General features: G+C 63.2%; 49 protein-coding genes and 2 pseudogenes (1 of these 51 cut by a window edge). 24 read left to right on the forward strand and 27 right to left on the reverse strand.

The window, feature by feature from the left end; genetic code table 11:
* The first annotated feature begins 236 nt into the window (after positions 1-236).
* The 5 genes from AC0L2J_RS05030 (at position 237) to AC0L2J_RS05050 (ending at position 3,417) form a co-directional block, all read left to right on the forward strand.
* Entirely contained in the window at positions 237-896 is a 660-nt protein-coding gene (locus AC0L2J_RS05030) for a cell envelope biogenesis protein TolA (RefSeq protein WP_473387572.1), read from the forward strand.
* A 250-nt stretch (positions 897-1,146) separates the two neighbouring features.
* Positions 1,147-1,422 (forward strand): hypothetical protein, encoded by a 276-nt coding sequence (locus tag AC0L2J_RS05035; protein ID WP_473387575.1) that lies wholly within the window; start codon positions 1,147-1,149, stop codon positions 1,420-1,422.
* A 244-nt stretch (positions 1,423-1,666) separates the two neighbouring features.
* Positions 1,667-2,674: an acyl-CoA desaturase gene (locus AC0L2J_RS05040; protein WP_473387579.1), complete on the forward strand. Its 1,008-nt coding sequence runs from the start codon at positions 1,667-1,669 to the stop codon at positions 2,672-2,674.
* Positions 2,675-2,986: 312 nt separating this feature from the next.
* Positions 2,987-3,205 (forward strand): hypothetical protein, encoded by a 219-nt coding sequence (locus AC0L2J_RS05045; RefSeq protein WP_473387582.1) that lies wholly within the window; start codon positions 2,987-2,989, stop codon positions 3,203-3,205.
* The gene (locus AC0L2J_RS05050) at positions 3,199-3,417 is read left to right on the forward strand and encodes a hypothetical protein (protein WP_007609614.1); all 219 of its coding nucleotides are present in this window, start codon (positions 3,199-3,201) and stop codon (positions 3,415-3,417) included. Before AC0L2J_RS05045 ends, AC0L2J_RS05050 begins: the two co-directional genes overlap by 7 nt.
* Positions 3,418-3,472: 55 nt before the next feature.
* Here the strand turns inward: AC0L2J_RS05050 and AC0L2J_RS05055 are convergent, their stop codons facing one another.
* Entirely contained in the window at positions 3,473-4,591 is a 1,119-nt protein-coding gene (locus AC0L2J_RS05055) for a hypothetical protein (protein WP_473387584.1), read from the reverse strand.
* 271 nt (positions 4,592-4,862) lie between these two features.
* On the opposite strand from AC0L2J_RS05055, the gene AC0L2J_RS05060 reads away from it, so the two are divergent.
* The gene (locus AC0L2J_RS05060; RefSeq protein WP_063992605.1) at positions 4,863-5,222 is read left to right on the forward strand and encodes a c-type cytochrome; all 360 of its coding nucleotides are present in this window, start codon (positions 4,863-4,865) and stop codon (positions 5,220-5,222) included.
* A gap of 123 nt (positions 5,223-5,345) precedes the next feature.
* Positions 5,346-5,642 carry an HdeA/HdeB family chaperone gene (locus AC0L2J_RS05065; protein ID WP_245313402.1) on the forward strand — a complete coding sequence of 99 codons (297 nt, stop codon included), beginning with the start codon at positions 5,346-5,348 and terminating at the stop codon, positions 5,640-5,642.
* Positions 5,643-5,761: 119 nt separating this feature from the next.
* Here AC0L2J_RS05065 and AC0L2J_RS05070 read toward each other — a convergent pair whose 3' ends face one another.
* The 6 genes from AC0L2J_RS05070 to AC0L2J_RS05095 all read right to left on the reverse strand — a co-directional run bounded on the left by AC0L2J_RS05070 (position 5,762) and on the right by AC0L2J_RS05095 (position 13,454).
* Positions 5,762-6,277: a ParB N-terminal domain-containing protein gene (locus tag AC0L2J_RS05070; protein ID WP_473387588.1), complete on the reverse strand. Its 516-nt coding sequence runs from the start codon at positions 6,275-6,277 to the stop codon at positions 5,762-5,764.
* A gap of 279 nt (positions 6,278-6,556) precedes the next feature.
* Positions 6,557-8,317 carry an ATP-dependent nuclease gene (locus AC0L2J_RS05075; RefSeq protein WP_473387590.1) on the reverse strand — a complete coding sequence of 587 codons (1,761 nt, stop codon included), beginning with the start codon at positions 8,315-8,317 and terminating at the stop codon, positions 6,557-6,559.
* A gap of 70 nt (positions 8,318-8,387) precedes the next feature.
* A complete protein-coding gene (locus tag AC0L2J_RS05080) occupies positions 8,388-8,987 on the reverse strand; it encodes an ImmA/IrrE family metallo-endopeptidase (protein WP_473387591.1) in 600 nt (199 codons plus the stop codon).
* Entirely contained in the window at positions 8,980-9,279 is a 300-nt protein-coding gene (locus AC0L2J_RS05085) for a hypothetical protein (protein ID WP_473387593.1), read from the reverse strand. Before AC0L2J_RS05085 ends, AC0L2J_RS05080 begins: the two co-directional genes overlap by 8 nt.
* Before the next feature lie 110 nt (positions 9,280-9,389).
* Positions 9,390-9,590, reverse strand: a complete 201-nt coding sequence (locus AC0L2J_RS05090) for a hypothetical protein (RefSeq protein ID WP_473387596.1) — start codon at positions 9,588-9,590, stop codon at positions 9,390-9,392.
* 99 nt (positions 9,591-9,689) lie between these two features.
* Positions 9,690-13,454 (reverse strand): vitamin B12-dependent ribonucleotide reductase, encoded by a 3,765-nt coding sequence (locus tag AC0L2J_RS05095; RefSeq protein WP_473387599.1) that lies wholly within the window; start codon positions 13,452-13,454, stop codon positions 9,690-9,692.
* Between the two features lie 761 nt (positions 13,455-14,215).
* Between AC0L2J_RS05095 and AC0L2J_RS05100 the strand changes: the two genes are divergently transcribed.
* Positions 14,216-15,112 carry a DMT family transporter gene (locus AC0L2J_RS05100; protein WP_473387600.1) on the forward strand — a complete coding sequence of 299 codons (897 nt, stop codon included), beginning with the start codon at positions 14,216-14,218 and terminating at the stop codon, positions 15,110-15,112.
* Between the two features lie 36 nt (positions 15,113-15,148).
* Here the strand turns inward: AC0L2J_RS05100 and AC0L2J_RS05105 are convergent, their stop codons facing one another.
* Complete coding sequence (locus AC0L2J_RS05105; protein ID WP_473387601.1) at positions 15,149-18,028, reverse strand: ATP-binding protein; 2,880 nt, start codon at positions 18,026-18,028, stop codon at positions 15,149-15,151.
* Between the two features lie 238 nt (positions 18,029-18,266).
* Here AC0L2J_RS05105 and AC0L2J_RS05110 point away from each other — a divergent pair, with 238 nt between their 5' ends.
* The 3 genes from AC0L2J_RS05110 (at position 18,267) to AC0L2J_RS05120 (ending at position 20,218) form a co-directional block, all read left to right on the forward strand.
* A complete protein-coding gene (locus tag AC0L2J_RS05110) occupies positions 18,267-19,025 on the forward strand; it encodes an alpha/beta hydrolase (protein WP_473387604.1) in 759 nt (252 codons plus the stop codon).
* Between the two features lie 160 nt (positions 19,026-19,185).
* Complete coding sequence (locus AC0L2J_RS05115) at positions 19,186-19,854, forward strand: type 1 glutamine amidotransferase domain-containing protein (protein ID WP_473387607.1); 669 nt, start codon at positions 19,186-19,188, stop codon at positions 19,852-19,854.
* Between the two features lie 67 nt (positions 19,855-19,921).
* Complete coding sequence (locus AC0L2J_RS05120) at positions 19,922-20,218, forward strand: putative quinol monooxygenase (protein WP_473387609.1); 297 nt, start codon at positions 19,922-19,924, stop codon at positions 20,216-20,218.
* A gap of 108 nt (positions 20,219-20,326) precedes the next feature.
* Here the strand turns inward: AC0L2J_RS05120 and AC0L2J_RS05125 are convergent, their stop codons facing one another.
* From AC0L2J_RS05125 to AC0L2J_RS05135, 3 genes are all read right to left on the reverse strand, one after another.
* Positions 20,327-22,579, reverse strand: a complete 2,253-nt coding sequence (locus AC0L2J_RS05125) for a CHASE3 domain-containing protein (RefSeq protein ID WP_063992569.1) — start codon at positions 22,577-22,579, stop codon at positions 20,327-20,329.
* Positions 22,576-22,998 (reverse strand): response regulator, encoded by a 423-nt coding sequence (locus AC0L2J_RS05130; protein WP_473387612.1) that lies wholly within the window; start codon positions 22,996-22,998, stop codon positions 22,576-22,578. Before AC0L2J_RS05130 ends, AC0L2J_RS05125 begins: the two co-directional genes overlap by 4 nt.
* 240 nt (positions 22,999-23,238) lie before the next feature.
* Positions 23,239-23,871 (reverse strand): BA14K family protein, encoded by a 633-nt coding sequence (locus AC0L2J_RS05135; RefSeq protein WP_007609709.1) that lies wholly within the window; start codon positions 23,869-23,871, stop codon positions 23,239-23,241.
* A 246-nt stretch (positions 23,872-24,117) separates the two neighbouring features.
* Here AC0L2J_RS05135 and AC0L2J_RS05140 point away from each other — a divergent pair, with 246 nt between their 5' ends.
* Positions 24,118-24,525: an NADH:ubiquinone oxidoreductase subunit NDUFA12 gene (locus AC0L2J_RS05140; RefSeq protein ID WP_007609711.1), complete on the forward strand. Its 408-nt coding sequence runs from the start codon at positions 24,118-24,120 to the stop codon at positions 24,523-24,525.
* 497 nt (positions 24,526-25,022) lie between these two features.
* Here AC0L2J_RS05140 and AC0L2J_RS05145 read toward each other — a convergent pair whose 3' ends face one another.
* Positions 25,023-25,709: a DJ-1/PfpI family protein gene (locus AC0L2J_RS05145; protein ID WP_473387613.1), complete on the reverse strand. Its 687-nt coding sequence runs from the start codon at positions 25,707-25,709 to the stop codon at positions 25,023-25,025.
* 91 nt (positions 25,710-25,800) lie between these two features.
* On the opposite strand from AC0L2J_RS05145, the gene AC0L2J_RS05150 reads away from it, so the two are divergent.
* Positions 25,801-26,742, forward strand: a complete 942-nt coding sequence (locus tag AC0L2J_RS05150; protein ID WP_473250020.1) for a GlxA family transcriptional regulator — start codon at positions 25,801-25,803, stop codon at positions 26,740-26,742.
* A 129-nt stretch (positions 26,743-26,871) separates the two neighbouring features.
* Complete coding sequence (locus tag AC0L2J_RS05155) at positions 26,872-27,048, forward strand: hypothetical protein (RefSeq protein WP_007609723.1); 177 nt, start codon at positions 26,872-26,874, stop codon at positions 27,046-27,048.
* 92 nt (positions 27,049-27,140) lie between these two features.
* Here AC0L2J_RS05155 and AC0L2J_RS05160 read toward each other — a convergent pair whose 3' ends face one another.
* Both AC0L2J_RS05160 and AC0L2J_RS05165 read right to left on the reverse strand, forming a co-directional pair.
* The gene (locus AC0L2J_RS05160; RefSeq protein WP_007609725.1) at positions 27,141-28,157 is read right to left on the reverse strand and encodes a hypothetical protein; all 1,017 of its coding nucleotides are present in this window, start codon (positions 28,155-28,157) and stop codon (positions 27,141-27,143) included.
* Positions 28,158-28,170: 13 nt separating this feature from the next.
* Positions 28,171-28,275, reverse strand: a pseudogene (locus AC0L2J_RS05165) (alpha/beta hydrolase); the annotation flags it as partial.
* Between the two features lie 922 nt (positions 28,276-29,197).
* On the opposite strand from AC0L2J_RS05165, the gene AC0L2J_RS05170 reads away from it, so the two are divergent.
* The 3 genes and pseudogenes from AC0L2J_RS05170 (at position 29,198) to AC0L2J_RS05180 (ending at position 33,041) form a co-directional block, all read left to right on the forward strand.
* A complete protein-coding gene (locus AC0L2J_RS05170; RefSeq protein ID WP_473387615.1) occupies positions 29,198-29,983 on the forward strand; it encodes a DUF1828 domain-containing protein in 786 nt (261 codons plus the stop codon).
* A 170-nt stretch (positions 29,984-30,153) separates the two neighbouring features.
* Positions 30,154-31,629 (forward strand): annotated as a pseudogene (locus AC0L2J_RS05175) (caspase family protein); the annotation flags it as partial.
* A gap of 368 nt (positions 31,630-31,997) precedes the next feature.
* Positions 31,998-33,041, forward strand: a complete 1,044-nt coding sequence (locus AC0L2J_RS05180) for a DUF2155 domain-containing protein (protein ID WP_473250022.1) — start codon at positions 31,998-32,000, stop codon at positions 33,039-33,041.
* 61 nt (positions 33,042-33,102) lie between these two features.
* Here AC0L2J_RS05180 and aat read toward each other — a convergent pair whose 3' ends face one another.
* From aat to AC0L2J_RS05230, 10 genes are all read right to left on the reverse strand, one after another.
* Entirely contained in the window at positions 33,103-33,783 is a 681-nt protein-coding gene (gene aat, locus AC0L2J_RS05185) for a leucyl/phenylalanyl-tRNA--protein transferase (protein ID WP_473387617.1), read from the reverse strand.
* 49 nt (positions 33,784-33,832) lie between these two features.
* On the reverse strand, positions 33,833-34,936 hold the full coding sequence (locus AC0L2J_RS05190) for a sensor histidine kinase (protein ID WP_473387619.1): 1,104 nt from the start codon (positions 34,934-34,936) through the stop codon (positions 33,833-33,835).
* Complete coding sequence (locus AC0L2J_RS05195) at positions 34,933-35,373, reverse strand: response regulator (RefSeq protein WP_007609730.1); 441 nt, start codon at positions 35,371-35,373, stop codon at positions 34,933-34,935. Before AC0L2J_RS05195 ends, AC0L2J_RS05190 begins: the two co-directional genes overlap by 4 nt.
* A complete protein-coding gene (locus AC0L2J_RS05200) occupies positions 35,370-36,887 on the reverse strand; it encodes a sensor histidine kinase (protein WP_473387622.1) in 1,518 nt (505 codons plus the stop codon). Before AC0L2J_RS05200 ends, AC0L2J_RS05195 begins: the two co-directional genes overlap by 4 nt.
* A 105-nt stretch (positions 36,888-36,992) precedes the next feature.
* The gene (gene accC, locus AC0L2J_RS05205; protein ID WP_275171904.1) at positions 36,993-38,351 is read right to left on the reverse strand and encodes an acetyl-CoA carboxylase biotin carboxylase subunit; all 1,359 of its coding nucleotides are present in this window, start codon (positions 38,349-38,351) and stop codon (positions 36,993-36,995) included.
* Between the two features lie 60 nt (positions 38,352-38,411).
* Entirely contained in the window at positions 38,412-38,900 is a 489-nt protein-coding gene (accB, locus tag AC0L2J_RS05210) for an acetyl-CoA carboxylase biotin carboxyl carrier protein (RefSeq protein WP_007609736.1), read from the reverse strand.
* 37 nt (positions 38,901-38,937) lie between these two features.
* Positions 38,938-39,405, reverse strand: a complete 468-nt coding sequence (gene aroQ / locus AC0L2J_RS05215) for a type II 3-dehydroquinate dehydratase (RefSeq protein WP_473250026.1) — start codon at positions 39,403-39,405, stop codon at positions 38,938-38,940.
* Positions 39,406-39,665: 260 nt separating this feature from the next.
* Positions 39,666-40,514, reverse strand: coding sequence for a DUF1236 domain-containing protein (locus AC0L2J_RS05220; RefSeq protein WP_473387624.1), 849 nt, complete (start codon positions 40,512-40,514; stop codon positions 39,666-39,668).
* 209 nt (positions 40,515-40,723) lie between these two features.
* Positions 40,724-41,491 carry a DsbA family protein gene (locus AC0L2J_RS05225; RefSeq protein WP_007609740.1) on the reverse strand — a complete coding sequence of 256 codons (768 nt, stop codon included), beginning with the start codon at positions 41,489-41,491 and terminating at the stop codon, positions 40,724-40,726.
* A gap of 126 nt (positions 41,492-41,617) precedes the next feature.
* Entirely contained in the window at positions 41,618-43,018 is a 1,401-nt protein-coding gene (locus tag AC0L2J_RS05230; RefSeq protein ID WP_063992560.1) for a M48 family metalloprotease, read from the reverse strand.
* A 220-nt stretch (positions 43,019-43,238) separates the two neighbouring features.
* Here AC0L2J_RS05230 and AC0L2J_RS05235 point away from each other — a divergent pair, with 220 nt between their 5' ends.
* The 3 genes from AC0L2J_RS05235 (at position 43,239) to AC0L2J_RS05245 (ending at position 46,486) form a co-directional block, all read left to right on the forward strand.
* On the forward strand, positions 43,239-44,426 hold the full coding sequence (locus AC0L2J_RS05235) for a pyridoxal phosphate-dependent aminotransferase (protein WP_473387627.1): 1,188 nt from the start codon (positions 43,239-43,241) through the stop codon (positions 44,424-44,426).
* 87 nt (positions 44,427-44,513) lie between these two features.
* Positions 44,514-45,068 (forward strand): biotin transporter BioY, encoded by a 555-nt coding sequence (locus AC0L2J_RS05240; RefSeq protein WP_063992558.1) that lies wholly within the window; start codon positions 44,514-44,516, stop codon positions 45,066-45,068.
* A gap of 83 nt (positions 45,069-45,151) precedes the next feature.
* Positions 45,152-46,486, forward strand: a complete 1,335-nt coding sequence (locus tag AC0L2J_RS05245; RefSeq protein WP_473250030.1) for a dicarboxylate/amino acid:cation symporter — start codon at positions 45,152-45,154, stop codon at positions 46,484-46,486.
* 28 nt (positions 46,487-46,514) lie between these two features.
* Here the strand turns inward: AC0L2J_RS05245 and AC0L2J_RS05250 are convergent, their stop codons facing one another.
* On the reverse strand, positions 46,515-47,393 hold the full coding sequence (locus tag AC0L2J_RS05250; protein WP_473387629.1) for an SDR family oxidoreductase: 879 nt from the start codon (positions 47,391-47,393) through the stop codon (positions 46,515-46,517).
* A gap of 88 nt (positions 47,394-47,481) precedes the next feature.
* On the opposite strand from AC0L2J_RS05250, the gene AC0L2J_RS05255 reads away from it, so the two are divergent.
* Positions 47,482-48,318 carry a helix-turn-helix transcriptional regulator gene (locus AC0L2J_RS05255; RefSeq protein WP_473387630.1) on the forward strand — a complete coding sequence of 279 codons (837 nt, stop codon included), beginning with the start codon at positions 47,482-47,484 and terminating at the stop codon, positions 48,316-48,318.
* A 73-nt stretch (positions 48,319-48,391) separates the two neighbouring features.
* Here AC0L2J_RS05255 and AC0L2J_RS05260 read toward each other — a convergent pair whose 3' ends face one another.
* Together AC0L2J_RS05260 and AC0L2J_RS05265 are read right to left on the reverse strand one after the other, a co-directional pair.
* Positions 48,392-49,624: an NAD(P)/FAD-dependent oxidoreductase gene (locus AC0L2J_RS05260; protein WP_473387631.1), complete on the reverse strand. Its 1,233-nt coding sequence runs from the start codon at positions 49,622-49,624 to the stop codon at positions 48,392-48,394.
* 64 nt (positions 49,625-49,688) lie between these two features.
* The gene (locus tag AC0L2J_RS05265) at positions 49,689-51,935 is read right to left on the reverse strand and encodes an Rne/Rng family ribonuclease (protein WP_473387633.1); all 2,247 of its coding nucleotides are present in this window, start codon (positions 51,933-51,935) and stop codon (positions 49,689-49,691) included.
* On the opposite strand from AC0L2J_RS05265, the gene AC0L2J_RS05270 reads away from it, so the two are divergent.
* From AC0L2J_RS05270 to AC0L2J_RS05280, 3 genes are all read left to right on the forward strand, one after another.
* Complete coding sequence (locus tag AC0L2J_RS05270; protein ID WP_473387634.1) at positions 51,921-52,856, forward strand: hypothetical protein; 936 nt, start codon at positions 51,921-51,923, stop codon at positions 52,854-52,856. The two genes, AC0L2J_RS05265 and AC0L2J_RS05270, sit on opposite strands and share 15 nt — an antisense overlap.
* A 615-nt stretch (positions 52,857-53,471) precedes the next feature.
* Positions 53,472-54,764 (forward strand): N-acetylmuramoyl-L-alanine amidase, encoded by a 1,293-nt coding sequence (locus tag AC0L2J_RS05275; protein ID WP_473387637.1) that lies wholly within the window; start codon positions 53,472-53,474, stop codon positions 54,762-54,764.
* 273 nt (positions 54,765-55,037) lie between these two features.
* Positions 55,038-56,671, forward strand: the 5' portion of a protein-coding gene (locus tag AC0L2J_RS05280) for a penicillin-binding protein 1A (protein WP_007609759.1). 868 nt of this gene lie beyond the right edge of the window; the window shows 1,634 of its 2,502 coding nt (coding positions 1-1,634); its start codon is at positions 55,038-55,040; its stop codon lies beyond the right edge, outside the window.

Raw genomic sequence — 56,671 nt, forward strand, 5'->3', positions numbered from 1 at the left:
CCCCCCCCCCCCCCCCCCCCCCCCCCCCCCCCCCCCCCCCCCCCCCCCCCCCCCCCCCCCCCCCCCCCCCCCGCCCGGCCCCCCCCCCCCCCCCCCCCCCCCCCCCCCCCCCCCGCTACCCGGGGCTTGCATCGACTTCGGTGATACCGAAATTCATTTGACTCGTCGGGCAAAACAGGGGCAGTATGGCATGATGGCGCCGCTGGAAGCTGGTGGCTCGCCAGCTGCGGAGCGACATGCCGAAAAAAGCAAAACCAAAAAGAAAACTGAAGACCTACCAGACCTCGCTCGGCTTCTACGACCAGGCGATCGCCGCGCCCTCGATGAAGGCGGCGCTGGACGCCTGGGGCGCCAGGTCCAATCTGTTTCGCCAGGGCGCCGCAAAGGAGACCGACGACCCCGACATCGTCGCGGCGACGATGGAGAAGCCGGGCGTGGTGCTCAGGCGTCCGGTCGGATCGGACGGCCCGTTCACCGAGCATTCCGGTTTGCCGACCGATCTCGCTGACGACGAAGCCACGCCGAAGCGTAAGGACAAGTCCAAAGCGAAATCCAAGCCGAAAGAGAGTCCTTCAAAGGCTGCAAAGCAACCATCACGCAAGCTCGACGATCAACAGGCGCGCAAGGCCGCCGCGGCGTTCGAGAAGGAAGAGCGGCGGCGGGACGCCGAGCGCCACAAGGAAGAGGCCGTGCGCGCCAGGGAGCGCGCGCGCCGCGACAAGGCGGTCGCGAGCGCGCAGGCGGCGCTGGACGAGGCGAGGCGGGAGCACGAATCGCGGGCGGAGGCGATCGAAGCCGAGCGCGCCGCGCTCGATCAACGCGCCGAGGCGGAGCAGAGCCGGTGGGACAAGCAGAGGATGAAGCTGACGGAGGCGGTGCGGCGCGCGCGGGAGTAGGGGGCCGGGTCAGAAGCGCGTCGTGCCGTCACTTCTTCGTCATTGCGAGCCAACGGGTCCGCGCGAAGCGCGGCCCGATGACAGGCTCCGAGAAGCAATCCAGAGTCCCTCCGCCGAGAGTCTGGATTGCTTCGCTTCGCTCGCAATGATGGCGGGGCGGCCAGCGTCGGTCATTCCGGCAAAGCTTGATCGCAAATTCGCTTGCCTTGCTTGGCGTCCTTTTGCACTCTGGGGACAAGGAGACCAACGCATGAAGACCATGACTGTCGCGTGTGCGCTCGGAACGGCGCTGGTGCTGTGGAACGTCGGGATATCGGATGCCGAAGCCCGGACGCGGAAGGCTCGCGTGGCGGATGAACAACGGCTGAGGGTCGATGTCCCCGTGCTCAGGCCGACGCCGTGGGATTACAATATCGTTCCGCGCTATCGTTATCGCCCTGAAGACGACCGGGTCGATCCCTACGGCCCGCCTTTGGTGTCGTCGTATGTCCGCTACGAGGGCTGGCGCTGGCCCTACTGGTGGTGATCCCGTAGCCCGGATGGAGCGAAGCGTAATCCGGGGCCGGACTGTCCGCATCGCGTGACCGCCTGCATGGCACGAATCCCGGATTTCGCTTGCGCTCATCCGGGCTACGTTCTTATCCGTCATCCGCAGCAAGCCGCAGCCGCCGCTCCGTACTCCCACGGCAGCTCGCATCCTTGATGCAGATAACCCGAGGTTGTACTGTGCGCCGCAACAGGGCTAATTTTGTGTGACTGGATCGGCTGGAATGACCGTCATTGAAAGCGTGGTGTCGGCGGAAGCTGCGGAGCGGAAAATGCCGCCGGGCGTGCTGGTCGAAGGTCCCGTGGTCGAAGCCAAGTTTCGCGATTCCTACATCTCCTTCGTGATCATGATCGGAGGGTCGATCGCGGCGCTGGTCTGGGCCTTCTGGCAAGGTATCGGCTGGGTGGAGGTTTCGGTCTTCGCCGGCACGTTCGCGCTGTCCACGGTCGGGATCGGCTTCATGCATCGCTATTTCGTGCACCGCAGCTTTCGCTGCGGTCCGGTGATGCGGACGTTGTTCGCGGCCGTCGCCACCATGGCGGTGCAGGGCTCGATCCTGAAATGGGTGAGCAATCATCGCCGGCATCACCTTCACTCCGACAAGCCCGGCGACGTCCACAGCCCCTACTATGATGGCGACGGCAACCCCTATGTCACCTTCGCCAAGGGGATGATGCATGCGCAAGGCGGCTGGGTGTGGGACCAGGCCACCACCGACGCCGGATACTACGCCAAGGATATCCTGGCCGATCCGATCGCGATGTTCTTCACCAGGACGCGCTGGTACTGGTACGCGCTCTCGGCCGTGATCATTCCGGGCGCGATCGGCTACGCCTTCGGCGGCGTGCACACGATGACCGGCTGTATCCTGTTCTCCGGCCTGTTCCGCAGCTACCTCATGACCATGGCGACATCGCTGGTCAACTCGGTCTGCCACAGCGACGGCCGCTACGGCTACCGCCGCTTCGATCTCGACGACGGCACCACCAACGAGTTCGTGACCACGATCCTCACTTTCGGTGAAGGCCTGCACAACAACCATCACCGGTTTCCGCGCGACGCCTACATTTCGCACGCCTGGTACGAGATCGACATCAACGGCCTGATCATTCTGGCGCTCGGCAAGCTCGGGCTGGTGCACGACATTTTCGCGGCGGGAAGCCGGGCTGTTCGCTCCGGAGATTCAGAGGACGGAAAGCGTCCTGTGGCAGATAACGAAGCGATGGTCTGAAGGGGGCCTGTAGCCCGGCTGGAGCGTAGCGCAATCCGGGACCAGCGTGGCTTGGCGCGAGATCCCGGATTTCGCTTCGCTCCATCCGGGCTACGGTCCTTAACCGCCGCAAGCCGCAGAAACTGCCGCTTCCGTGAAATCCAAACATAAGTTGTGTTCGGAGGGAACTCTGGCCCGATGGGGCCGTTGAGCCTGTGATCCCCGAGCGCAGCGAGATCGACCCTCCGATCCTCGCCTGAATAAAGACCGCAGTCGCCTTGTGAGAGCGGCTCGGCGCGATGCGTCCTCCGTGCGTATCAACCGGAAACCTTCATGAACAGCCCCGATGTTCGCAATGCCATTGAGATCGACCGCGGCTCCAGCCTGGCGATCTCTCATGAAATAGCAGACCGCCTGCGGAGCAAGCTTGGCGGCGAGCACGACCCATTACCGCGACATCTGACGGCCCTGGTCGACCGGATTGCGCAGATCAGCAGTCACTCGAACCAAGCGACGCTCGTGATGACCTCCAGATCGGATCCAGCATGCTAGATTTTTCGAATGCATCTTTTACGCCTGAAACCATCGGCATCATGAAAACCGCGCTGGACACGGCGGTTGCGTCACTGCCGGCCCCGGTCAGCTCTGCGCATGTCAGGTCGATCGCGGAGACAATCCTTCGCACGGCGAAGGAGGGCGAGCGAGACCCCGCTGTGCTGGAGCGCATGGCGTTGATGGAGCTTCAGATCTCGCCGCGGGATTGATGCCGGCCCGCCAGCTTGTGTGCCGGCGCAGAAGTGCTCGAATTGCCCTGCGGAATCACCAATCCGGATCGCCGTAATAGGGATCGACCATATAGGGCGGGGGCATCCAGGGCCCGCGCGACGGCCGCGGTCGCCGCGGTGCGGCCGCTTGCACATGCGGCCGTGCAGGCGCAGCGGTCTCGTTGTTGATCGCGCTCCGCGCGGCGGGTTTCGCGGGTGCAGGTGCGGATGACGATGCGGATGAAGTCGTCAGCTCCTTTTGCAGCGCCTGGACCTGTGCGGCGAGGCGGGCATTGGCCGCCGCATCCTTCTCCTGCGCCGCCTTGAGCTGTTGAATGGTGTCGGCCTGCTCGCGCAGCGTCTGCTCGTTGCGGCTTTTCAGTTGCTCGAGCTTTCCGTTGATGTTCGCAAGCTCGCTGGTGATGGTCTTGAGCGATTGCGCGAGATCTGACGACGAGGAGTCAGGCGTTGTGGCGCCAGTTCTTGAAGCGTCAGGTCTTGAAGCGTCAGGTCTTGAAGCGTCGGATCTTGAAGCGTCAAACCCTGCATTGCTCTCGGTGTCCTTGCCGGCCGGCGGCTCGGGCACCGTGCCGGGCTCATCCGCGGCAGCCAGCTGCACGGCCGGCGGTTGCGGCGGACTTTCAACCGCGGACGCTTGCGGAGGCCGAGTGGCGGCCGGCGGAGCCCATCGCGCCATGATCGATTTGGTCATCGACCTGGCCTCGTCGCGATATTGCGAAGCGAAGGCGATACCGAGAACGCCGATCGCCAGCACGAGAGCGACCAGAGCGCGCAGCATGGGCCGATCTCCCTTCAGGCCTTGGGTGCGAACCGTGCTAGCCGGCGCCAGCGCCGTGCTCTTGGGAGTCTTGTCCTCGGGAGCCTTGTCCTTGGGAGGCTGGACAGCCTCCGCACCGGCGCTTGCGCGCGAGACCCGCGGGCTTTCGCTGCCGCGTTCCATTCCGGAAACCAGCCGGTCCAGCCGCGCAAGGTCTTGCTCCGCGCTCTTGATCCGGTCGTAGGCCCGCGCCAGCCCGCCATCGGCGCGCTCCGCGTCCGGCTTTGCGGCATCAGGCTTGGGGGCATCGGGCTTGGGGGCCTCAGGCTTGGAGGCCTCAAGCTTGGGGGCGTCAGGCTTGTGGTCGTCAGGTTTGGGGTCGTTCGTCTCGGGCACCGATGCGCTCTCGCTCCAGTCGGGCGTCAATGGGAGTGCGGCAGTTCGATCGTTGGAACGATAAGTCTCGCCGCCGTCCAACACAACGCGCGTGCGAAGGAGAAATTAAGGCGGGCTTGGGGGTAGGTCGGATCGAGGCCCGACACCGAAGTGCTCCTGGCCCGGATGAGCGCCTTGTCAGCCGTAGCTCGCAATTCTTGATCGGGATCAATTCCGTCTGCCAGCGCCGGCCTAGGCTCTTGAAGCTGCCAAACAATGGCGAGGTACGGCTATGTCGCGGAGCATTCGCAGTTATGTCGGCCTCGCCATCCTGATCGCGTTGTCGGGGCTGTTTCTTGTCATGATCGTCCACGGCGCCGGCGGAGCATCAAGGGCAGCCGTGCGCACGGCATCGGAGGGGCATCGTCTTGCGCAAGCGTGGTGCCAGACGTGTCATGCGGTCGAGCCCCGCATGGCCGGATTGTTCGATACGGCCCCGAGCTTCGAAGCCATCGCGAACCGCAACGGCACCACCGCGCTTTCGCTGAAGGTGTTCTTGAAGACCAGCCACCAGAACATGCCGAATCTGATCATCGCGCCCGATCAGGCTGATGCGCTGGTGAGCTACATCCTGAGCCTGAGGAACGGTTAGGCGCAGCTCCCAGGATGAGATGCGGGGATGGGCTGCGGGGGAGGCAACGGGCCGCCCTTGATCTGGATCAAGCAGGCGGCGCCCGACCACCTCCACCGTGCAAACATTCATCGGAAGGAAAACATGGTTCAGACAAGAGCGATCATCCTTGGTGCCTTCGCGGCCCTGCTGCTGGCCGTGCCGGCCAAGGCCCAGGTGCTGGTCGATGTTTCCAAGATCAGCTGCGACCAGTACATCACCCAGCGCATCACCCACATGCAGACCGTAAATGTCTGGCTCGCCGGGTTCTACGCCGGCCGCCGCAACAATCCCGTCGTGGACACGCAAGCGCTGAACAAGAACGGCAACAAGCTCTCGCGCTTCTGCGAGTCGCATCGCGAGATGCCGCTGCTGGAGGCCGTCGAGGCCAATACGAAGTAGGGGCCGAGGGGGGCGCGGGCGTTTGCGGTCGTGTCGGCCTGACCATATCGCGCATTACGGCGACGCGCATTGACTCTACATCGACAGGTGAAGTGCACTGTCACCGTCATCGCCGGCCATCAATAGCGACCGCCGTGGCCCTTTTGCTGCGTGATCCAGTCCGACAATGTTTTCGGTGTCGATCCCACGGTCCGGCCCGGTGATGCCTTCGGATTGTCGCGACCGCCTTTCGTCGGACGGGTGCGCGGCGCTTCCGTTCCGTTGACGCTCTTCGAGCCAGCGATCGATGCCTCCGCGGCTTCCTTCTCCAGGCGCAACTGTTTCAATCGCGCCATCTTGAGGCGCTCTGCCTCGACTGCGGGTCCTTCGGACAGCAGCGGCCTGTGTTGAGCGACCTCCGCCGGGACGATGACACCGATAATGGTTGTCTCGCCCAGCGCCTTGCAGGCTTCGAGCCGATGCAGTCCCTCGACCAGAACGAGGCGGTCTCCGTCGAGCCGGACTGAAATGGGTTCCTGTTGTCCGATGTCCAGCATACTTTCAGCGATCTCCCCGACGATCCCGGGCTTGATGGCTTTCTTCTGCTTCGTGGGAACGAAGATCTTCTCGATCGGGAAGCTTTCCGGTTTGGGCATAATCTGACTCCGCTTCTACCGGGCCGTCGGAACCGATGCCGGCGGTGCTCGGAGTTTAGGAGGGAAGGGCGCAGCCGCAAAGGTAATTCCGGCGGCGGGGTGTTGATGAGCACGAAGCCGGAACCAGTCTCGATGACGGTGTGCACTTAATTGACGCCGTTCACCAAACGCGGAGCCGAATCCGCAGATCGGCCGGAAGGAGCAGGTGAATTAGTGCACTTACACCGCAATGCCGGAAGGCCTGTAAAGTGCACTGGTCAGCGTAATTTTAGCATGAGGTCACGATTGTTGAGCGGCAGCAAATTCGTCCAGAGCAGCGAGTATATGCCGCAGATCGCTATCGCTTGGCAGAGACAAGGATCGAATGATTTGAGTTGCAGTGATTGACACGCCCATGGCTTCTTGCAGGTACGTGTTTAAGGCCGATAGAAGTTGCTTGCCAGGGACGACAGTTAGCTTGCTCGCGGTTGAAGTCCATTTGGCGTCTAGGTACTCAATTGCTTCCTTAAATACAGTCGATGGATCGTGGCGAGTCCGTCCTTCGAAGAAGCGGGTGCGGTTTCCTGCGAGCTGGCTCAAAACCATTGACTTCATGCCGTTCGCGATTTGATCTAAGATTTGCGTCGTCTCCTCAGCGGTTAGATCGGGGCGCGTGCGGTTCGACTGACCTGCCAAGCGTTCGTTTATCGCATTTGCAATGGCGTGAGGCTCGATCAGATAATTTTCGATCTCCTTACGTGCCAAAATGAAAAAAGCCGGTATCGACGCTGGAACTGAACGGGCGATTTCATCGACCTCCTCGGCGGAGCGGTAATCGCGATCGAGCACCGCAGCAATGGATATTTCGGCGCGGAGAACTTTTTCGAAAGTCCAAGCTGCGTCGGCAATCTTTTCCTTGTGAGAGAAGCCACCTAGAGGCACGACCGTTATGCTCGTCTCATTTTCGAAGTTGCGATACCCAAGTCGGGCCGCAAACTTCTTCATGAGTTTTATGTCGTCACCCTCAAAGAAGAGTATCTTACGACCGCGTGACAGACGGGCCAAATGTATGTTTTGCCCGGAGCCAATTGTGAAGAGCGCCTCCTGAAGGCCATCTATATCGCCAACTCGCTTGGCGGTCCGCCGAGTTCGGTTGACGAGGAGGATCTCGTCATGCTCGGCCTCATTCACGATTTCCGAGGAATGCGTGGCCATAACCAGTTGCTTGTTCATTGATTTGAGCAGCAAAAAGAGGCGCCGCTGCAGGTCTGGATGCAGGTATATCTCCGGCTCATCCACGATCATTGTGGTTGAGTCGCTAGCGCCTTGAAGATGGGTCAGCAATTGAAGCCACACTTGAAAGCCGAACCCAGCCCAGCAGACCTCGCGAGTGACCCTGTTTTCGACGCAAAACATTGTCAGACGAGCGGGATTAAACCCGTGTCGCTCAGGCGGCGATATCGTCATGCCGGGCCAAGTTTCCTCAACCAAAGACTTGAAACGATCAAAGTTCGTCCTGTTCTGGTACCAGATGTTTCGAAAAAGCCGGTTTGATCGCCGTGTGGACTGCCAACGGCGAAGGTAGTCAGGATCGACAGGGCTTTCCTCTTCTTCGAGTGGACCAAGAGTTGGGAATATGGAGATTGTGAGTGGATAGTTCCGCTTGTATGCGGACGTATTCTGAATTTGGCGTCCCAAGTTATCGGCTACAAGCACACAACGCGAATTTTCGAAGAACAAGAGTTGGAGCTTGTTGCCATTCTCAATTTGGAATGTGACCGAGGTCTCGTACTCAGAGTGGTAGTCTGTATGAATATTGGCGAGAGAGATAGGAAGTTGGGATTGCGGGATTTCATACCCCGAAATCGTGTCGCGCCCGATCGTTAATGGTGTTGGATTCCTGCGCATTGCGAACGTTTGCGCCGCACCGAGTACACGGAATGCATCCAAGATGCTGGATTTCCCAGCATTGTTAGGGCCGACCAAAATATTGGTTCTCTTCAGGTGGACAGTGTAATCCCTGAGCGACTTGAAGTTGCGAAACTTGACGCTTGTAAACATTGCGCGCTTCTTGGCTCGCTATCCTTGATCTTCCTACCTGTTAGAAGAACAGTTTAGCGCGGCTTCTGTCCTATTCGATGGGATTGAGTTGAGCGACGGCCTGCCGGATGCTCTCCGGAATTTGCTTCTGCTGCCGCAGCGGGGAGGTCTCGTTGAATCTTATCTGAGCGGCCTGCGCGCTGATCTTGCAGCACTCGGCTAGCTGCTGCGCGCTGCCAAACTGTATCGCGATATGGTCGGGGACCAGAAATAGCGCGGCAAATTTTCTCGCCTGCCATTCTGCGCTCTCGTAGAATTTGAACGACGACTTCGTGAGAGCGGCAGCTTCGCTGCGGAGCTTTACCGCGCCCGGATGCATGACGAGGTGCCCAAGTTCATGCGCGAAGGTCATTCGGCTTCGGCCTTCTTGATGGAGAGCGAGCGAATAGACGCTGCCGCGAACGGCAATATGTGGTGGATTGAATTCAGTATAGGCTTCTGCGTCGCCCATCTCCGGGTCGGGGCGAACAACGAGTGCAAAGTTGGAAATAATCCGAGGTAATGACAGCTCAAGCAGTCTGACGACGTCTGGAGCCCACTGATCCGCAACGCCCAAAACGTCACGCCAAGCAAGAGCAGTGGCGGCAACATCTTTGGCCGATCTTCCGTTTACTTTGAAGTCGTCATTCATTCTTAACCCCGTTTTCAGGCGGTTGTTTGAATGCCCGGATTTGTGCCGGTGTCATTTGACTTATTTTTCTGAATAGCCGCATTGAGCGACCATTCTCCCCCATACCCTTTACGCGATTGAGTTCGACGACGTTCGAGCGAATTGTTTTCTTGAGATCCTGAAACTCTCCGTCGTCCAGTTTCATCCAATCTTTTAGGCCGTTGAGATAGTCGTCAGGCGGAGTCATAGCTCCGCATTCGATCGATGAAATTCTATTGACGGAATAATTAAGGCGTGCCGACTGGTCACCCATGGTTAGGCCTCTTGAGAGGCGCAACTCTCGGCACCGATGTCCAAAGCGGCTTAGAACGCTGATCATGACGTGCTCCGATGAACGAAGAAGCTAACCGTCTAAGTATTTGTCTATTTTTTAAGATACTCAGTGAGTGTTGGGGCGCCGGTCCTCTCAAGAAGAGTCTCCAGCTTCATGTCCCCACGAAATCCCTTGGCGAAGTTTTCGCCGTAGGTTTCTCGCAGTGTGTCGACGCGAGTGTTACCGTTTTTGTGACGGATTTGCCCATCCGCGTCGCGATGGCGTCCGTCAAGGCCTGGCTGCTTGGTCATGTCGAATCTCCAAAGACAATGAATTCAACAATACTTAAACTAGGCGTTGCGCATGCCCGGCCGGCATCGGCCGGGCATGCTCTATGTTTCAGGGCGCGCTTACGAACACCCCGTCGTAGATCCGCAAGTATCGCACTTCATGCACGTGCCATTCCGCACCAGCGTGAAGTTGCCGCACTCGCTGCACATCTCGCCTTCGTAGCCTTTGGCTTTCGCTTCCGCGCGGCGTTCGGCCTTGCTGGGGACCGCGACTTGCGCGCTGCCGGCCTTGCTCCATTGCAGGGCCTCCAGCTTCTCGGTGGGCGAGAGGTCGTGGGCCACTTCCTGCTTCAGCGCGACCGCGCCTTCCAGGACGTCGCCGGCACGGCCTGCGCCGTGGGAGGCGAGCGAGGTGACCTTGGAGCCGCCGGCCGGGGCGCTGTCGTTGCCTTGCGCGACCGCGGTCGAGCCGCCGCGCATCACCACGAGGTTGTCGGTGCGGGAGCGGGTGAGGCCGCGCGACACCAGCTTGGAGGCGCGCTGGCCGTGGTCATCCGGCTCCTTGCCTTCCTCGACGCCCTTGCCGAGCACGTCGAACCCGGTCTCGCTGGGATCGACATGGGCGAGGTCGAAGCGGCTGAGATAGCTCACCGCCAGCTCGCGGAAGACGTAGTCGAGGATCGAGGTCGCGTACTTGATGCTGTCGTTGCCCTGCACGGGGCCCGCCGGCTCGAAGCGGGTGAAGGTGAAGGCGTCGACATATTCGTCGAGCGGCACGCCGTACTGGAGGCCCAGCGACACCGCGATGGCGAAGTTGTTGATGAAGGAGCGCAGTGCCGCGCCTTCCTTGTGCATGTCGATGAAGATCTCGCCGATGCGGCCGTCGTCATACTCGCCGGTGCGCAGATAGACCTTGTGGCCGCCGACGACCGCCTTCTGGGTGTAGCCCTTGCGGCGATCCGGCATCTTCTCGCGTTCGCGCATCACGATGATGCGCTCGACCAGCTTCTCGACGATCTTTTCCGAGACCTGGGCGGTGCGTGCCGCCATCGGCTTGTCGTAGAGATGCTCGACCGCATCGTCCTCGTCCTCATCGTCGGCGATGAGCTGCGAGTTGAGCGGCTGGCTGAGCTTGGAGCCGTCGCGGTAGAGCGCGTTGGCCTTGAGCGCCAGCTTCCACGACAGCATGTAGGCGGACTTGCAGTCCTCTACAGTTGCGTCGTTCGGCATGTTGATGGTCTTGGAGATCGCACCCGAGATGAAGGGCTGCGCCGCCGACATCATGCGGATGTGGCTCTCAACCGAGAGATAGCGCTTGCCGACCTTGCCGCAAGGGTTGGCGCAGTCGAACACCGGATAGTGCTCGGCCTTGAGGTGCGGGGCACCTTCCACCGTCATCGCGCCGCAGATGTGGACGTTGGCCGCCTCGATCTCGCGCTTGGTGAAGCCGACGGCCTGGAGCAGGTCGAAGCCGGGGGCCGCGATCGCCTCGGCACCGATGCCGAGCTGGTCGCGGATGAAGTCCTCGCCAAAGGTCCATTTGTTGAAGGCGAACTTGATGTCGAAGGCGGTCGGCAGCGCCTTCTCGACCTTGGCGATGGCTTCGTCGGTGAAGCCCTTGGCTTTCAGCGTCGAGGCGTTGATGCCGGGGGCGTTGGAGAGCGAGCCGTGGCCGACGGCGTAGGCCTCGATCTCCGCGATCTCGCTCTCGCGATAGCCGAGCGCGCGAAGCGCTGCCGGGACCGCGCGGTTGATGATCTTGAAGTAGCCGCCGCCGGCGAGCTTCTTGAATTTCACCAGCGCGAAGTCAGGCTCGATGCCGGTGGTGTCGCAATCCATGACGAGGCCGATCGTGCCGGTCGGCGCGATCACCGTGGTCTGGGCGTTGCGATAGCCGTGCTTCTCGCCGAGCTCGAGCGCCGCATCCCAGGCTGCCTGCGCATGCGTCACGAGGTCGGTCTGCGGGCACGACACCAGGTCCATCGGCACGGGATTGACGCTGAGCGCCTCGTAGCCGTTGGACTGGCCATGGGCGGCGCGGCGGTGGTTGCGGATCACGCGCAGCATGTGCGCGGCGTTCTTCTTGTAGCCCGGGAAGGTGCCGAGCTCGGCCGCCATTTCGGCCGAGGTCTTGTAGGTGATGCCCGTCATGATCGCGGTCAGCGCGCCGGCGATGGCGCGGCCTTCCTTCGAGTCATAGGACAGGCCCATGGTCATCAGGAGGCCGCCGATATTGGCGTAGCCGAGGCCGAGCGTGCGGAACTCGTAGGAGAGCTCGGCGATCGACTTCGACGGGAACTGCGCCATCATCACCGAGATTTCGAGCACGATGGTCCAGAGCCGGCAGAGATGCTCGTAACCCTCGACGTCGAAACGCTTGGAGGGGATGTCGTAGAACGTCAGCAGATTGGCGGAGGCGAGGTTGCACGCCGTGTCGTCCAGGAACATGTATTCCGAGCACGGATTGGAGGCGCGGATGTCGCCGGACGCCTTGCAGGTGTGCCAGTCGTTCATGGTGGTGTTGAAGTGCAGGCCCGGGTCGGCTGACGCCCAGGCGGCGTAACCGATTTTTTCCCAGAGATCGCGCGCCTTCAGGGTCTTGGTGATCTTCTTGGTGGTGCGTCCCACCAGATTCCAGTCGCCGTCGGTCTCGACCGCGCGCAGGAAGTCGTCCTTGAGCGAGACGGAGTTGTTGGAGTTCTGCCCCGAAACCGTGAGGTAGGCTTCCGAATCCCAGTCGGTGTCGTAGACGTCGAACTGGATGTCCTTGTAGCCCTGTTTTGCAAATTGGATGACGCGCTTGATGTAGTTGTCAGGCACCAGCGAGCGACGGGCCAGCTTGATTTCGCGGCGGAGCGCAGGGTTCTTTTCCGGGTCGAAGCAATCGTCGCCCGAGCCCTCGCAATTGACGCAGGCCTTGAGCACGGCCTTGAGGTGCTTCTGGTTGATCTTGGATCCGGTGACGAGAGCGGCGACCTTCTGCTCCTCCTTCACCTTCCAGTCGATATAGGTCTCGATGTCGGGGTGATCGACGTCGACGACGACCATCTTGGCGGCGCGGCGCGTGGTGCCGCCCGACTTGATCGCGCCCGCCGCGCGGTCGCCGATCTTGAGGAAGCTCATCAGGCCGGACGAGCGGCCGCCGCCGGAGAGGCGTTCGCCTTCGCCGCGCAGGCGCGAGAAGTTGGAGCCGGTGCCGGAGCCGTATTTGAACAGGCGGGCTTCGCGGACCCAGAGGTCCATGATGCCGCCCTCGTTGACGAGGTCGTCACCGACGCCCTGGATGAAGCAGGCGTGCGGCTGCGGATGCTCGTAGGAGGATTTCGAGCGGGTCAGCTTGCCGGTGAAGGGGTCGACGTAATAATGGCCCTGGCCGGGGCCGTCGATGCCATAGGCCCAGTGCAGACCGGTGTTGAACCATTGCGGCGAGTTCGGCGCGACCATCTGCATGGTCAGCATGTAGCGGAGCTCGTCGTAGAAGGTCTGGGCGTCCTCGTCGGAGGAGAAGTACTTGCCCTTCCAGCCCCAATAGGTCCAGCAGCCGGCGAGACGGTCGAACACCTGCTTGGCCGAGAGCTCGCTGACGAAGCGCTCTTTCTCGGGCAGGAGGGCCAGCGCCTCGGTGTCGGGCACGGAGCGCCACAGGAAGGAGGGGACGGATTCTTCCTCGACCTTCTTCAGGCGCGCGGCAACGCCGGCCTTGCGGAAGTACTTCTGGGCCAGGACGTCGGAGGCGACCTGCGACCACGCGGTCGGGACCTCGACATTGTCGAGCTTGAACACGACCGAGCCGTCGGGATTCCTGATCTCCGACGTGGTCAGCCGGAACTCGATGCCGGCGTAAGGTGACTGTCCCGAAGTGGTGTGGCGCCGCTCAATCCGCATGGTCTTGCCCCGTCCTATCTTTGACCGGACCGCCTCCGTTCAGGCGTGCCGGGTCATCATTTCATTTCGCGGTGCTTGAGGGCGGTCGGGCCCCTTGGCAACGCAGCTCAGCCGGTGGACCCGGCCCATTTTTCTCCCGACGCGATTGTTCGATGCGCGCACCGATCATCCGCCGGCACGTCCAGACCCATCCGCCCCAAAGGGATGAGTCCGACATGCGTTCAACGCCCCACAACGTCACGTCTTCAACCATTGCCATCCGGGCCTGTTTCCAGCCCGTTCAGGCGCCCGAAAAGTCCGCTCGCCGGGCAGACAAGCCCGTATCCCGCTGCCTTTGTCTGGCTTGGCGGAGTGCTGTTTTGCAGACCCTTTGGGGGAGTGCCGGCGGGACGCAAACACACTCGCGCCGAACGGATCGAAAACTAGGACTCTCCATTGCGCCCGTCAAGAACTAGTGCGAGTTCCTGAATCAAATACTAAATATGGTGGATTGTGGGGGATAACAGGGGGCAGGCCCGCGCCTGTTGTTGAGCCAAGTATCAGTGAGTCCTCAGGGATTCCCAACCGAAAAAATTTGCATCTTGGGGTCCTGCTGAGGCTTCACCCCGCTGTTCACAGGGCAGGTATATTTTTGGATCGCGGGCTTGCCTCCGGGGGACTCACGTAGGGCTACGGTAGGTAAGGGCAGGCATGCCCGCCGGGGTGGTGGTGGGAGGCGCGAATCCGCGCCAAGCTCGGTCAGATTTTGCCGGACTACCCACATGCTTGATTCGACTCGCCCGGTGCTGCGACCGCGCATCGCCCCGGCCGGCCTGATGTTCCTCGCCATCACCTCGGTGGGCTGGGGCTTCAACTGGCCGGTGACGAAATTCCTGCTCTCCGAGCTGCCGCCGCTGACCTTGCGCGGGGTGACCGGCGTGCTGGGCGCGGTGCTGCTGGCGGCGCTGGCGCTGATCCGCGCTGACAGCCTCAGGGTCCCCCGCGAGATCTGGCCGCGGCTCGTGACCGCCGCGATCCTCAATGTCACCGGCTGGATGGTGTTGATGGGCCTGGCGCTGCTGTGGCTGCCGGCGAGCGAAGCGGCGCTGATCGCCTACACCATGCCGGTCTGGGCCTCGCTGATCGCCTGGCCGGTGCTCGGCGAGCGGCCGACCTTGTTGCGGACCATCGCGCTGGTGATGGCCTTTGCTGGCCTCGCCTCGATCATGGGCGGCAACGGCTTTGCCGCCACCGCGGACAAGCTGCCGGGCATCGTCATGGCGCTGTGCGGCGCGCTCGGCTTCGCGCTCGGCACGGTGTTTTCGAAGAAGTACCCGATCCGCCTGCCGCCGATCACGGCCGCGGCCTGGCAGATCGGGATCGGCTGCCTGCCGATCACGATCATCGGCCTCGCCGTCGAGACCACGCGTCTGGAGCTGGTGACGCCGGTCGGATGGTGGCTGCTGGTCTATTCGACCGTGGTGCAGTTCTGCATCGCCTATGTCAGCTGGTTCGCAGCCCTTGCGCGCCTGCCGGCCTCCGTCGCCGCGATCGGCACCATGGCGGTGCCGGTCATCGGCGTCGTGGCGTCCGCGATCGCGCTGCACGAGCCGCTCGGAGCGGGGCAGATCGCCGCGCTGGTGTTTACGCTCGCCGCCGTGGTGCTGGCGACGCGGTAGCGCGTGTAGTCATGAAGGGGCTGGCCGCCTGATGTCCTAAGCGGACGCTCGCGCGCGCTCCAACAGGCACGCGGCTGCGAGCAGATCGTGAGTTTCGAACCCTTCACTGAACTGCTCGTAGATCGGAGTGAGCAATCGGACGGCCTTCGGCCGGCGCCCGGCCGCTATCCAGCGCGTTGCAAGATCGGTGGCTACGCGCAGCTCAAAGGTCTTCGCCCCTATCGCGCGCGCCTCGTCCAGTGCCTGCTGTAACAGGCTTTCGGCAAGACGCGGCTCACCTTCGGAAAGGAGTACGGACGCCTCGACCCGCTGAAGCTCCGAACGACACCAGCGCTCTCCCTGATCTTCCTGATGGTGAATAGCCCTTGTGATCGCCTTTCGCGCCTCTTCGATCCGCCCCTGTCGCAGATAGGCGCGGCTGAGGACGGCGAGATAGCTGCCGATCCGCATCACGAAGCGACACTCGATCAGCTCCTCGATCGCCGCACGGATGTCCTCCACTGCCGCAAGATCTCCGCGCAAATCGCGCAGGCAGGCCGAGAAATAGCGTTCGACCGGAATCCAGCGCGAGATGCGCTCCCGATCCAGGTTGCGACGCAGCCGCTCCGTGTAATGCTCGAGCGCCGCCAAATTCCCGTTTTCGAGTGAGATCGGAAGCGCGGCGAGCCCTAGCGCATTCGACTGCGACACCCAGTGACCGCCGCGATCCGCAGCTTCGACGGCATCGTTGGCCAGCTTCGCCGCATATTCGGCTTGCCCCTGCATCCAGGCCACGAAAGGCAGATTGAAACGAACGGTGATGAAACGATAAACCTCGTTCGCATCCTTCCGCGAACGGCTTTCGGCCAGCGAATAGGTCGCCGCGAGGCGATCGAGAACCAGGCGGCTCTTGCCCAATTCGCCGGCGAAGGCGTGAGCCCATGCCCAAGCGCGATCGGCTTCGGACGTCGCCGTCAGATCACGGTCCCGATCGGCCAGCGCCGTTGCTTCTTCAAGATGGGTAATCGCACGCGGGATTTGACCGATCTGCAGCAGGTAAAAAGCAAACCCCACCAATGCGCGTTGCTGATACTCGACATCCCCGGCACGCCTTGCGAAGACAATAGCATCGAGCCATGCAAGCGCATTCTCGTTCGAGAGCTTGCGCGCGTAGAACAGACTCCATCCCAGCGCACAGGCGAGCTTTGCACGGAGCAGATCGTCACAAGCAATGGACTTGGCCAAGCTGAGCGCGGTCTCCAACCGTGCCTGCGCCTCCGAAAGAATCGACGTCTCCGACCACAAGGTGATGCCGGCCACCGCCAGCCTGATCGCGAGGGCAGGGTCCCCTTCCTCGCCAAACGCCCATGACAAAGCTGCCCTCAAGTCCGCGATGCGACCAAGGTAGCGGTGCGTCCAATCGGCGGGTTCGCGCCAGTTCCACTCCTCCTCGGACTGTTCGAACAGAGCGAGCACCCGCTGTGCGTGACGGTGCAGAGCATGGCGGGATGCAGCATCAGCCAGCCGGCGCTCCGCTGCATAATGCCGTGTGCTGTCCAGCAGCCGATAGCGAAGGCTGGCTCCTTGCACTTGCGCGTTCAACAACGATTTGGTCACCAGGCCGCCGAGGCCGGTGACGACGTCGACCGGCGTGAGCCCCGCAGCCTCCGCGACAAAAACGGCATCCTCGGCGTCGAACGCGCCACTGAACACCGACAGCAAACCGAACAGTCTGGCTTCCCTCTGTGACAGGAGCTTGAAGCTCCAGTCGATCGTCGCCATCAGGGTTTCATGACGCGGCGTCGCGCCGTCGATACCGGGGGCGCGAAAACCCAGGTTTTGATCGAGAAGCGTCACCAGTTGGCGAGGCGTGAACCTGCCGAGCTGGGCTGCCGCCAATTCAATGGCCAGAGGAAGGCCGTCGAGCGCGTGGCATATCCGGGCGACCGCTTCGCAGTCGTCATCGACGAACTGATAGTCCGACCACTCTGCGGCGGCGCGGACAAACAGCTGCACCCCGGGGAATTTGATGGCCTGATCGATTGTAAGGGCGGAGCCGGGCCTGGGCGAGCCAAGCGAACCGAGCCGCATCAGATGCTCAGCGGGGGTGCCGAGCGGCTCGCGGCTGGTGGCCAGCAGCCTGGAAGACGATGTGTCGGTCATGAACCTGCCGGCAAACATGATGGCGGCAGGCAACACATGTTCGCAATTGTCCAGAACCACCAGCATTTGGCGCGACCTCAGATAATCGAGGACGGCAGTCATGTTGTTGTCCGGATTGCCCCTGACCCCCAAGGCCGTTACCAGCGCAGCGCCGAAGAGCATGGGATCAGCAATTGTCGCGAGATCGACGAAGCACACGCCATCACGGCAGTGGGGTGCGAAGACCTGTGCTGCTGCAATGGCGACCGTCGTCTTGCCGATGCCGCCCGCGCCTGTCAGCGTGACATGCCTATTTCCGATCAACGCCTGGGCAGTATCGGCGATTTCGGCTTCGCGACCAACGATGCCTCGCACCACGGGCGGCCTCGACAAGCTGGCCGGCTCCGCATGCGCAAGTTCGTCCCCGATCTCGCCGATGCTGGCTTGCACATCCGCAATGAACTTGTAACCCCGCCGCGCCACCGTTGCGATGTAGACGGGTTCAACCTGCGTGTCGCCCAGCGAGCGCCTCAAGCTCCACATATTGACCTTGAGATTGCTGTCGTGGAGGAAGGTGCCGGGCCAAGCGGCCTCCATCAGCTCATTCTTGCTGACGAGTTCGCCGCGACGCTGCACCAGCAGCTGTAACAGCTCAAAGGCGCGGCCGCCCATTTTGACCGGGTGGCCATCGAAAAGAAGAAGCTGGCGGCGCGGAACGAGTTGGAATGGCCCAAAGGAAAACGTGAGTTCCTCTCGACGCCGGCCTGTCTGCAATGTCTCCGTGGTAGCCCGCATTCTTCACTGCCAAACGACGCGACAATCCGCTGGAATATCATGCGTCGCAAGGCTGCTGAACACCGCGATTTTGAAAAAGCACGATCGCAGCCAGCATTTTGTCGCAGGATCGGAAGCGTTCCTTCAGCTTCGCTCGGGCCCTGCCGCGAACGACAGATTTACCTGATTTAACCGACCCGCACCGCTCACCGGACTATAGTCGCCGGATCGAAGTTTCGTCCGTCCGAAAGGTATCGCAATGAAACACCTGATCCTGGGAGCACTCCTCTCCATGGCGGCCACCCTTCCTTCGTTCGCGCAGACGCCCGCAAGCAAGCCCGTCTCGATCGTTCTCGTACACGGCGCCTTCGTTGACGGCTCGGGCTGGAAGGCTGTCTACGACATTCTCACCCGCGACGGTTATGAGGTTTTGGTCGTCCAGAACTCGACTGCAACGCTCGACGGTGATGTCGAGACAACGCGGGAGGTCATACGCAAGGCGGGAAAGCCGGTCATTTTGGTAGGCCACTCGTATGGCGGCGCCGTCATCACCGAGGCCGGAAGCGATCCTAAGGTTCGCAAGCTCGTCTATATTGCCGCTTTCGCGCCAGACGTCGGAGAATCCGTCTACGAGCTCGCGACGCGTCCTACTCCGGGCGAGGCTGGAGCACCATTGTTGCCGCCGAGCGGCGGATTTATTCTGGTTGATCCGGCGAAGTTTCCGAATGCGTTTGCGCAGGATGTCGATCCGTCCATCACCGCCTTCATGGCCGCAGCACAAGTTCCGTGGGGACTCAAAGCTGTCGAACACAAGATCGTTGGCGCAGCATGGAAAGACAAACCCGTACACTACATGCTGACAACGCAAGATCACATGATTCCGCCTAGCACACAGCGCTTTATGTCTTCGCGAGCAAAAGCAAAAATTACCGAGCTGTCGAGCAGCCATGCCGCGATGCTCTCCCACCCGCGGGAAGTTGCAGCCTTCGTCGAAAGCGCGGCCGGAGAAGCAGATTGATATCACCGTCACTCTAAACAAGGGCCGGTTTGAATAGGCTTGTTGTCCTTTCTTCAGCGGCCCGCTCTACGGTGCGGGAGCCCCAGCTGCCCAGCGCCAGGTTGGCGGCAATAGGACGACATTTGGGCTTAGTGCCTTCGCAAGACTCAAGGAGAATATCATGACTCAGCACGTCCTGGTTATCGTCAGCAACGCAGCCGTGATCGGTCCGAAAAATCGTAAGACGGGCTTCTTTTTCGCCGAGGTCGCGCATCCGTTCGATGTGCTGGACAAGGCGGGCATTGCCGTTGAGTTCGCCTCTCTAAGGGGCGGATGGACGCCATATGATGCCTACGACGAGAAAGATCTTGCGCAGAAGGCTTTTCTCGAGAGCAAGGCCTTTCGCCGCTTGAATCGCAGTCGTAAACTAGCTGAGGTGGATGCTGCCGATTACGAAGCCATCTTCGTGCCAGGCGGTCTTGGACCGATGGTCGACATTCAGCGTAACCCCGTCGTTCAGAATGCAGTCGTGCGCGCCTGGAGCACTGGGAAGTTTGTAACTGCCGTTTGTCACGGTCCGTGCGCGCTGCTCGGGGTAGACCTGGGCGATGGCAAGCCGTTCGTGCAGGGCAAGAAGCTCACATCGTTCTCGAAGAAGGAAGAGTACGACTACGCGCGCGAAGACGTTCCTTACGAACTTGAAGATGCCTTGCGGGCAGAGGGTGCCGAGTATACGTCCGCAGCAAACTGGCAGCCTCACGTCGTCGTCGACGGACGCCTCATCACTGGCCAGAATCCCGCCTCGGCCGGGCCCATGGCCAAGGAGTTGCTGGCGGCACTCAGAAAATAAAGAACAGGCAGCCGAGCCATCGCCTGGCTGGCCTGAACGCCGCAGTCACCCTGAAAAGGCCTAGTCGATGACAATGCCGTCGAAGATTACTGCCATTTTAGTTGCTCACCCGGGCAAGAGCGTTGAGCTTAGAGAACTGCTTATTGGTCTGGCGCCGCATTGCAGGGCCGAACCCGGCAATCTGCGCTGGGACGTCTGGCGCGACAGTTCGGACGATCATCGTTACGTCCTTGATGAGCTTTACCGGGACGCCGCGGCGGTCGAAGCGCACCGAACCTCGCAGCACTATCAGGCCTACTTGGCCAAGGTTCCCGAACTGGCGGAACGTACGGCAGTCATCGCGAAAGCCGTGGATGTTGGATGATGGGGATCACGCCGCGAATGGCCCAATCGCCATTCGTAATGGCCGTGCGCGTTTACCACACCGACGTTTCCAGGTGGGACTTCGACCAAGGCGCGCGAGCCAGAAACACTAACCGGCCACCCCGCCTCCCAGCGCCTTCCTGATCATCTCGGCGAGCTGGTTGCGGCGGTAGGGTTTTGTCAGGAGCATGACGCCGTCATCGAGCTTGCCGTGGTGGACGATGGCGTTGTCGGTATAGCCGGAGGTGTAGAGCACCTTAAGGCCGGGGCGGATCGTCGCCACCTTGTCGGCGAGCTCGCGCCCGCTCATGCCGCCGGGGATGACGACGTCGGTGAACAGCAGATCGAACGGCTGGCCGGCCTGGATCAGCTCCAGCGCGGCTTTGCTGTCGGGCGCGGCGACGGTCTGGTAGCCGAGGCTCTGGAGCTGCACGGTGACGAAGTTGCGCACCAGCGGATCATCCTCGACCACGAAAATGGTCTCGGCCCCGCCTTCCGCCTGCGGCGTCGTGGTGGGAGCCACTTCGGCCATGCCTTCGCCCGGGGGCAGATAGAGCTTGATCGTGGTGCCGTGGCCTTCCTCACTGTAGATCTTGATGTGGCCGCCGGACTGCTTGACGAAGCCGTAGACCATGGAGAGGCCGAGGCCGCTTCCCTTGCCGACCTCCTTGGTGGTGAAGAACGGCTCGAACGCCTGCTGCTGCACCTCGGCCGGCATGCCGGTGCCGGTGTCGCTGACGGCGAGCATCACGTAAGGGCCGGGCCGCACGTCGGGATTGTTTTGCGCATAGGCCTGGTCGAGCACGACGCGGTGGGCCTCGAGCAGCAGCTTGCCGCCGTTCGGCATGGCGTCGCGGGCGTTGATGGCCATGTTGAGCAGGGCATTGGTGAGGCGGGACGGATCGATGTGCGCGGTCATCTGCCCCTGTTCGAGCACGGTCTCGATCTCGATCTGCTCGCCGAGGGTGGGGCGCAGGAGTTTCGCGATGTCCGCGACCGCGGCGTTGATCTCGACGTTGCGCGGCTGGAGCGGTTGCCTGCGCGCGAAGGCGAGCAGATGCTGGATCAGCTCGGCGCAGCGTTCGGCGGCCTCGTCGATCAGGCGCGCCACGCGCTGGAGGTCGGGCTGCTGCTTCAGGCTTGCCACCAGCGTCTCGGTATTGCCGGAGATCACGGTCAGCATGTTGTTGAAGTCGTGCGCGACGCCGCCGGTGAGCTTGCCGATCGCATCCAGCTTCTGCGACTGGTACAATTGCCGCTCGGTCTCGCGCGAGGTGGTCGCGTCGTGATAGACCAGCACCGCGCCGGAGACGTTGCCTTGCCCGTCCAGCATCGGCCGGCCGCTGATCATGAGATGGCGGGAAGGATTGCCGCTGTGCGGGCGGACGATCATCTCCATATTCTCGAACGGCTCGCCGCGCAGCACGCGTGCCGACGGCAGCTCGTCGGGCTTGAGCGGGGTGACGCCGTCGCCGTGAAGCACGCTGGACATCGCGCGCAGATTGCGCAGGTTCATGCCGGTCCGGTGCAGCAGCATGCGCTCCGCGGCCGGATTGGACAGAAGGACGTTGCCCTCGGCATCGATGACCAACACCGCCTCCGCCATGCTGTGAAAGGTGCTCTGGAGCACGTTGACCGACAGGCGCAGCTCGTCATGCGCGTTGACCAGATGCTCGGTGCGCTCGGCCACCGCGGCCTCGAGCTGCTGATTGGCGGCCGTGGTCTCCAACAGCGTGCTCTTGAGTGCGCCCTCGCTGCGCCGGCTCTCGCGCATCATCATCACGACCAGCAGCAGGATCACCAGCGCGCCGGCGACGTCGATCCCGAGCAGCACGATGCCGGTGCGGCGCGAATCCTGGGAGCGCGCCGCGAGCAATCGTTCTTCCTCTGCGCTCAAATGATCGAAATTGCCCATCACCGTGTCCATCAGGCCACGGCCCTCGCCCTTGCCCTGGACCGCGGCAATGCCGGCCTGATCGTTTCCGGCGCGCAGGCGCATCACTTCGGCGGCGATCTCGATCCGGCGCAGCGCCAGCGGCTCGGTGCCCTCGAGCAGCGCGACATGTTCGGGAGTGTCGCGCACGCTGCGCTTGAGGTCGGCGAGTGCCGGTGCGATCCGGGCGTGCACCGCCTGGAATTCTTCGCTGAAGCTCGGGTTGCGATAGATCTCGTAGCCGCGAGCGGCGCTCTCGGCACTGCGCATCAGCACGCGCAGGTCGGAGATCTTCTTGAGCACCTGGACGGTATGATTGACCCAGGCCGCGTCGGACCGTGACTTGACGTCGAGGCCGATCGAGGCTGCGGTGATGATCAGGAGGATGGCAAGTCCAGCACCGAGAATGACGCGCTGCGTTGGGATCAAGGGGCTTCTTTCTTGTCCTTCGGCTGCGAGCCATCGCCCGGCGCGGCGATGCATTCCCGGATCGTGGTCAGCAGCGCGTCCGGCGTGAACGGCTTGCGCAGGCAGCGGGTGGCGCCGAGTTCCAGCGCCATCCGGAGGAAGTCGGGGGAGGGCGAGGCGGACGACGCGAAGGCGTAGCCGGACATCGCGACCAGCGGAACCGCCGGCGCGCGCTCGTGAAAGATGCGAATGGATTCGAAGCCGCGCATGTGCGGCATGAAGATGTCGACCAGCATCACGTCGAAATTCTGTGTTTCGAGCGCAGCCAAACCCGTTTCTCCGCCGTCAGTCAACGTGACGTCGAAGCCCTGACGTTGGAGGAGGACCTCGATGGTCGCGCCGACCATCGGATCGTCATCAACCACGAGAATGCGCGGCATGACACTTCCCAGTCATCGAAGTCCCCACAGCCAAGTTGATACAGGTGAATCGCGCGTCGGGTCAATTTGGGATTGGATAAGGGTAGATATGCACGGTGCGGTGAATAGAGGTCCACTCGCATCGGTTGCGCGCGGCATCGCCGATGACGAATACGAGGCGAGCGAAACAGGGTGAGGTGCCTGAATGAAAAAGGCGCCGCATCGCTGCGACGCCTTCTTCTTCAAGTGTTGCAGGTCGTACTACGGGCAGGGATGACGCTGGCCGTCATAGCCGAGATAGGTGCCGGACGCCGGATCGTAGGACTTGAAGCGCTGCGCGCAGTACGCCGTGGAGTCGCCGCCGGTATCGGGGACCACGGCCACTGACGGCTCATCGTAATAGCTGTCGCCGTAGTAGTATGGGTCGTCATAGTAGCCGCCGCCGTAATAGGCGTATGAGCCGAGGCCGCCGATCGCAGCACCCGCCGCGACACCGGGCCAGAAGCCGCCACCGTGATGGCGCCAGCCGCCGCCGTGCCAATGACCGCCGCCGCCATTCCAGTGGTGACCCCCGGCTGCTGCGAAGCTTCGTCCGCCGCCGCCGTTGAAGGATGCTCCGCCGCTGGGACGCGCGACTGCACCTGCTGCGAAGTTACCGCCGCCGCCCATGCGTGCGCCGCCACCGCCAAAGTGAGCGCCGCCGCCACCGAAGTGAGCGCCACCGCCGCCACCGATGTGAGCACCGCCGCCGCCGAAGTGGGCACCGCCACCTCCGCCGAAATGCCCACCACCCCCGCCACCGCCATGTCCGGGACCTTGCGCGAAGCTCGGCGTCGCCAACGGGAGAACCAGTGCCACGGCCGCAGCCGCGCTCAACACTCTCAGACTTTTCATGATCAAACTCCTTTTCCCGGAAGCAAACCCCATGAAAGGGCCGTAGTTCCTGGGATCACGGCGGTTTGCGTGCGAGGACAAGCTTTCATGGCCACGCTGTATCCGGCATGAACGGATCGCGTCCGATTTGCGGCAGCGTTCCGTGCCGGGAGACCGCATCTGCAGCAGGGCACCGCCGCCCGCGCCGAACTGGACATTTCGCCGTCCGGATGGCATCACGACCCGACGAAGCAGGGCCCTTGCCGCATGAAACAATTCTTCCTCAAGTTCTTCACCTGGTGGAATGGCCAGACGTTTGGCACCCAACTCTGGACCAAGCGCTATGGCGAGCTGGTCGGCCAGGACGAGCAGGGCAACCTCTATTATCGCACCCGTGGCGGGGTGATCGACCCGACGCTCGGCTTCGAGCGCCGCTGGGTGGTCTATAACGGCTATGCCGAGGCCAGCCGTATCCCGCCGTCCTGGCACGGCTGGATGCACCACACCGTCGACGTGCCGCCGACGCAGGACAATTACCAGCCGCGCGAGTGGGAAAAGCCGCACCAGCCCAATCTCACGGGCACGGCGAACGCCTACCGTCCCTCAGGCTCGACGCTCGCCAGCGGCAAGCGGCCGAAGGCGACCGGCGACTATCAGCCCTGGACGCCCGGCTAGGCTTCCGATCCCCGTCTCAATCCTTGTCGTGGGAGTGGATGCACCCGCATCCGCCTCGCCCTACTGTGGACAACGGGAACAGCGGGGATGATTCCTGCGCGCTGGTTGCGGCCACGCGGGGGATGCGGCTCAATGGTCGCATCTTACGGAGATGGGAGACCATCGCGTTCGGTTCGGGCAACAGTTCGCGACTGTCCCGAAATGCAGCGGTCGCCGACCAGGACTCGATCGGGAGATAGGCCCCCGGTCTGGAAGCTCCGAAATCGCCCGATGAAATGTGCAGCCGCCGTAAGACAGGAAAGGCCGCTCGGGAAACCGGGCGGCCTTTTTCTTTCGTAGAGGGACAACGGGATGTCGCGTGCCCCGGACGCTGCGCAGCACGGAGTGATGCGCTGCAGAGCCGGGGCCCATGCATCAGCACCCGTGTGGCTTCCTGGGTCTCGGCTCTGCGCAGCATCGCTGCGCGCCGCAGCGCGTCCGGGACACGAGAGTGGAGACTAGGTCATCCGCTCGGCTGCGCGCTTCACTGCTTCGAGGCGGCGAGCCTGGTTCGCTGCGCCGCGCTCCCTGAGCAACGCCAGCACTTCCGCCGGCGCGGCATCGGGCGAGCCTGCATTGAATGGCGGGGCCGGATTGTATTCGAGCTGAAGCTGGATCGCCTCCGCGGTAGTGCGATCGACCATGATCGACACCAGGGTCAGCGCGAAATCGATTCCGGCGGTGACGCCGCCGCCGGTGATGCGGTTGCGGTCGATGCAGACGCGCGTCTTGGTCGGCGTCGCGCCGAACTGAGCGAGCATCTCCATCGCGCTCCAATGCGTGGCGGCGCGGTAGCCCTTCAAGAGGCCGGCGGCGCCGAGCGCCAGCGATCCCGTGCAGACCGAGGTGACGTATTTGGCGCCCTCGGCCTGCCGGCGCAGGAAACCGAGCACCTCCTCGTCATTGAGCAGGTCGTTGGTGCCGCCGCCGCCGGGCACGCAGATCACGTCGAGCTGCGGGCAGTCGGCGAATGTCGTCGTCGGCGTCAGCGTCAGCACGGAATCGCTCGGAACCGGCTCGATCCGTTTCCAGATCAAATGCAGTTTTGCGCCCGGCACGGAGGAGAACACCTGCAAGGGACCGGTGAAGTCGAGCTGGGTGACGCGCGGAAACACCAAGAGACCGATCTGGAGCGGGGACGACATGAGAGCCTCCAATTATGAGCTTGACGGACGCAGCCTGTCATGATGCCATTCTGTCCAAAATGGCGTATTTCCCTCGCTTTCGGACATGACCATGATCGGCATCCTGATCTTCCCGGACTTCCAGTTGCTCGATGCGGCCGGCCCGATCTCCGTGTTCGAGATCGCGGCGCGCTGCACGGGCAAGACGACGACCGGGATCCGCGTGCTGGCGGTGAACGCGGGGCCCGTGCGCAGCTCGTCCGGCGTGGAGATGATGGCGCGCGACTTCAAGTCGGCGAATGCGATCACGACGCTGGTCGTGGCGGGAGGCGCGGGCGTGACGGATGCCGCGCGTTGCGAGGTCACGCGCGCCTTCGTGCAGCGGCTGGCGCGGCGCGGCGTGCGGGTCGCGAGCGTCTGCTCGGGCGCCTATGTGCTGGCCGAAGCGGGTCTGCTCGACGGGCGTCGCGCCACCACGCATTGGGGACGCACGCGGGATTTCGTCGCGCGCTATCCCAAGGTGAAGTTCGAGCCGGACCAGATTTTCACCCGCGATGGCAATGTGTGGACCTCGGCAGGCATCACCGCCGGCATCGACCTTGCGCTTGCGATGGTGACGGAGGATCATGGTGAGCAGATCGCGCAGGACACCGCGCGGCAGCTCGTACTGTATCATCGCCGCAGCGGCGGCCAGTCGCAGTTCTCGTCACTTCTGGAATTGAAGACGCCGAACGGCCGCTTCGGTGCGCTGCTGTCCTGGGCGCGCGAGAACCTCGATGCCCGCTTGACGGTGGAAGACCTCGCCGACCGCGCCGGCATGAGTGCGCGGCATTTTGCCCGCGCCTTTGCCGCCGAGACCGGCACGACGCCCTCGAAGGCCATCGAGCGGCTGCGCATCGAGGTTGCGCGCGAGCGCGTGCAGTCCTCGCGCGAGGCGATCGAGCTCGTTGCGGAGACGACCGGCTTCGGCGATCCCGAGCGCATGCGTCGCGCCTTTATCCGCGCCTTCGGCCAGCCGCCGCAGGCGCTGCGGCGCGCGGCAAGGGCCGGGTAGGGAGAATTGATCAATCGGAGAGGCCGCTTTAGCGGGTGAACAGACTTGCATAGTGCGCGGCCTTGCTTCACCCGTTGCAGACGATGTGTACACCACGTGCCGTCGCCGATACCGATGCAAGGAACCCCAATGACTGATCGAGAAAAGATTCTGATTGCCCTTCGCGAAAAACCTCTGAAGATTTTCGAGGTCATGAAGCGCGTGAACATCAAGAATCAGGACGACTGTCAGTCGCTCCTGTTGAAGATGCGTGACGAAGGCGCTGTGAAGTTCGATATTCACAAGGGACATTGGCGCGCCGCGTGACGACATTCGCTCGGTCACCAGCGGTCTCGCGTTGGCAGAGCGAACAAGACTTGCGTCTTGGCAAGACTTGCGTGTCAAGACTTGCGTATTGGTCAGCCCGATGCGGCCTTGCCGCCGGTCGCCGCGGCGCCCGAGGCCTGTGCGCGCGCCGTCAAGCGCCGCGCGATCGGCATCAGCATGTAGGGCGCCAAGTGAATGGGAAACTGCGTCATCGCGAAATAGAGCCAGGTCGTCGGCGGCAGCGCGCCGGCGGTCGCGGCGAGCATCAGTCCCAGATTGCGCTGTGACACCATCAGCCCGAGCGCCAGCGCGCGCTCATAGCCGATGCGGCGAAACAGCAGCGTGGTGACGGCGAGCAGGGTGAAATAGATCGCGAAGGCGAGCGCTGCGAAGCCGAGGGTGGAGACTGGCCGGGCGACGAGATCGCTCGCGACGTCGCCCATGATCGCGGTCGCGAAGACCAGCAGGATGACGATGTTGAAGCCGTCGATCGGCTGCCTGTGGCGCTGGATCGCGGCCGCGCCGCAGACTTGTCGGAGCACGGTGGCGGCCAGCAGCGATGCGGCGAGGATGCCGAGCAGCTTCAGCCCCAGCGCCGGCGGCGAAATGCTGAGCATGCCATCGAGGAACAGGCTCGCGAACAGCGACGCCGTGAACGGCACCAGCGCGGTCGCGCTCACCAGCGTGACCAGCACCAGCGTGGCATCGAGGCCCATCAGCGCAGCGAGCGCCGGCGCGGCCATCATCGGAGACGCTATGCTCTGCAGCATCAATGCCAGGGCAAGGTCGGGCGCGTGCGCCGTGAGCCCGCTGGCGTGGACGACCAGCCCGACGATCACAGGCACGCCGATCATGGTCCAGACGGTCGCGGTCGCGACCAGCGCCGGCCGACGCAGATGGCCTGAGAGCGCGGCCAGATCGACCCGCATGAAGGAGATGCAGAGCAGAACGAAGATCGCCTCGGTGACGTAGGGGCGCAGCAACGCCCCGAGCGGCGGCACCGCGAGCGCGATGAACACGACGGCGGCCACCGCGCGGGTGCCCTGGCCGCCAAGCCATGTCAGCCCGCGCAGGGGGAGGGCGAATATGCTTTGAAGAACCGGCGGCATCGGGATTGGCGTTTCAGCCCAATCCTTTCAGCCACGCGCCGATCTCGCTCACGGCGACATTGGCCTCTCGCAGCAATTTCCCCATCGTGAAGAAGCCGTGGAACTGGCCGGGATCATGCTTGGTGGCCGCGGTCACGCCAGCCTGCTGGAAAGCCTTGGAAACGGCGGCGGCATCGGGATCGAGCACGACGGGCATGGGGGAGCGACCTCTGGGTCTTTTAGTTATGGTTGGAGTTCGTTTTGGGTCGGCGCCGCCTCAGCCGCCGGGAAAGGTGCTCGACTATCCCATCCGGGGGCCGATCTGGCCAGACCGGGCCGGGAAGGGCAGGGATGCCGCCCTTCCCCCGCCGTTTACGCCGGGTATTTGGATTCATAAATTAGATTAGTAGCTTACGTGGATTTGTGTACCAGATTGTACCAGTCATTCGAAGTAGGTAGAAAATACATTGAAGTGCTATTTTAAGGTGAAGGCAGATTGGATTGATGCCAAATTTGTTCTTGATTTGTTCTAAATTCTGTGCGACGTTGCGCGTTCGTGGAACTTGAGCCAACATGCTCGTTATGCGGGCAAGACAGCTTATCGTTCGACCAAAGATTTTGAAGAAGGCGGGAGATTGGAAAACGGGGAAAATGACCCGGACTGCCTTTCCCCTGTCGCGTACACGAAATTTTCAACTCGGCGTGCGATGGACTTGGCGAGTCGATGAACTTGAGATCGATGGAAACGAATGCCGGCTTCTTACAGCATTCGAACCGTCGAAAAGTGGATTCCTCGCTTGGCTGTCGATAAAGCGTGGCGATACGTATACCATGGTGGCTCGGTTGGAGTTTCATGGTCATGAACCTGGGCTCCACTGCCACTCGTCATGTGAGGAGCTTCACAATGTCCAGGTGGGAGTTGTGAAACCCTATCCGACCATTCGGTTGCCTAAGGCGCGGGCTAAACATCGTCGGGATCAATACGAAATTACCGAGGCATCGGCACTTGCTACATCATTCGGGTTCTTCCGCGTGACGACTCCTCCTGACGGCGCAATGCTATGAAACAAGAACTCTGCAAAGCTTTTTGCGACGAACTGTCCGTTCAGAAGGTTCCGGCGGGTCTCGCTGTCACGACTGCCTTCGCCGGCGCCGACGGCGACCACATCGGTTTTTTCGTCATCAAAACAAGTGACGCCAAGTATCGTATCGAAGATGACGGCGTGACCTTGCCTTACTTAGAGGGAAGCGGGCTCGATTTTAGTTCAGGAACAAGAGGCGACGCGCTGAGTGAGTTGCAATCGGAGTATGGCGTCTCGATTGATCATGAAACTAAGGAGTTCTTTGTAGGTAATTTGACGGAGGGGCAAATACCGGCAGCGGCTTTGAAATTTGTCGCATTCTCGTTACGAGTTCGCGACTTCATGCTCATGACGGAATTCCGTGTAGCGACGACGTTTCGCGAGGATGCGGAAAGGTTGCTTCGCGCGGCGGTTAACGGCCGTGCGACGATTGAAGAAAATGTGCCGATTACCCCCAAGTTGACAGACTTCCCTGCAGATTTCGTGGTGCGAGCGCCGGGACGAAAGCCCGTGGGTGTTTTCTTGGGAACCTCTGACAATCGCGTTCTTGAGGCGCTATTCCTACAAATGCGCAACCAGCATGAAATTCATGAGCCGTGTTCGATTGTCGCGCTGGTTGAAAAGCCTAGGACGTTGAGCACGCGAGTCCGACAACAGGCAACAAATAGGCTAGAATTCTTGACAGAATTTCGTGGCGACGAAGTTGCTGCGGTAGAGAGAATTGCTCGTGAAGCCATTGGTCGTGGAACGAGCAGTATACAGTGACGATCGTGTCGTCGCGCGCAATGAGCGAAAGAGGCGTGGCCTCGGCACTACCAATACAAGCGAAATTCGAATTGGCCTTTGGCATGCTTCGGAATGACAGGCAGCATCGTCTCGGGTTGGCCGGATAAGATCATTTTGGCTGGGAGCAATCCCGCTCAGCCACACGAAGGGAGGACTCGTTGGTTCAAAAGCGGGCGGCGCTTGTAATCGGAAATGCGAATTACACTGGGCCAAATACCACCAAGCTGCGAAATCCAGTGAATGATGCTGCGTCAATCGCCCGAAAGCTGAAGAAGTACGGCTTCGAGTTGACGTCGGTCGCTGATGGGACATTCGCAGAGATGCGGGCAGCTCTTGCTAAATTTCAGGCCACGATCGAGGCGGGTGGTGTCGCGCTAGTCTTTTTTGCTGGTCACGGAATCCAAATCGGCGGGGAGAATTTTTTGTTTTCCTGCGATACAGACGCCAGCGGAGAAAATCAGGCGCAATATTCCTCCCTTTCCCTAAATCAGATCATCGATGTGCTTGATCGGTCAAAGGCCGACACAAAGGTCATCATCCTGGATGCCTGCCGTGAAAATCCCTTTGAGAAAGCTTGGCACCGATCCCACGCAACGCGCGGTCTCGCGTCGGTCTTTGCACCAAAAGGGACAATCATTGCATACGCGACATCGCCTGGGCAGGTCGCGCTGGACGGACACTCCGGAAATGGCGTCTATACCGGGGCGTTGCTCCATTACATCGATACTGCGGATTGTCCGATCGAAACGGTATTCAAGCGCGTCAGGAATGCGGTTGCAGCGGAAACCGCTGGGAAACAAATTACCTGGGAGCACACCTCGCTTGCAGGAGACTTTTACTTCAATACGAGCATCGGCAGCTTAGTAACGGCCTATCAGGCGTCGTCGCTGGCTGATGGACTGTTCGTGCTTGACGCTGAAAAATCGTCGCATCAAATCATCCGAGGATTGAAGTCGCATGACTGGTATACACAAAATCCCGCGCTCGAACGCCTCACGCCGAAATTCGCGAACACCATAAACAACGACAATCTCTTCGTGCTAGGGCGCAATATATATCAAGCTGCAAGTGGTGGTGCGAGAGGCTCCAAGGCATTTATAAGCGACTTCGCTGATCAGACCAGTGGCATGAAGCCAGAGAAGATCAGGCCTCTGCTTGATGGGATTCTCTTCGAGATATTCTTCGATTCGAAGGGAGAGCTTCGCGAAAGTATCAAGGGCAATATGTTCGACGAGGTATTTGAACTTCAGAGATTTCATCAGTTCAAAGATAGCTTTGATTTCATAGCCGAAACACTGATTGCGGCGCACGGCAACTTTTACGTAGTCCCAGGCAAAGGACAGACGCTTTCGATCTCGGTTGTAACCGAAAAGGATAAGAAAGGGAGGCGTATCACAGGCGTGTTTATTGACACGGTCAACGTCTTCACTCTGCGTGATGCAGAATATGCTGAGGATGAAGAGGGGCCAGTCCTTACGCGCGGTATGACCCAAGAAGACTTCGAGGCCCAGCTTGCACAGGATCTGGTTGTACCTCTCCGGCTCTTACAAATCCGGTACAGCCCGCCTCTCGAACAAGGAGCCACGTTGCGTTATCCTTACGGGTGGGGCGTGACAAAACAGTAGCCGAATGGCTGGGACCTGGAAGTGGTGAGGGGCAATAGGCGACATATGCGCGCAACACGAGCGTGCTTGCAGATACTCACACGCACAGTGCATGTGTCACGACTTTGGTGGTCTGTAACGCGGCCCGTCGCGTAGTGATGATGCTGCCAATATTCCGTTGTCGACGAGCAGATGAGGACAAAGTGTCTTGAGAGGAAGTGCCAAGCACCGTACCAGTTTCGTACCAGAAACGGGTGTTAACGGATGAACAGGATGCGAACATGTGGCATTAACTTCATTGATTTCGCTGCAGAAATTGCTTTCGTCGCAAACCCGCCGTATTCGCCGTGTTAACCGGATGGCCTGCGAGCGGCGGTATCCCCTGTAGAATGTCCAGCAAGCCCGATTCGCTGTTGAAGCCGCGCGAGATGTTTCGAACATTTACCCTGACAGGCCTTGCGGCGCTTCTGGCCGCCACCGCACTGACGGCTGCAACGCCGGCGCAGGCGCAGATCGGCACGATCTTCTCCGATCCGCCGCCGCTGCGGCCGCCCGGCAACATTCCGCGTGGCCAGCCCCAGCCGCAGATCCCCGACGACGATGAAGAAGTGCCGGAGCTGCCGCCGCAAGGCCGTGTGCTGCCGTCGCGCCCGATGGCGCCCCCGCCGGGCCGGCAGGGCAATGTGATGCCGGGGCCGGTCGAGAGCCAGCCTCTGGCGCCGCCGCCCGGTTCGAGCGCCGCTCCGCCGAACCAGCCGCCGCCCGTCGCGGTCGCTCCGTCCAATCCGCAAGGGGCCCCGGGTGCGCCCGGTCAGCGCCAGCCACAGCAGAAGGGCGGGCCGGGCGGCGCAGTCCCGCAGACGCCGGCGAGCCTTCAGCCCGGCGACGAGGTCGTCACCGAGCCGCCGGCCCAGAAGATCGTGAACAAGAAGGCGACCTTCTCCGGCCTCGACAAGATCACCGGTCGCATCATCAATTTCGACGAGGAGATCGGCGAGACCGTGCAGTTCGGTGCGCTGCGCGTCAAAACCGACGCCTGCTACACGCGGCCCGCGACCGAGGCCGCCAACACCGACGCCTTCGTCGAGGTCGACGAGATCACCTTGCAGGGTGAGGTGAAGCGCATCTTCTCCGGCTGGATGTACGCGGCAAGTCCGGGCCTGCACGGCGTCGAGCACCCGATCTACGATATCTGGCTCACCGACTGCAAAGAGCCGCAGCAAACGATCGCGACCGCGGCACCGGATCCCGGCACCAAGCCGGCGACGCCACCGCCGCCGCCGGCGCAGAAGAAGGCCGCGCCCAAGCAGGTGCAGCAGCGTCCGCCGCAGCCCTTGCCGCCGATCCAGCAGCAGCAGCCGGCACCGCCGCCGCCACCTCCGCCGCCCGAGCAGCGACCGGGTCTGTTCGGTATCCCCGGGTTTGGCCGCTAGGCTAAATCCCCGGGTTTGGCCGCTAGGCGAAATCCCCCAGGGTTTGGCCGGTAATCCCTGACTATTGCCGCGCCCCGATGATCTCGAGCGCGCGTGCGCCCGGGATCGCTTCGCCGGTGGAGAGCCTCAGGAAATCCCCGGGTTCGCCCGCGAGCGCCTTGTCGAGCAGCGCCGTGTAGCGCCGCCGCGAAATCTCGGCCGCGCCAAAACTTTTCAGGTGCTCGGTGACGTATTGGGTGTCGAGCAGTTCGAAGCCGCCATGGATGAGCCGCGCGACCAGATGCACCAGCGCGACCTTGGAGGCATCGCGCGCGGTGTGGAACATGCTCTCGCCGAAAAAGGCCCGGCCCAGGCTGACGCCGTAAAGGCCGCCGACGAGGTCCTCGCCCTGCCAGGCCTCGACGCTGTGGCAATGGCCGAGCTCGTACAGCCCGCCATAGAGGTCGCGGATGCGCTTGTTGATCCAGGTGTCCTCGCGCCCGGCCTGCGGCGCGGCGCAGCCGGCGATCGTGGATTTGAAGGCGGTATTGACGGTGACGCGGAATGAATCCGAGCGCACGGTGCGCGCCAGCCGCGAGGCCACGCGAAATCCGTCGAGTGGGATGACGCCGCGCAACTCCGGCTCGACCCAGAACAGGGTCGGATCATCGGCGCTTTCGGCCATCGGAAAGATGCCGCAGGCATAGGCGCGCAGCAGAACGGCCGGCGTGATTTCAGACGGGGCAGAGTCGCGCGAAGTCATGGCTCGCCACATTAGCAGGATCGCAATGCGGTTGCGATGGGCGGTGCGGTCAGTTCGCTGCGGCAGCAGCCGGCTTGTTATCGGCTGCCGGTACACGGCGGAACCTCAACATGATTCGGGTTCCGGAATGGGTGGGATCGCGCTCGACCGAAGCGTCGAGTTTGGTGGCCATGGCTGCGACGATGCGCTGGCCCATGCCGGTGGAGCGCGGATCGGCCTTGACGTTGTCGCCGACGCCGTCGTCGCTGATCGACAGCAGGAGATCGTCGCCATGCGAGGTCAGCTCGACATGGATCGGGCCGGCGCCGTCGGGATAGGCGTATTTCACCGCGTTCATCACCAGTTCGTTGACGATGATACCGACGGCGACCGCACGGTCCGGATCGATCTCGATCGGTTCGGCCTTCAGCGTCAGGCGCGACATCCGGTTGCCCTCGGCCGAGCGCCTGAGATCCTCGAGCAGCGAGTCCAGATACTGGTTCAGGACCACGCTCTTCAGGTCCTGCGAGGTGTAGAGGCGGCGGTGCACCTGCGCGACCGCGGCGACGCGGCCCATCGCATTGGTCAACGCAGCCTTGACCTCGTCCTGCGCGGCGGAACTTGCCTGCAGATGCAGCAGGGAAGCGATGATCTGCAGCGAGTTGCCGACGCGGTGGTTGACCTCTCGCAGCAGCAGTTCGCGTTCGGCGGCGAGCGCTGCGTAGCGGTCGCGCGAGGCATGGATCTCGGCTTCGGCTTCCTCGCGCGCCTTCTGCAATTCGGCCTGGCGCAGCGCGCCCTCGGCCGCGACGTGAAGCAGGGGAATGAAGTCGCCCTTGACGTCCTTGACCAGATAATCGGCCGCGCCCGCTTTCAGCGCCGTCACCGCAATGCTGGAATCCTGCGACGCCGTGACGAACACCACGGGAGGTGCGCCCGGGATCGCCATGATCTGCTCCAGCGTCTCCAGTCCGTCGAGGCCGGGCATGTACTGGTCGAGCGCGACCACGTCGATGCCGCCGGTCGTGCCCGCGCGGCGGATGTGCTCGAGGCCTTCCTCGCCGCTCGCGGCGTGAACGACTTTGTAGCCGCGCCGTGTCAGGCCGCGATCGACCAGGCGCGCCAGCGCCCCGTCGTCGTCGATGTAGAGCAGTGTGGGCATGCGCTGGTTCATGGGGCGGCGGGCGGAACCTGGATGACCGAGAAGAACAAGCCGAGCTGCCGGATGGCATTGGCGAAATTCTCGTAGTTCACGGGCTTGGTGATGTAGACGTTGCAGCCGAGCTCGTAGCAGCGCTTGATTTCCTGGGAATCGTCGGTGGTGGTCAACACCACCACGGGCGAGGCCTTCAAATATTTGTTCTCCTTGATCTGCTTCAGAATGTCGATCCCGGTCATGTCGGGCAGGTTGAGATCGAGCAGGATCAGGAGGGCATTGCCCTTCTGCACGAGACCGCTGCCGTCGGGTCCGAACAGGTGTTTCATCGCGTCCGTGCCGTTGGCAAAGGAGATGATCTCGTTGTTGACGCCGGACCTTCGGATGTTCCGCTCGATCAGCCGCGCGTGTCCTTCGTCGTCCTCGATCATGATGATGCTGACGGGTTGAGTCATTGATCCGCGTTCCGGTTGCTGGCGTTCCAGGTGATGGGCAGCGTGATGGTGAAGGTACTGCCCGTATTCAGTTCCGATGATACCGACATGGTGCCGCCGAGGCGACGCACAAGTGCACGCACATGCGCAAGACCGATGCCCTGACCGGGCTTGTCCTGGGTTCCGGCGCGGCGAAACAGGTCGAATATCCGCTGGTGGTCCTTGGGGTCGATGCCGCGGCCGTTATCGCTGATCTCGAAGATAGCGTAGCCGAGCTTGGTGCGCCCGCGGATTCTGATCTCGCCGGGGACGCCGGGCTTGAGATATTTGATGGCGTTGTCGATCAGATTGGAGAAGATCTGCTCCAGCGCCAGGCGGTCGCTGACGAGATTGGGCAGGGGGGCGACTTGGATCTCCGCCTGCGCCTCGGCGGCCTGATGCGCCAGCGTCGATACGATCGCTTCGATCAGCTCGGCGGTGTCGATCTTTTCGGGCTGGAACTCGCGCCGGCCCTCGCGGGTGAGATTGAGGATCGCCGAGATCAGGCGGTCCATCTTGGCGATCGACGACTTGATGAAGCCCAGCGCTTCGGAAAAATCCGCTGAGAGCTGCTTGTCGGGACCTTCGAGCGCGATCTCGCCGTCCGGCAGCGGCGGCCCGTCGGCCGGGACGTGGGTAAGGCCGCCGATACGGCGGAAAATGTCGCCGCCGAGCTCTTCGAGTTCGCTGGTGAAGCCCATGATGTTGACCAGTGGCGAGCGCAGATCGTGGCTGACGATATAGGCAAAGCGCTGGATCTCGTTATTGGCTTCGCGCAGATCGGCCGTGCGTTCGTCGACCACGGCCTCCAGATTGACATTGGCATCGCGCAGGCGGGCCTCGGCATCGTCACGGGCGCGGGCCGAGCGCCGCACCAGCCAGATCGAGATCAGCGCCAGCAGCACGACGAGGCCCGAGCCGATGCCGGTCATCGACGCGGCCAGGGTCTGGCTGCGGTCCGAATTGACCGTTCGGAGCCGGAACAGCCGTTCTTCTTCCTGGATCATCTCGGTCGCGACTTTGGCGATTGCGGCTGTCGCGTCCGTGGAGACAACCTCGCGGACCAGCGCTGCGGCGTTCTCCGGCTCACCCCGCCGGAGGAAATCCATCTCCTGCGCGAACTGGCCGAGACGGGTCTCGATCGCCGCGCTCAGCTTCTCGATGTTCTCGCGTTGCGCCGGATTGTCGCCGGTCAGGCGCGTGAGCTTGTCGAGAGCCGGGACGACGGCCGCCACGGCCTTGTCATGGTCGACCTTGAAATCCTCTCCTTGGGTCAGAAGGTAGCCCCGAGCGGTGCTCTCGGCTCGGCGGATTTCCAGCAGGAGGGCGTTGACCTGATTCTCCGCCTCGATGGTGTGAACCACCCATTTGCTGTCGTCTCTCGCCTTGTTGACGAGGTAGACGGAGCCGGCGCTGATCACGGTCAGCACCAGAAGTCCCGCTGCGAACAGCAGGATCTGCCAAAACGTACGCCGTCGCTGCGCGTCAGCGGTCACGACGGTCTCGCTCGATCAGGCTTGCCGGACTTCAAAACGCCCCCTCGGAACTGTCCCCACGTCCTAAACGCGATTAGGGCCAAAGGGTTCCATGCGGAGGGACGGCTACTTCGGGGCGGGTTCCGCCTTGCCGGCGAGATATTGTTCCAGCCAGTGAATGTGGTAGTCGCCGTTGATGATGTCGTCTTCGCGCACCAGAGCGCGGAACAGCGGCAGGGTGGTCTCGATGCCCTCGACCACCATCTCGTCCAGCGCCCGGCGCAGCCGCATCAGGCACTCGCCGCGGGTCTTGCCGTGCACGATCAGCTTGCCGACGAGCGAATCGTAATAAGGCGGGATCGTGTAGCCCTGATACACGGCGGAATCGATCCGCACACCGAGCCCCCCGGGAGGGTGATATTGGGTGATGCGGCCGGGCGAAGGACGGAAGGTCTGCGGATTCTCGGCGTTGATGCGGCACTCGATTGCGTGGCCGATGACCTGGACCTCGTCCTGCCTCGCCGGCAGGTCGCCGCCGGCGGCGATGCGGATCTGCTCCAGCACGAGGTCGATGTCGGTGATGCTCTCGGTGACGGGATGCTCGACCTGGATGCGCGTGTTCATCTCGATGAAGTAGAACTCGCCGTCCTCAAACAGGAACTCGATCGTGCCGACGCCGAGATATTTCATCTCGCGCATCGCCTTGGCGCAGGTCTCGCCGATCTTGGCGCGCGCAGCCGCGGTCAACACGGGCGAGGGGCCTTCCTCCCAGACCTTCTGGTGGCGTCGCTGCAGCGAGCAGTCGCGTTCGCCAAGATGAATCGCGCCGCCGCGGCCGTCGCCGAGGATCTGGATCTCGATGTGGCGCGGCTTCTGCAGATATTTTTCGAGGTAGACGGAGGCATCGCCGAAGGCGGATTTGGCCTCGTTGGCGGCCGTTGACAGCGCGACCTGAAGATCGGCCTCGCTCTCGGCCACCTTCATGCCGCGGCCGCCGCCGCCCGCCGCGGCCTTGACCAGCACGGGGAAGCCGATCTTCCTGGCGATCGCCATTGCGTCGTCGTTGGGGCCGACCCCTCCGTCGGAGCCGGGCACCACGGGAATGCCGAGCTTCTTGGCCGTCCTCTTGGCCTCGATCTTGTCGCCCATCAGGCGGATGTGCTCGGCCTTCGGGCCGATGAAATGCAGATTATGCTCGGCGAGGATTTCGGCAAAGCGCGCGTTCTCCGACAGGAAGCCGTAGCCGGGATGCACGGCATCGGCGCCGGTGATCTCGCAGGCCGCGAGCAGCGCGGGGACGTTGAGATAGCTGTCCTTGGACGCCGGCGGCCCGATGCACACGCTCTCGTCCGACAGGCGCACATGCATGGCATCGGCGTCGGCGGTGGAGTGCACGGCGACGGTCGCGATCCCGAGCTCCTTGCAGGCCCTGAGGATGCGAAGGGCGATCTCGCCGCGATTGGCTATGAGGATCTTGTCGAACATGGTGTCCTTATTGGACTGACGCGCGGAAAGCGGCGAGGGCGATGAGACCGCCCTCGATCGTCACTCAATGATCACGAGCGGCTCGCCGTACTCGACCGGCTGGCCGTCCTCGATCACGATCTGCGTCACCGTGCCGGCGCGCGGCGAGGGGATCTGGTTCATGGTCTTCATGGCTTCGATGATCAGCAGCGTCTGGCCGACCGAGACCTTGCTGCCGACCTCGATGAACGGCTTGGCGCCGGGCTCTGGCGCCCAATAGGCGGTGCCGACCATCGGCGAGGTCACGGCGCCGGGATGCTTCGACAGGTCGGCAGCGGCAGGCGCGGAGGCGGCTGCGGCCGCGGGGAGGGCGGCGGGGGCGGCCGCCATTTGCATCGGCATGGTCGCGGCGACGCTGATGTTGCGGGCGACGCGCAGGCGCAGGCCGGCACGCTCGATCTCGATTTCGGTGAGGCTGGTCTCATCGAGCAGCAAGGCGAGCTCGCGGACGAGGGCGGAGTCCTCGCTGGAAAACTTTGCGGCTGCTTTGTCGTCTGGCTGGCGCGCCATGTTGTTTGATCCGAATGTTCTGTGTGAAGGGGGAGCGTCAGGCTTTGGGCTTGATGCCGAGCTTGGCGGCAAGACCCTGGATGGCGAGGCGGTAGCCCTCGATGCCGAAACCACAGAGCGAGGCGAAGGCCGCGCGCGCGGTGTAGGAGTGATGACGGAAATTCTCGCGGGCGTGAATGTTGGTGACGTGCACTTCGACCGTCGGGATCTGCACCGCGAGCAGCGCGTCGTGCAGCGCGATCGACGTGTGCGAATAGCCGCCGGCATTGATGATGATGCCCTTCATCTTGCGGGCGTATGCCTCGTGGATGAAGTCGATCAATTCGCCTTCGCGGTTGGACTGCCGGCAGTCGGCCTTGAGGCCGAACGTGGCCGCCGTCTCCCGGCACAGCGCCTCGACGTCGGGCAGCGACGCATGCCCGTACTTCTCGGGCTCGCGCGTCCCCAACATGTTGAGGTTCGGCCCGTTCAGGACAAGGATCGTGTCGGTTGCTGGTTCGGCCATTCCAATCCCGCAAGAGGTGCTTCGGCGTGGCGGGGGTTATAGGTAACAAAGCGCGTGAGGGGAAGCCTTGAAGGACCTCCCAGGTGGCTTCAGATAGCTCATCCCAGGTGCAAAAACCTGTGCGCAAGCTACGGAAATCGCTTGTTAACCAGTCCGAAGCATGGCTGCCGGCCGGCGTGTGCGGGAAGACGCCGCCCGGTAACCCAAAAGCCCCTGCCGATCTCTCGGCAAGGGCTCATTTGGAGCTTCAGCGAAGCGACTTAGCCTTCGATAATGTACACGATCTCGCGCGTCTGCGGACGAACGATGACGTACCGCCCGTGCACCAAGATCACATCATAGCCGCGCCATTCCGGATAAATCTCGACGATCCGCGGGGGAAGCGGATGGAAATGAACGCTGGCCGGGATTGTCGTGCCGACCGAGATGTTGAAGTTGACGTTGGTCGTTTCCTCGATCTTGGTCGACTTGATGGCGGATGTGATCTCGGTCCGCTTCTCGGGGGGCGGTGCAGAAGCGGTCGCAGACGCGGTGCCGGTCGTGGTCTGGGACTTGGTATCGGCAGCCTTGTTGTCCGCACCCTTGGTCTGGCTGTCTGCGCCCTTGGTCTGGGCGTTCATGTTGCCGCTCTTGGTGTCAGTCTCCGAGCTCTTGGACTTGTCCGTCTGGGACTTGTCCATCGTGCTCTTCGACTTGTCCTGCGCTGACTTGTCATGCATGGACTTGTCCTGCGCGGACTTGTCTTGCGCGGACTTATCCTGCGCGCCCTGGGCGTGCTCACCCTTCGCCGCACCGGCCTTCTCGTCGGTCGCGTTCTTGTTCATCGCGCCGGACTTGTCCATCCCGCCCGACGACTTCTCCTCGGCTGCTCCGCCGGACTTCATGCTGCTGGAGCCGCCAGCCTGACCGACGGTGCCCTTCTCATGGGCGGATTCCTTACCCATCGAGCCGCCGCGTTCGGCGGCGCCGCCGGAAGGCTGCGAATGCTGCATCTGCGCACCACCGGCACCGCCACCGCTGTCGCGGTTCATGGTGCCCTGTGCGTTCGCCAGGCCGGTGCCCGCGACGAGCGCGAGTGTAGCAACCGAGATCATAAAGCGGTTAGACATGGAATTCTCCTCACGTGTTCATTTGCGTCATTGCCCGCGCCGACAACGAAAGGAGATTTGAGTAGTTCCGGAACTTTGGTGGTTCCGAGGCTTTTGTTTGTTGAACGCCAGATGAACGCGCGCGCCAGATTTCGGCGCAATGAAAAGACCGGCTTTTCAGCCGGCCTTTTGCATGCGTGAGTTGTAGACCTAATCAGCGGATCGCCTTGTCAGCAGGTCGCCTTGCCGCAGCGGGCCACAGCGATCTTTTCCTTCAGGCTATCGACGCCGACGGCGCCGACAACGATCTGCTTGCCGATCACGTAGCTCGGCGTGCCGTTCATGCCCATCGCTTCGGCGAGCTTGAAGTTCTCCTCGATGGTGCTGCGTACCTCGGCGCTGCCGATGTCCTTTTCGATCTTCGCGACGTCGAGGCCGGCTTCCTTGGCCGCCTGAAGCGCGCGCGCCTTGTCGGCCGCGCCACGACCGCCGAGCAGCTTCTGGTGGAAGTCGAGGTACTTCTTGCCGGAGGGATCCTGCATCCGCACCGCGACCGCGACCTGGGCTGCTTCGACCGAGCCCTGGCTCAGCACCGGAAACTCCTTCAGCACCACCTTCAGCTTCGGATCGGCCTTCATGAGGGTGAGCATGTCGTCCATCGCGCGCTTGCAGTAGCCGCAATTGTAGTCGAAGAACTCGACGAAGGTGACGTCGCCGTCCTTGTTGCCGAGCACGACCTGGCGCGGCGAGTTGAAGATCGCGTCGGAATTCTGCGCGACGCTGGCCTCGTGCTTCTGGGTCTCGGCCGCAGCCTGGCGCTTGGTGAGCTCGGCCATCGCTTCCTCGAGCACCTCGGGATGGGTGACGAGATAGTTCCTGACGATCGCCTCGATGTCCGTGCGCTGGGCATCGGAGAAGCTGTCGGCCGACGCGGGCGCGGCTGCGCCGAACATGGCGAGCGCAAACAGCGCGGGAGCAAGCAGGCGCAGCGAAGGCATAGGCAAATCCTCTTATCCAAAGCAGGTTTCGGAAAACGTCCCGGCGGACTTAAGCTCGGTGTCGTGACGTCGTTTCGTAAGGCGTCGTTTCGTAAGGCGTCGTGGTGTAAGGTCGTCTTGGTCTTGTCAGTTGCGCGGCGGTTTCGACGCCACGATGTCGTCGGCCTTGACCCATCCGGGTGTGCCGACGGCGAAACGGGTTTTCGCGCGCGTCGCAAGCTCGCGGGCGGTCTTGTTGTCGCCGCGCAGGTAAGCGGCCTGTGCCGACGCCAGATCCGCCTCGGCATAGTCGCCCTTCCGGCCATACGCCATCGCGAGCTGCATGTAGCCGAGCACAGCCTCCGGTTCCCGTGCCACGGCGGCCCGGAGAATCCGAACGGCGTCATCCGTGTAGGCCTTATTATCGGACCCAACCAGAGCCTGCCCAAGTAACATCTCGATGAGGGGCGCGTTGTGCGAAAGTGCGACAGCCTTGCGCAGGGCTGGGATTGCCTCGGCCGGCTTGCCGCCCTCCAGCAGGGCCTGCCCGCGTACCTCGTAAAAATACGCATTGTTGGGTTGGATCTGGATCAGCGCGTCGATCTGGGTGAGCGCGCTGCGCAAATCGCCATGCAGATAGGTGCTGATGGCGCGGGCGTAGCGCGCCGGCAGGCTGTCGTTGGTCAGGGGGTAGCGGCGGTACACCGTCTCTGGCCGTTCCATGAAGGCGGAGATCTTGGCGCGCACCATGTCGTGGCGGAGCTGGAGCGCGGGATCGTCCTTCTTGTCCCAATAAGGGCTGGCGCTGGCGAACTCCTGCAGTGAAGCGACGCGCTCGGCGGGCATCGGGTGCGACTGGAGATAGGGATCGGCGCCGCGTGCCGCGAACAGGCTCTCGCTGGTGAAGCGCTTGAAGGTCTCGTACATGCCCTTCGGCGACTGCTGGGTCGCGGTCAGGAATTTCACGCCGGCGCGGTCGGCATTCTCTTCCTGCTGGCGCTGATAGGACAACAGCGACCGGCGGATCATCTCCTGGGGACCGGCCATCGCGGCCGCGCCGGCATTGGCGAGACCGTTGTTGCCGGAATTGCCGCCACGGGCGCTGCCTGCGGCAATCGCGCCGGCGCCGAGCAGCATGGCGATGATCATCTGGGTCTGGGCATTGGCGAGCTGCTCGCGCAGCTTGGACAGATGGCCGCCAGCCAGATGTCCGGTCTCGTGCGCGAGCACGCCGATGATCTGGTTCGGCGTCTCCGACTGGAGGATCGCGCCGTAATTGACGAAGATGCGGCGGCCGTCGGCGACGAAGGCGTTGAACGAGCTCTCGTTGATGATCACCATCTGGATGTTCTGCTTCTCCAGACCGGCGACGCGCAGGATCGGGCGCGTGTATTCGCGCAGCAGCTGCTCGGTCTCGGTGTCGCGCAAGATCGGCGGCCCCTTGGCCTGCGCGTTCGCGGCGGAGAACGGCGTCAGCGCGATCGCAGCCGCCGCGACGAGGGAGGTGAGGGCGGTGGCCTTCTTGCGCAATGCGATCTGGAACAACATCAAACGGTCTGGGTCAAACGGTCTTGTCAGCAGGCTTGTTCAAGCATTCTTGGTCAAGCAGTTTGGTGATCGGTTTTGGCGATTGGCGGCGGACCGGATACGCGATATGCCCCTTTGAGCCGTACCCCTTATGAGCCGTACAATGCGGCCAGTCTGGGGCGCAAGCACCCCGTTTCTCCGGGTCGGACGGATCGGCCCGCCAGCGAAATAGCAGAAATCGATGCAGGATGCGACCTTGAGGAACCGGTTGGGGCAGTGGCTCGCGCCCTCCCGCCGCAGCGATGTTCCCCCGTTCATGGTGATGGACGTCATGGCTGCGGCGGCCCGAATCGAGGCCGCCGGGGGCCATGTCATCCACATGGAGGTTGGCCAGCCCGCCGCCGGCGCGCCGAAGACCGCGATTGCGGCCGCCCATGCGGCGCTCGAGGCAGGGCGGATCGATTATACCTCAGCACTCGGCATCCCCTCCTTGCGCGATCGCATCGCGCGGCATTATCGCGATGCCTATGGCTGTGACGTCAGCCCCGAGCGGGTCGTGGTGACCACCGGCTCCTCCGGCGGGTTCGTTCTGGCATTCCTCGCGATGTTCGAGCCGGGCGACCGCGTTGCCGTGACGGTGCCGGGCTATCCGCCGTACCGACATATCCTCACTGCGCTGGGCTGCGAGCCGGTCCTGATCGAGACCACGAACGAGACGCGCCATGCGCTGACCGGCGAGGCGCTGCTGGCCGCGCATCGCAAGGCGCCGCTGAAGGGCGTGCTGGTCGGCAGCCCCGCCAATCCGACCGGGACGATGATGTCCCGCGAGGCGCTCGCCGGCCTGATCGCTGCGGCGGAAGACGCAGGTATCCGTTTCATCTCGGACGAGATCTATCACGGGCTCGACTATTCGTTTCCCGCAGTGACGGCTGCGGCGCTGTCGGACCACGCGCTCGTGATCAACTCGTTCTCGAAGTATTTCTGCATGACGGGCTGGCGCGTCGGCTGGATGGTCGTGCCCGAGATTCTGGTGCGGCCGATCGAGCGGCTGCAGCAGAACCTGTCGATCTCGGTGCCGTCGCTGTCGCAGATCGCGGCCGAAGCGGCCTTCGACGGCGCGGCCGAGATGGAGGAGATCAAGCACGGCTATCAGGAAAACCGGCGCATCCTGATCGAGGGATTGCCCAAGGCCGGCCTGACCAGGTTTCTGCCGGCCGACGGCGCGTTCTATCTCTATGCGGACGTCTCGGATTTCACCTCCGACAGTTTCGAGTTCGCGAAGCAGATGCTCGAACAGGCCCAGGTCGCGGTCACGCCGGGCCTCGACTTCGATCCGATCCATGGTCGTTCATTCATACGGCTCTCTTATGCGCGTTCGGCTGCTGAAATGCGGGAAGCAGTTGACCGGATCGCTCACTGGCTTAAATAGCCGCCAGTTTTCGACAGCCTTCTGGAGTGCAATTTGTCTGACCGTTCCGTCCCGTCTACCGCCACGCATTCTCCTCTCGCCGCATTGATGTGGCCAGTCCGGCCGGGTGAAACCGTCGGCGCCTTGCGCGCTGTCGTGCTGATTGCGCTCGGCACCGCCTTGATGGCGCTGTCAGCCAAGGTGAACCTGCCGCTGCCTTACGTGCCCATGACATTGCAGACTCTCGTCGTGCTGATGATTGGCGCCGCCTATGGCTGGCGGCTTGGCAGCGCAACCATGATCGCCTACCTCGCCGAGGGCGCGATGGGCCTGCCGGTGTTCGCCGGTCCTGTTGGTGGAATCGCACCGCTGGTTGGCCCGACCGCGGGCTATCTGTTCGGCTTCATCGGCGCCGCCTTCGTCACCGGCTGGCTCGCCGAGCGCGGCTGGGATCGCAGCGTCATGCTGCTGTTTGCGGCCATGGCCGTCGGCCACATCCTCATTCTGGCCGCGGGCTTTGGCTGGCTGGCCTTCGGCCTCGGCCTTGGCGCCGCAAAGGCGTGGCAGGTCGGCCTGATGCCGTTCGTTGCGGCGTCGCTGGTCAAGAACGCGCTGGGCGCGACGTTGATGCCGGCGATACGCCGGGTGGTCGATCGCGGGTAAAGGCGCAACATCGAGCAGTTCCGATTGACAGGGCCGGCCAAGTTGATCTTGGCTGGCCTGGCGTTTTGAGGGGGAGTGAAACAATGACGACGACAACGATGGTGGGGGCGCCGGTCGCGCCGCCCGCCGCCAAGCCGTGGTACAAGGTACTTTATATCCAGGTGCTGATCGCGATCGTGCTCGGCGCCATCGTCGGCTGGCTCTGGCCGTCAGTCGCCACCAACGAGTGGATCAAGGCACTCGGCGACGGCTTCATCAAGCTGATCAAGATGGTGATCGCGCCGATCATCTTCTGCACGGTGGTTTCGGGCATTGCCCACATCCAGGACGCCAAGAAGGTCGGCCGCATCGGCGTCAAGGCGCTGGTCTATTTCGAGATCGTCTCGACCTTCGCGCTGGTGATCGGACTTATCATCGGCAATCTGGTGAAGCCGGGTGCGGGCTTCGGCGGCGCTGCCGCCAACGCGCAGGCCGTCGCCAACTACGCCAAGCAGGCCGAAGGCCAGAAGTCGGTCGACTTCGTGCTGCACATCATTCCGGACACCGTCGTCGGCGCCTTCGCGCAAGGCGAGATCCTGCAGGTGCTGCTATTCTCGGTGCTGTTCGGCTTCGCCATCATGGGGCTCGGCGAGCGCGGCCACACCATCCGCAGCTTCATCGACGACGCCGCGCATGCGGTGTTCGGCGTCATCTCCATCGTGATGCGCGCAGCCCCGATCGGCGCCTTCGGCGCGATGGCCTACACCATCGGCAAGTTCGGCACCGGGGCGATCCTCAACCTGATCGGCCTGATCGCGACATTCTACCTGACCGCGGCGCTGTTCGTGTTCGTCGTGCTCGGGATCATCGCGCGCTTCGCCGGCTTCTCGATCTTCAAGTTCCTCGCCTACATCAAGGATGAGCTGCTGATCGTGCTCGGCACCTCGTCCTCGGAAAGCGCGTTGCCGTCCTTGATGGAAAAGCTCGAGCGCCTCGGCTGCTCCAAATCGGTGGTCGGCCTCGTTGTGCCCACGGGCTATTCGTTCAATCTCGACGGCACCAACATCTACATGACACTGGCGACGCTGTTCATTGCGCAGGCGCTGGGCTTCGATCTCTCCTTCGGTCAGCAGCTCACCATCCTGGTGGTGGCGATGTTGACCTCGAAGGGCGCCTCCGGCATCACGGGCGCGGGCTTCATCACGCTGGCGGCGACGCTCGCCGTGGTCGATCCGCGCCTCGTGCCGGGCATGGCGATCGTGCTCGGCATCGACAAGTTCATGAGCGAGTGCCGCGCGCTGACCAACCTATGCGGCAACGGCGTTGCCTGCGTGATCGTCGCCTGGTGGGAGGGCGAACTCGATCGCGACAAGCTCAACGCCAACCTCGCCAAGCAGATCGATCCGACCGACATGGAAACGGCGCTCACGACGGACTGATCTGCAAGCTGTCACCGACGGCGCGCCGTCAGGTCTTGAAATAGCAGGGCTGGTCGAGATCCTCGATCAGCCCTTTTTCTTGCGGCGACCAGCCGAGAGCAGCACGCGTCTTCGCGCTCGAGGTCGGAACGTCGGCGGCCGCGAACTGTGCGAACCAGCCGAAATGCGCGGTCGCTTCCTCGGGCGATTGGGACACCACGGGCACGCCGAGCCGCCGGCCGATCACTTCCGCAATCGCCTTGAACGGCACACCTTCCTCGGCGATCGCGTGATAGTGCTTCGCGGTTGCGCCTTGCTCCAGCGCCAGCCGGTAGACGCGCGCGGCGTCGAAGCGGTGCGCGGCGGGCCAGCGGTTGCTGCCATCGCCGACATAGGCCGATACGCCTTTCTGGCGCGCGAGGTTGATCAGGATCGGGACGAAGCCGTGGTCGCCCTCGCCATGCGTGGAGGGCGGAAGACGCACAACGGCGGCGCGGAGGCCGGCCAGCGACAGCGCGGTCGCTTCCGACACGCGCGGAAAGCGCTGCGCCGACAAATCATCCTCGGTGGCGAGGCGGCCGGGCGCAAGCAGCGCGACGCCGGAGGTGACGATGAGAGGGCGACCGGAGCCCTTGAGCTCCTCGCCGATCGCCAGGATCGCGCGGCGGTCGAGCTCGCAATTGTCGGCGAATTTCGAGAAATCGTGGTTGAAGCCGAGGTGCAGGACGCCATCCGTTGCAGCGGCGCCGCTGCGCAAGGACGCGTGGTCCTCTAGCGACCCGCGGTGGACATCGGCGCCCATCGCGGCGAGCGCCGCGGCTCCCGCGTCGGAGCGGGCGAGGCCCGTGACCCGGTGGCCGGCGGCGATCAGATCGCGGACGACGGCGGAGCCGACGAAGCCGGTGGCGCCAGTGACGAAAACACGCATCAGGATCTCCAGGGTTGTGGAGACGACCATCCGCGCTAGGATTATCCGGGTAAAGTAGTGACATTATCGGGGTATAATAGCTAACAGGATGAGCGAGACCGCTTCAGCCGAAAACCTGCTCGGGGCCTACCTCAAGGACCGCCGCACCCGGCTCGACGCCGCCGCGTTCGGCTTCGCGGGTAGCCGCAGGCGTACGCCGGGACTCCGCCGCGAGGAGGTGGCTCAGCGCGCCAATATCAGCCCGACCTGGTACACTTGGCTCGAGCAGGGCCGCGGCGGCGCACCGTCGCCCGATGTGCTCGACCGCATCGCGCGAGCGCTGATGCTGACCGATGTCGAGCGTGAGCATTTGTTCCTGATCGGACTCGGCCGCCCACCCGAGGTGCGCTACCAGGCGAGCGAAGGCGTCTCGCCGCGGCTGCAGCGCGTGCTCGACGCGTTCGCGTTCAGCCCGGCGCTGGTGCGGACCGTGACCTGGGACGTCGTCGCCTGGAATCGTGCCGCAAGCGCCGTGCTGACCGACTACGGCGCGATCCCGCCCGGACAGCGCAACATCCTGCGCTTCATCTTCTGCGATCCGCGCGTGCGCGCCGCGCAATACGATTGGGACAGCGTGGCGCGCTTCGTGGTCGCGGCGTTCCGGGCGGACGCCGCGCGGGCCGGCGCAGTCTCGCATGTCGCCGATTTTGTCGACGAGCTGTGCCGGACCAGCCCGGAATTCGCCGCGCTCTGGCGCGACAATGACGTGCGTCACCACGGCGACAGCACCAAGCGGCTGCGGCACCCCGTTCACGGCACGATATCGTTCGAATATTCGAGCTTTATCGTCGAGGGACGCTCCGATCTCAGCATGATCGTCTACAACCCCGCGACTCCCGAAGACGCCGAACGCATCGGGACACTTCTCGCCGAGCGCGCCGGCTGACGGAATTTGCGAACTCGCGCGTTCAACCTGCATCTGACGACGCGCGCGCGGTGCTTGCCGTCAACACTGGGAATTAGAACCGCTCCGGCCGATATGGCGTCGGATCGATCGCGGGCGTTTCGCCGCTCATCATCTCCGCGAGCAGGCGCCCGGTCGCGGGTCCCAGCGTAAAGCCCTGGTGGCCGTGGCCAAAGTTCATCCAGAGGCCGGGATGGCGTGGGGCAGGGCCGAGCACCGGCAGCATGTCGGGTGTGCAGGGGCGGGTGCCGAACCATGGGTCGGGCTCGACCCGCTTGCCGAGGTCGATCAGCTCGCGCGCGGAGGCTTCGGCGCTGGCGAGCTGCACGGGCGTCGCGAGCGCATCCGGGCCGGTCAGCTCCGCGCCGGTGGTGATGCGAATGCCTTTGGCCATCGGACCCATGGCGTAGCCGCCGGCCTTGTCGACCAGCGGCAGATCGAGCGAGGCGCCGCCGCTGTAATGCATGTGGTAGCCGCGCTTGCGCACCAGCGGGATGCGATAGCCGAATTTGAGCAGGAGATCGGGCGACCACGGCCCGAGCGTCACCACGGCGTGGGCGGCGTCGATGTGCCCCTGGTCTGTCTTGACCGACCAGCCGGTGGCGGTCTGCTGCAGGCTTTGGGCGTCACCGAGCACGATGGCGCCGCCGAGGCGCTCGAACAGATCGGCATAGGCCGTGACCAGCGCGCCGGGATCGGACACGGTCCAGGTGTCGAGCCAATGGATCGCGCCGGGCAAATCGTCGCGCAGGACAGGTTCCGCCTTGGCGAGCTCGGCGCCCGAGAGCGCACGAAACCTCACGCCGAATTCGCGCTGGTCTTCTTCCGCCGCCTTGACGGCCAGATCGAACGAAGCTGCGTCGCGATGCAGGTGTCGGTACCCCGCGCGGCGGATCAGATTGTCGGCGTGGGCTTCGCGAATGAGGATGTCGTGCTCCGCCGTCGCGTAGGCGATCAGCCGCGCCCAGGCGTCGATCGCCTCGCGATGCCGCTTCGGCGCCGAATGCCACCAATAGCGGAGCAGGGGCTCGATATGGAGATGAAGCGACGACAGGCTGTAACGCACGTCGTTGGTGCGGCCGGCCGCGATCTTCAGGAGCGTGGCGAGGTCGCGCGGCATCGGATAAGGGCGCACCGCTTCTGCCTGGATCATCCCGGCATTGCCGTAGCTGGTCTCGCGGCCCGGCTCCCTGCGGTCGACGAGCGTGACGGACCAGCCGCGCTGCTGCAGGTGCAGCGCCGCGCTGACACCGATCATGCCGCCGCCGAGGACGATCACGCTTTGCATTGAACTGACCTCGCCAAATCAAAACCGCCCGGCTTGGCCGGGCGGTTTCAACTATCTCGTTGCTCTATTCGCCGCCGCCGAAGCGGCGCGACCACCAGCCGGCGCGACGCGGTGCGGCCGAGGTTTCGCTTGCCGCTGCGGGCGCGGGCTCGGGAGCCGGTGCGGGCGGGGCAACCGGCTCGGCCGCCTGCGCAACGGGTGCCGGTTCACTCTGGCTGCTCGACAGAAAGCTCACCTTTTCGCGAACCGTCGAACGGCGTCGTGCGGCCTTGTCGTCGGCGTGCTCTTCGTCGGCGGCAGCAGGAGCCGGCTCAGGCCTGGCCGTTGCCTCAATCCGTGCTTCGGCGCGCGGCTCAGGCTGGGTGACCTGAGGTTCTGACGTGTGCTCGGCCTGCGCGATCGAGGGCGCAGCCTCGCCGCTAAAACCATCGAAATCGGCGACTGCATCGGTCGCTTCCGACGGCGCACTGGCCGCGAGCTCGTCGCCGATGGAGCCGGCGAGACCTTCCTCGCCAGGACCGCGACGGCGGCGGCCACCACGGCGACCACGCCGGCGACGGCGATCGGCGCTGCCCTGCTGCTCGCCACGGGCTGCCTGTTCCTCGCCTTCCTCGCCTTCCGGCTCGGCCTCGGCATCCTCTTCGCCTTCACCGGCCGCCATGGCCGTCTCGGCAAGGGCGGGAGCGCCATCCTCGCGCATCTCCTCGTCGCGCGGGCCACCGCGACCGCGGCGACGACGGCGACGCTTGCGGCGCTGGCTGTCTTGCTCGGTAGCGGCGTCGCCTGCGGCCTGCTCCTCGACGAGACCTTCAGTCTCCTCGGTCTCAACCTCGGATTCGGTCTCCGGATCGAACTCCTCGTCGTCATAGGCCTCTTCGACCAGGGGGGGCGGGCTCGCGGCCGCCTGCGCCGCCAGCAGAGCTTTGGCGGCTTCCAGCGTATGCACCTGCTCGCCGCGGTCGATGAGATAGGCCTGAGGCCCGTTGACGCTCGGGTCGGCGATGACCGACAACGTGACCTTGAAACCGTTCTCGAGGTCGCGCAGATGGCCGCGCTTGTGGTTCAGCACATAGAGCGCGACGTCGGTGCGGGTGCGGACCACGAGGTTGTGGGTCGCGCCCTTCATCAGGATCTCTTCGAGGCCGCGCAGCAATTGGAGCGCAACCGAGGACACCGAGCGCACATGGCCGGTGCCGCCGCAATGCGTGCAGGGATCGGTCGAGGACTCCAGCACGCTGGCGCGGATGCGCTGGCGTGACATCTCGAGCAGGCCGAAATGCGAGATGCGGCCGACCTGGATCCGCGCGCGGTCCTGCCGGAGGCAATCGGACAGCTTGCGTTCGACCGCGCGGTTGTTGCGCTTCTCGTCCATGTCGATGAAGTCGATGACGATCAGGCCGGCGAGGTCGCGCAGCCGAAGCTGACGCGCGACCTCCTCGGAGGCCTCGAGATTGGTCTTGAGCGCGGTGTCCTCGATATGATGCTCGCGCGTGGAACGTCCGGAGTTGACGTCGATCGAGACCAGCGCTTCGGTCTGGTTGATCACGATGTAGCCGCCGGACCGCAACTGCACGGTCGGCGAGAACATCGCATCCAGCTGGCTTTCCACGCCCATGCGCGAGAACAGCGGCTGGCCGTCGCGATACTGCTTCACCGCGCTCACATTGGCGGGCATCAGCATCTTCATGAAGTCGCGCGCTTCGCGGTAGCCGGATTCACCGGCAACTGAGATCTCGTCGATCTCCTTGTTGTAGAGGTCGCGCAGCGAGCGCTTGATCAGCGACCCTTCCTCGTAGACCAGGGTCGGGGCCTGCGACTTCAGCGTCATGTCGCGCACCGTCTCCCACATCCGGATCAGGTACTCGAAATCGCGCTTGATCTCGGGCTTGGTGCGGGCGGCACCCGCGGTGCGCAGAATGATCCCCATGCCCTCGGGCACGTCGAGATCCTGCACGACTTCCTTCAGGCGCGAACGGTCCTGCGCGCTCGTGATCTTGCGACTGATGCCGCCGCCGCGTGCGGTGTTCGGCATCAAGACGGCGTAGCGGCCGGCGAGCGAGAGGTAGGTCGTCAGCGCCGCGCCCTTGTTGCCGCGCTCTTCCTTGACGACCTGCACCAGCATCACCTGGCGGCGCTTGATGACTTCCTGGATCTTGTATTGGCGGCGGGGACGGAAGGTGCGCTCCGGCACTTCCTCCAGCACATCGTCGCCACCGACGGATTCAACGACGTCCTCTTCGGCTTCCTCGTCGTCCTCGTCTTCGTCATCATCCTCGGCCGTCGCATCGGAGTCGTGATGCGGAGCCTGCACACTCTCGCCGGGGGCGTACACGGCGTCGGCAGGTTCGACGGCCGATGTCACGGCCTCGGCAAGATCGTGGGCGTGTGCGTCGGAGGCAAACTCCTCCGGCTCGGCGACGGCCTCTGTGGCGACCGCGGGCTCGGCGCCGATCGCTGCGACAGGCGCCGGTGTCTCGTCGGCATGTTCATGGTCGTGATGATCGTGCTCGCCATGATGATCGTCGTCGTGATGATCATGGGAGTGATGATCGTCACCATGGGCATGATGATCGTCGTGATCATGTCCTTGGTGGTCATGTGCTTCGTGGCCGTGATCGTGATGATCGTGGCCTTCGTGCTCGCCGTGATGCTCTGCGCCGGCGTGCAGGTGCTCGCCCTCGTGCGAAGCGCCCTCGGGCAGGGCCTCGCCCTGGACCTGTCGGGCCGCGGGATCCGTGCCTTCGACGACGTCGCTGCGGACGCGCTCGCCATGGCTGCGGCGGCGGGAATTGCGGTGGCGGGAGCGGCGGCGGCCCTGGGAGCGGTTCTCGCTCTCTTCCTCGGCCTCGCGATGGGCCTGCTCTTCGGCTTCGATCAGCGCCTGCCGGTCGGCAACCGGGATCTGGTAATAGTCGGGGTGGATTTCGCTGAAGGCGAGGAAGCCGTGGCGGTTGCCGCCATATTCGACGAAAGCGGCCTGGAGCGAGGGTTCGACCCTTGTGACCTTGGCGAGGTAGATATTCCCGCGCAGTTGCTTGCGTTGCGCGGTCTCGAAATCAAACTCTTCGACGCGATTGCCGCGGACCACGACGACCCGGGTCTCTTCCGGGTGGGTGGCATCGATCAACATCTTGTTGGGCATGTCTTAACTCTTGGCGGCGGCGGGCGCGATTCACCGTGGGCGCCATCAGCGCTGCCGGGTGACGCGACGGTCCACCTGATTCGGGGGTGAGGGGAAGGCCGAAACGCCGTCTCTCGCGCCTTGCCGAACCGGAAGCCGGAGGACCAAAGTGGCGCGCGGAATTTTCACTCCGCAGCGTCGCGAATGGTCCTTCAGAATTGGTCGGCACAGTCTGGCGCATCAAGCGTCGGCCCGTATGAAACATCGGGCGGCGGGGCCGCCCCTCAATCAGTTGCTGTTGGCCAGGCATGGCGCGAGCGCGCTCGCCTTGGGTATTACGAACCGCTCCCTTGGGATTAAGGGACCGGGTAACGGGTTGCGCCGCTGTCAGAACCGTCCCGGAAACATGGTGGTAACCGGGGACCGTTCCGCCGCCGGGGCTTGCCCCCGCTCCACCTCGCTGCCGCGCACCGCGCTGGACCTAGAGGGGAACGGAAAAACGCTGGAATCCCAAACCTTGAGAGTTCCGGCGCTGCACCGGGAGGCTGAATGCGACACAACCGGAAATATCGGCCGTCAGCATTCCGTACATACGTGGATTGGGCCATCCGTGCAAGGAGCGTCGCACGGCGGTCACAGTCAGCGAGTTTCGCGTGTCTGTCATTAAGGATCGTTTAACCCTGTGGTTCTATTGCGTTAAAGAGGCTGCTCGGAGGCACGGAATCGGTGGCGAGCCGCGCAAATCAAAGGATCTTGCTGGGATGCGTGCTGCTCTGCGCGGCAGCATTGCCGTGTGCTGATTCCTCGCGCCTGAAGGCCGCGGAAAGTCAGTCTCAACCCGCTGTTGCATCAGCGAATTTCCCAACGGCCTCGGCCGCCCGGCTGGCCGGTGACGGCAAGCAAACGCGCTTTGTCCTCGACATCGATCAGACCGTTAGCTTCCGCGCCGTCACCCTTGCCGACCCGTATCGGGTGGTGGTCGACGTTCCCCAGGTCAATTTTCAACTTCCCGCTGGCACCGGGTCCGGCGGACGCGGACTGGTCAAGGCCTTCCGCTATGGGCTGGTGATGCCCGGCGGCTCCCGAATCGTGTTCGACCTGACGGGCCCGGCCAAGATCGCCAATTCCTACGTGGTGGAGGCTGCCAACGGTCAGCCCGCGCGGCTGGTGCTCGAAATGGAGGAGGTCGAGCGCACCGCCTTCGTGCCGTCGCTGGCTCCGGAAAACCGTCCTGAGCTGCGGCCGGCAATTGCCGATCCGCCGCCCGTGACGGTTCCCACATCTGCACATCCTGAAGCCGGGCAGAAGGCCGATGGCCGCGCGGTGGTCGTTATCGATCCCGGCCATGGCGGCATCGACAATGGCACGCAGTCGAGCGGCGAGAGCGAGAAGAATCTGGTGCTGGCCTTTGGTCTGGCGCTGCGCGAACGGCTGGAAAAGACCGGCAAATATCGCGTGGTGATGACACGGGACGACGACACCTTCATCCCGCTCAACGACCGGGTCAAAGTCGCCCGCAGCCTCAAGGCGGCGTTGTTCGTCTCTATCCATGCCGACGCGCTGCCGCGCGCGGAGGGCGACGCGCAGGGCGCAACCATCTACACGCTGTCCGACAAGGCCTCCGACGCCGAGGCGCAGCGGCTGGCCGATGCGGAAAACCGGGCGGACGCCATCGCCGGCTTCAACCTCGCGGAGGAGCCGACCGATGTCGCCGACATCCTGATCGATCTCACCCAGCGGGAAACCCGCACCTTTTCAAGTCGTTTTGCCCGCCTGTTGATGGGCGAAATGAAGTCGACGGTGCGGATGCACAAGCATCCCCTGAAGTCGGCCGGCTTCCGGGTGCTGAAGGCGCCCGACGTGCCGTCGGTCCTGGTCGAGATCGGCTATGTCTCCAACAAGGGCGATCTCGAGCATCTGGTCTCCGAGGGATGGCGGTCGCGTGCCGTGGGCTCGATGGCCCAGGCGATCGACGGGTTTTTGGCCAAGCGGATGGCCACGGCCGGATCGTCAAATTGACGACCGGGGGGTCCTCGAATTGAGAGTGATTTTCCGTCCCGCCGCAAAAGCCCTAGTTTGGCCACAGCGGGCGCTTTATAAAAACGCCGCAGGGGGTTCCGGAATCGGCGAGAATCCCGCTCGGCAAGCGTCTTGAGTCCGGCACTGATAGTATTGAGTAAGGCCGGTGAATTCGCGATGGTTTGGTGCCTGTTTCGGGTGCCGAGGGCTGATCTTGAGCCGGTCTTGGGCTGATCTTTGGGCTGATCCAGAGTTTGAACGGATAAACAGATAATGCGCTTGCTGGTGCGGTTCATGGGCTTCCTGTTCGCCGCGGGAACGGTGTTGTTCCTTGTCGGGGTCGGTGCCGTCGCAGGCCTGATCTGGCATTTCTCCAAGGACTTGCCGGACTACTCTCAGCTTCAGGATTACGAGCCGCCGGTGATGACCCGCGTGCACGCGACCGACGGCTCGCTGCTGGGCGAATACGCCAAGGAGCGGCGGCTTTACCTGCCGATCCAGGCGGTGCCGAAACTCGTGATCAATGCCTTCCTCGCCGCCGAGGACAAGAATTTCTACGAGCATGGCGGCATCGACTACACCGGCATGGCGCGCGCCGGCGTGGTCTACATCCAAAACTACGGCTCCAACCGTCGTCCGCAGGGCGCTTCCACGATCACCCAGCAGGTCGCCAAGAACTTCCTTCTGACCAACGAGGTCTCCTTCGCCCGCAAGATCAAGGAAGCCTTGCTGGCCATGCGGATCGAGAAGACCTACTCGAAGGACAAGATCCTCGAGCTGTATCTGAATGAAATCTATCTGGGCCTCGGCGCCTACGGCATCGCAGCCGCGTCGCTGGTTTATTTCGACAAGTCGGTGAACGAGCTGACGGTGGCGGAAGCGTCCTATCTCGCGGCGCTGCCGAAGATGCCCGCGACGCTGCATCCGGTCCGCAACCGCGACCGCGCCATCGAGCGCCGCAACTACGTGATCGACCGTCTGCTCGAGAACGGCTGGGTCAAGCAGGCCGACGCCGACAAGGCGCGCAAGGAGCCGCTGGTCGTTACCAGCCGTTCCAACGGCGCCCACACATTCGCCGGCGAATATTTCGCCGAGGAAGTGCGCCGCGACATCTTCGAGCGCTATGGCGAGAAGAAGCTGTACGAGGGCGGCCTCTCGGTCCGCACCACGCTCGATCCCAAGATTCAGGTCATGGCGCGCAAGACCATGGTCGCCGGTCTCGTGAACTATGACGAGCAACAGGGCTATCGCGGCGCCATCAGCAAGCTCGACATTTCGGGCGACTGGGGCGTGAAGCTCGCCGAGATCAAGTCTCTGTCCGATATCTCGCCGTGGCGCATGGCCGTGGTGCTGGAGACCAGCGACCAATCGGCGCGCATCGGCTTCCAGCCGAGCCGCGAGCTCGGCGGCGCGGTGAGCAAGCAGCGCGAGACCGGCCTCATCACGCTCGACGGCATCAAATGGGCAAAGTCGGCCTCCGGCGCCACGAAGGGCAGGGCGGCGAGCGCGGTGTCGCAAGTGCTCCAGCCCGGCGACGTGATCTACGCCGATCCGCTGTACAAGGACGCCCAGCCTGTCGAAGGCCAGTACCGGCTGCGCCAGATCCCCGAAGTGTCCGGCGCGATGGTGGTGATGGACCCCTGGACCGGTCGCGTGCTGGCAATGGTCGGCGGCTTCTCGTTCGACCAGAGCCAGTTCAACCGCGCCACACAGGCCTATCGTCAGCCTGGTTCGTCGTTCAAGCCGATCGTCTATTCGGCCGCGCTCGACAACGGCTATACGCCTTCGACTGTCGTGCTCGACGCCCCCATCGAAATCGACCAGGGCCAGGGCGCCGGCGTGTGGCGGCCTGAAAACTTCTCCTCGGGCAAATTCCAGGGCCCGGTGACGCTGCGCAACGCGCTGCG

The sequence above is a fragment of the Bradyrhizobium sp. MV1.5 genome, from assembly GCF_055807615.1.

Bases quoted from the DNA above. Each gene is read 5' to 3' on its own strand.
- AC0L2J_RS05030 (WP_473387572.1), top strand. From the start codon at position 237: ATGCCGAAAAAAGCAAAACCAAAAAGAAAACTGAAGACCTACCAGACC.
- AC0L2J_RS05035 (WP_473387575.1), top strand. From the start codon at position 1,147: ATGAAGACCATGACTGTCGCGTGTGCGCTCGGAACGGCGCTGGTGCTG.
- AC0L2J_RS05040 (WP_473387579.1), top strand. From the start codon at position 1,667: ATGACCGTCATTGAAAGCGTGGTGTCGGCGGAAGCTGCGGAGCGGAAA.
- AC0L2J_RS05045 (WP_473387582.1), top strand. From the start codon at position 2,987: ATGAACAGCCCCGATGTTCGCAATGCCATTGAGATCGACCGCGGCTCC.
- AC0L2J_RS05050 (WP_007609614.1), top strand. From the start codon at position 3,199: ATGCTAGATTTTTCGAATGCATCTTTTACGCCTGAAACCATCGGCATC.
- AC0L2J_RS05060 (WP_063992605.1), top strand. From the start codon at position 4,863: ATGTCGCGGAGCATTCGCAGTTATGTCGGCCTCGCCATCCTGATCGCG.
- AC0L2J_RS05065 (WP_245313402.1), top strand. From the start codon at position 5,346: ATGGTTCAGACAAGAGCGATCATCCTTGGTGCCTTCGCGGCCCTGCTG.
- AC0L2J_RS05070 (WP_473387588.1), bottom strand. From the start codon at position 6,277: ATGCCCAAACCGGAAAGCTTCCCGATCGAGAAGATCTTCGTTCCCACG.
- AC0L2J_RS05075 (WP_473387590.1), bottom strand. From the start codon at position 8,317: ATGTTTACAAGCGTCAAGTTTCGCAACTTCAAGTCGCTCAGGGATTAC.
- AC0L2J_RS05080 (WP_473387591.1), bottom strand. From the start codon at position 8,987: ATGAATGACGACTTCAAAGTAAACGGAAGATCGGCCAAAGATGTTGCC.
- AC0L2J_RS05085 (WP_473387593.1), bottom strand. From the start codon at position 9,279: ATGGGTGACCAGTCGGCACGCCTTAATTATTCCGTCAATAGAATTTCA.
- AC0L2J_RS05090 (WP_473387596.1), bottom strand. From the start codon at position 9,590: ATGACCAAGCAGCCAGGCCTTGACGGACGCCATCGCGACGCGGATGGG.
- AC0L2J_RS05095 (WP_473387599.1), bottom strand. From the start codon at position 13,454: ATGCGGATTGAGCGGCGCCACACCACTTCGGGACAGTCACCTTACGCC.
- AC0L2J_RS05100 (WP_473387600.1), top strand. From the start codon at position 14,216: ATGCTTGATTCGACTCGCCCGGTGCTGCGACCGCGCATCGCCCCGGCC.
- AC0L2J_RS05105 (WP_473387601.1), bottom strand. From the start codon at position 18,028: ATGCGGGCTACCACGGAGACATTGCAGACAGGCCGGCGTCGAGAGGAA.
- AC0L2J_RS05110 (WP_473387604.1), top strand. From the start codon at position 18,267: ATGAAACACCTGATCCTGGGAGCACTCCTCTCCATGGCGGCCACCCTT.
- AC0L2J_RS05115 (WP_473387607.1), top strand. From the start codon at position 19,186: ATGACTCAGCACGTCCTGGTTATCGTCAGCAACGCAGCCGTGATCGGT.
- AC0L2J_RS05120 (WP_473387609.1), top strand. From the start codon at position 19,922: ATGACAATGCCGTCGAAGATTACTGCCATTTTAGTTGCTCACCCGGGC.
- AC0L2J_RS05130 (WP_473387612.1), bottom strand. From the start codon at position 22,998: ATGCCGCGCATTCTCGTGGTTGATGACGATCCGATGGTCGGCGCGACC.
- AC0L2J_RS05135 (WP_007609709.1), bottom strand. From the start codon at position 23,871: ATGAAAAGTCTGAGAGTGTTGAGCGCGGCTGCGGCCGTGGCACTGGTT.
- AC0L2J_RS05140 (WP_007609711.1), top strand. From the start codon at position 24,118: ATGAAACAATTCTTCCTCAAGTTCTTCACCTGGTGGAATGGCCAGACG.
- AC0L2J_RS05145 (WP_473387613.1), bottom strand. From the start codon at position 25,709: ATGTCGTCCCCGCTCCAGATCGGTCTCTTGGTGTTTCCGCGCGTCACC.
- AC0L2J_RS05150 (WP_473250020.1), top strand. From the start codon at position 25,801: ATGATCGGCATCCTGATCTTCCCGGACTTCCAGTTGCTCGATGCGGCC.
- AC0L2J_RS05155 (WP_007609723.1), top strand. From the start codon at position 26,872: ATGACTGATCGAGAAAAGATTCTGATTGCCCTTCGCGAAAAACCTCTG.
- AC0L2J_RS05160 (WP_007609725.1), bottom strand. From the start codon at position 28,157: ATGCCGCCGGTTCTTCAAAGCATATTCGCCCTCCCCCTGCGCGGGCTG.
- AC0L2J_RS05170 (WP_473387615.1), top strand. From the start codon at position 29,198: ATGAAACAAGAACTCTGCAAAGCTTTTTGCGACGAACTGTCCGTTCAG.
- AC0L2J_RS05180 (WP_473250022.1), top strand. From the start codon at position 31,998: ATGTCCAGCAAGCCCGATTCGCTGTTGAAGCCGCGCGAGATGTTTCGA.
- aat (WP_473387617.1), bottom strand. From the start codon at position 33,783: ATGACTTCGCGCGACTCTGCCCCGTCTGAAATCACGCCGGCCGTTCTG.
- AC0L2J_RS05190 (WP_473387619.1), bottom strand. From the start codon at position 34,936: ATGAACCAGCGCATGCCCACACTGCTCTACATCGACGACGACGGGGCG.
- AC0L2J_RS05195 (WP_007609730.1), bottom strand. From the start codon at position 35,373: ATGACTCAACCCGTCAGCATCATCATGATCGAGGACGACGAAGGACAC.
- accC (WP_275171904.1), bottom strand. From the start codon at position 38,351: ATGTTCGACAAGATCCTCATAGCCAATCGCGGCGAGATCGCCCTTCGC.
- accB (WP_007609736.1), bottom strand. From the start codon at position 38,900: ATGGCGCGCCAGCCAGACGACAAAGCAGCCGCAAAGTTTTCCAGCGAG.
- aroQ (WP_473250026.1), bottom strand. From the start codon at position 39,405: ATGGCCGAACCAGCAACCGACACGATCCTTGTCCTGAACGGGCCGAAC.
- AC0L2J_RS05220 (WP_473387624.1), bottom strand. From the start codon at position 40,514: ATGTCTAACCGCTTTATGATCTCGGTTGCTACACTCGCGCTCGTCGCG.
- AC0L2J_RS05225 (WP_007609740.1), bottom strand. From the start codon at position 41,491: ATGCCTTCGCTGCGCCTGCTTGCTCCCGCGCTGTTTGCGCTCGCCATG.
- AC0L2J_RS05230 (WP_063992560.1), bottom strand. From the start codon at position 43,018: ATGTTGTTCCAGATCGCATTGCGCAAGAAGGCCACCGCCCTCACCTCC.
- AC0L2J_RS05235 (WP_473387627.1), top strand. From the start codon at position 43,239: ATGCAGGATGCGACCTTGAGGAACCGGTTGGGGCAGTGGCTCGCGCCC.
- AC0L2J_RS05240 (WP_063992558.1), top strand. From the start codon at position 44,514: ATGTGGCCAGTCCGGCCGGGTGAAACCGTCGGCGCCTTGCGCGCTGTC.
- AC0L2J_RS05245 (WP_473250030.1), top strand. From the start codon at position 45,152: ATGACGACGACAACGATGGTGGGGGCGCCGGTCGCGCCGCCCGCCGCC.
- AC0L2J_RS05250 (WP_473387629.1), bottom strand. From the start codon at position 47,393: ATGCGTGTTTTCGTCACTGGCGCCACCGGCTTCGTCGGCTCCGCCGTC.
- AC0L2J_RS05255 (WP_473387630.1), top strand. From the start codon at position 47,482: ATGAGCGAGACCGCTTCAGCCGAAAACCTGCTCGGGGCCTACCTCAAG.
- AC0L2J_RS05260 (WP_473387631.1), bottom strand. From the start codon at position 49,624: ATGCAAAGCGTGATCGTCCTCGGCGGCGGCATGATCGGTGTCAGCGCG.
- AC0L2J_RS05270 (WP_473387634.1), top strand. From the start codon at position 51,921: ATGCGGAGCCTGCACACTCTCGCCGGGGGCGTACACGGCGTCGGCAGG.